General features: G+C 66.5%; 54 protein-coding genes and 1 riboswitch (2 of these 55 cut by a window edge). Of the genes, 20 read left to right on the top strand and 34 right to left on the bottom strand.

Translation table 11 applies throughout. The annotated features are described in order from the left end of the window. A protein-coding gene (locus tag LQK81_RS01585) for an acyl-CoA dehydrogenase (RefSeq protein ID WP_230802920.1) crosses the window boundary here: on the bottom strand, positions 1-929 show its 5' portion. 853 nt of this gene lie to the left of the window's left edge; the window shows 929 of its 1,782 coding nt (coding positions 1-929); its start codon is at positions 927-929; the stop codon falls past the left edge of the window. A gap of 331 nt (positions 930-1,260) precedes the next feature. After that, entirely contained in the window at positions 1,261-1,776 is a 516-nt protein-coding gene (locus LQK81_RS01580; RefSeq protein ID WP_230802919.1) for a BA14K family protein, read from the bottom strand. 179 nt (positions 1,777-1,955) lie between these two features. On the opposite strand from LQK81_RS01580, the gene LQK81_RS01575 reads away from it, so the two are divergent. Then, positions 1,956-3,050, top strand: a complete 1,095-nt coding sequence (locus LQK81_RS01575) for a glycoside hydrolase family 25 protein (RefSeq protein ID WP_230802918.1) — start codon at positions 1,956-1,958, stop codon at positions 3,048-3,050. 195 nt (positions 3,051-3,245) lie between these two features. Next, positions 3,246-4,919, top strand: a complete 1,674-nt coding sequence (locus tag LQK81_RS01570) for a calcium-binding protein (protein WP_230802917.1) — start codon at positions 3,246-3,248, stop codon at positions 4,917-4,919. Positions 4,920-4,997: 78 nt separating this feature from the next. On the opposite strand, the gene LQK81_RS01565 is transcribed toward LQK81_RS01570, so the two are convergent. Together LQK81_RS01565 and LQK81_RS01560 are read right to left on the bottom strand one after the other, a co-directional pair. Beyond that, positions 4,998-6,095, bottom strand: a complete 1,098-nt coding sequence (locus LQK81_RS01565; RefSeq protein ID WP_230802916.1) for a hybrid-cluster NAD(P)-dependent oxidoreductase — start codon at positions 6,093-6,095, stop codon at positions 4,998-5,000. Between the two features lies 1 nt (position 6,096). Continuing rightward, entirely contained in the window at positions 6,097-7,341 is a 1,245-nt protein-coding gene (locus tag LQK81_RS01560; RefSeq protein ID WP_230802915.1) for an aromatic ring-hydroxylating oxygenase subunit alpha, read from the bottom strand. 106 nt (positions 7,342-7,447) lie between these two features. Beyond that, a riboswitch (cobalamin riboswitch) is annotated at positions 7,448-7,644 on the bottom strand. 358 nt (positions 7,645-8,002) lie between these two features. On the opposite strand from LQK81_RS01560, the gene LQK81_RS01555 reads away from it, so the two are divergent. Continuing rightward, on the top strand, positions 8,003-9,688 hold the full coding sequence (locus tag LQK81_RS01555) for an arylsulfatase (protein ID WP_230802914.1): 1,686 nt from the start codon (positions 8,003-8,005) through the stop codon (positions 9,686-9,688). 145 nt (positions 9,689-9,833) lie between these two features. Then, positions 9,834-10,445: a DUF6656 family protein gene (locus LQK81_RS01550; RefSeq protein WP_230802913.1), complete on the top strand. Its 612-nt coding sequence runs from the start codon at positions 9,834-9,836 to the stop codon at positions 10,443-10,445. A 30-nt stretch (positions 10,446-10,475) separates the two neighbouring features. Here LQK81_RS01550 and LQK81_RS01545 read toward each other — a convergent pair whose 3' ends face one another. The 3 genes from LQK81_RS01545 to LQK81_RS01535 form a co-directional block, all read right to left on the bottom strand. Then, positions 10,476-11,525: an MBL fold metallo-hydrolase gene (locus LQK81_RS01545; protein ID WP_230802912.1), complete on the bottom strand. Its 1,050-nt coding sequence runs from the start codon at positions 11,523-11,525 to the stop codon at positions 10,476-10,478. Positions 11,526-11,571: 46 nt separating this feature from the next. Then, complete coding sequence (locus LQK81_RS01540; RefSeq protein WP_269064569.1) at positions 11,572-12,288, bottom strand: peroxiredoxin; 717 nt, start codon at positions 12,286-12,288, stop codon at positions 11,572-11,574. A 123-nt stretch (positions 12,289-12,411) separates the two neighbouring features. Further along, positions 12,412-13,476, bottom strand: a complete 1,065-nt coding sequence (locus LQK81_RS01535; RefSeq protein WP_230802910.1) for a GGDEF domain-containing protein — start codon at positions 13,474-13,476, stop codon at positions 12,412-12,414. A 188-nt stretch (positions 13,477-13,664) separates the two neighbouring features. On the opposite strand from LQK81_RS01535, the gene LQK81_RS01530 reads away from it, so the two are divergent. Together LQK81_RS01530 and LQK81_RS01525 are read left to right on the top strand one after the other, a co-directional pair. Continuing rightward, the gene (locus LQK81_RS01530; RefSeq protein ID WP_230802909.1) at positions 13,665-14,639 is read left to right on the top strand and encodes an L-threonylcarbamoyladenylate synthase; all 975 of its coding nucleotides are present in this window, start codon (positions 13,665-13,667) and stop codon (positions 14,637-14,639) included. 15 nt (positions 14,640-14,654) lie between these two features. Continuing rightward, complete coding sequence (locus LQK81_RS01525; protein WP_230802908.1) at positions 14,655-16,100, top strand: FAD-binding oxidoreductase; 1,446 nt, start codon at positions 14,655-14,657, stop codon at positions 16,098-16,100. A gap of 18 nt (positions 16,101-16,118) precedes the next feature. Here LQK81_RS01525 and LQK81_RS01520 read toward each other — a convergent pair whose 3' ends face one another. Then, on the bottom strand, positions 16,119-18,425 hold the full coding sequence (locus LQK81_RS01520; protein ID WP_230802907.1) for a DUF1217 domain-containing protein: 2,307 nt from the start codon (positions 18,423-18,425) through the stop codon (positions 16,119-16,121). A gap of 299 nt (positions 18,426-18,724) precedes the next feature. On the opposite strand from LQK81_RS01520, the gene LQK81_RS01515 reads away from it, so the two are divergent. Further along, positions 18,725-19,291 carry a DUF6101 family protein gene (locus LQK81_RS01515; protein WP_230802906.1) on the top strand — a complete coding sequence of 189 codons (567 nt, stop codon included), beginning with the start codon at positions 18,725-18,727 and terminating at the stop codon, positions 19,289-19,291. An 82-nt stretch (positions 19,292-19,373) separates the two neighbouring features. On the opposite strand, the gene ubiA is transcribed toward LQK81_RS01515, so the two are convergent. Further along, entirely contained in the window at positions 19,374-20,342 is a 969-nt protein-coding gene (gene ubiA / locus LQK81_RS01510) for a 4-hydroxybenzoate octaprenyltransferase (protein WP_230802905.1), read from the bottom strand. A 145-nt stretch (positions 20,343-20,487) separates the two neighbouring features. Here ubiA and LQK81_RS01505 point away from each other — a divergent pair, with 145 nt between their 5' ends. The 3 genes from LQK81_RS01505 to LQK81_RS01495 all read left to right on the top strand — a co-directional run bounded on the left by LQK81_RS01505 (position 20,488) and on the right by LQK81_RS01495 (position 22,900). Next, positions 20,488-20,730 (top strand): hypothetical protein, encoded by a 243-nt coding sequence (locus LQK81_RS01505; protein ID WP_230802904.1) that lies wholly within the window; start codon positions 20,488-20,490, stop codon positions 20,728-20,730. 171 nt (positions 20,731-20,901) lie between these two features. Then, positions 20,902-22,173 carry a phosphoribosylamine--glycine ligase gene (purD, locus tag LQK81_RS01500; protein WP_230802903.1) on the top strand — a complete coding sequence of 424 codons (1,272 nt, stop codon included), beginning with the start codon at positions 20,902-20,904 and terminating at the stop codon, positions 22,171-22,173. Between the two features lie 217 nt (positions 22,174-22,390). Then, positions 22,391-22,900: a plant virulence effector HPE1-like domain-containing protein gene (locus tag LQK81_RS01495; protein ID WP_230802902.1), complete on the top strand. Its 510-nt coding sequence runs from the start codon at positions 22,391-22,393 to the stop codon at positions 22,898-22,900. Between the two features lie 116 nt (positions 22,901-23,016). On the opposite strand, the gene LQK81_RS01490 is transcribed toward LQK81_RS01495, so the two are convergent. From LQK81_RS01490 to LQK81_RS01470, 5 genes are all read right to left on the bottom strand, one after another. Next, positions 23,017-23,523, bottom strand: coding sequence for a DUF523 domain-containing protein (locus tag LQK81_RS01490; protein WP_230802901.1), 507 nt, complete (start codon positions 23,521-23,523; stop codon positions 23,017-23,019). A gap of 334 nt (positions 23,524-23,857) precedes the next feature. After that, positions 23,858-25,972: a glycine--tRNA ligase subunit beta gene (gene glyS, locus LQK81_RS01485; RefSeq protein ID WP_230802900.1), complete on the bottom strand. Its 2,115-nt coding sequence runs from the start codon at positions 25,970-25,972 to the stop codon at positions 23,858-23,860. A 90-nt stretch (positions 25,973-26,062) separates the two neighbouring features. Further along, on the bottom strand, positions 26,063-26,362 hold the full coding sequence (locus tag LQK81_RS01480; RefSeq protein WP_230802899.1) for a HigA family addiction module antitoxin: 300 nt from the start codon (positions 26,360-26,362) through the stop codon (positions 26,063-26,065). 67 nt (positions 26,363-26,429) lie between these two features. Then, the gene (locus tag LQK81_RS01475) at positions 26,430-28,370 is read right to left on the bottom strand and encodes a DUF2207 domain-containing protein (protein WP_230802898.1); all 1,941 of its coding nucleotides are present in this window, start codon (positions 28,368-28,370) and stop codon (positions 26,430-26,432) included. Positions 28,371-28,381: 11 nt separating this feature from the next. Then, positions 28,382-28,930, bottom strand: coding sequence for a LemA family protein (locus LQK81_RS01470; protein ID WP_230802897.1), 549 nt, complete (start codon positions 28,928-28,930; stop codon positions 28,382-28,384). A gap of 311 nt (positions 28,931-29,241) precedes the next feature. On the opposite strand from LQK81_RS01470, the gene LQK81_RS01465 reads away from it, so the two are divergent. Next, the gene (locus tag LQK81_RS01465) at positions 29,242-29,445 is read left to right on the top strand and encodes a hypothetical protein (RefSeq protein ID WP_230802896.1); all 204 of its coding nucleotides are present in this window, start codon (positions 29,242-29,244) and stop codon (positions 29,443-29,445) included. 52 nt (positions 29,446-29,497) lie between these two features. Here LQK81_RS01465 and LQK81_RS01460 read toward each other — a convergent pair whose 3' ends face one another. From LQK81_RS01460 to LQK81_RS01435, 6 genes are all read right to left on the bottom strand, one after another. After that, a complete protein-coding gene (locus LQK81_RS01460) occupies positions 29,498-30,433 on the bottom strand; it encodes a glycine--tRNA ligase subunit alpha (protein ID WP_442967074.1) in 936 nt (311 codons plus the stop codon). A 138-nt stretch (positions 30,434-30,571) separates the two neighbouring features. Next, positions 30,572-31,639: a dTDP-glucose 4,6-dehydratase gene (locus tag LQK81_RS01455; protein ID WP_230802894.1), complete on the bottom strand. Its 1,068-nt coding sequence runs from the start codon at positions 31,637-31,639 to the stop codon at positions 30,572-30,574. A 192-nt stretch (positions 31,640-31,831) separates the two neighbouring features. Further along, positions 31,832-32,023, bottom strand: coding sequence for a hypothetical protein (locus LQK81_RS01450; RefSeq protein WP_230802893.1), 192 nt, complete (start codon positions 32,021-32,023; stop codon positions 31,832-31,834). 19 nt (positions 32,024-32,042) lie between these two features. Further along, a complete protein-coding gene (locus LQK81_RS01445; RefSeq protein WP_230802892.1) occupies positions 32,043-32,915 on the bottom strand; it encodes a S49 family peptidase in 873 nt (290 codons plus the stop codon). 95 nt (positions 32,916-33,010) lie between these two features. Further along, positions 33,011-33,823, bottom strand: coding sequence for a tRNA1(Val) (adenine(37)-N6)-methyltransferase (locus tag LQK81_RS01440; RefSeq protein WP_230804370.1), 813 nt, complete (start codon positions 33,821-33,823; stop codon positions 33,011-33,013). Between the two features lie 162 nt (positions 33,824-33,985). Further along, positions 33,986-34,207 (bottom strand): putative signal transducing protein, encoded by a 222-nt coding sequence (locus LQK81_RS01435; protein ID WP_230802891.1) that lies wholly within the window; start codon positions 34,205-34,207, stop codon positions 33,986-33,988. A 103-nt stretch (positions 34,208-34,310) separates the two neighbouring features. Between LQK81_RS01435 and LQK81_RS01430 the strand changes: the two genes are divergently transcribed. The 4 genes from LQK81_RS01430 (at position 34,311) to moaB (ending at position 38,774) form a co-directional block, all read left to right on the top strand. After that, on the top strand, positions 34,311-35,327 hold the full coding sequence (locus LQK81_RS01430; protein WP_230802890.1) for a polyprenyl synthetase family protein: 1,017 nt from the start codon (positions 34,311-34,313) through the stop codon (positions 35,325-35,327). A 154-nt stretch (positions 35,328-35,481) separates the two neighbouring features. After that, positions 35,482-37,314 carry a tetratricopeptide repeat protein gene (locus tag LQK81_RS01425; RefSeq protein WP_230802889.1) on the top strand — a complete coding sequence of 611 codons (1,833 nt, stop codon included), beginning with the start codon at positions 35,482-35,484 and terminating at the stop codon, positions 37,312-37,314. Between the two features lie 7 nt (positions 37,315-37,321). Further along, complete coding sequence (locus LQK81_RS01420; RefSeq protein ID WP_230802888.1) at positions 37,322-38,245, top strand: 4-(cytidine 5'-diphospho)-2-C-methyl-D-erythritol kinase; 924 nt, start codon at positions 37,322-37,324, stop codon at positions 38,243-38,245. Further along, complete coding sequence (gene moaB, locus LQK81_RS01415) at positions 38,232-38,774, top strand: molybdenum cofactor biosynthesis protein B (RefSeq protein WP_230802887.1); 543 nt, start codon at positions 38,232-38,234, stop codon at positions 38,772-38,774. The genes LQK81_RS01420 and moaB overlap by 14 nt, the downstream gene beginning before the upstream one ends. A gap of 33 nt (positions 38,775-38,807) precedes the next feature. Here the strand turns inward: moaB and LQK81_RS01410 are convergent, their stop codons facing one another. Beyond that, entirely contained in the window at positions 38,808-39,221 is a 414-nt protein-coding gene (locus tag LQK81_RS01410; RefSeq protein WP_230802886.1) for a GFA family protein, read from the bottom strand. 93 nt (positions 39,222-39,314) lie between these two features. Continuing rightward, a complete protein-coding gene (locus LQK81_RS01405) occupies positions 39,315-39,836 on the bottom strand; it encodes a glycosyl transferase (protein WP_230802885.1) in 522 nt (173 codons plus the stop codon). Between the two features lie 190 nt (positions 39,837-40,026). On the opposite strand from LQK81_RS01405, the gene LQK81_RS01400 reads away from it, so the two are divergent. Further along, positions 40,027-41,184 (top strand): PA0069 family radical SAM protein, encoded by a 1,158-nt coding sequence (locus LQK81_RS01400; RefSeq protein ID WP_230802884.1) that lies wholly within the window; start codon positions 40,027-40,029, stop codon positions 41,182-41,184. 156 nt (positions 41,185-41,340) lie between these two features. Beyond that, the gene (locus LQK81_RS01395; protein ID WP_230802883.1) at positions 41,341-42,000 is read left to right on the top strand and encodes a ribonuclease HII; all 660 of its coding nucleotides are present in this window, start codon (positions 41,341-41,343) and stop codon (positions 41,998-42,000) included. A 332-nt stretch (positions 42,001-42,332) separates the two neighbouring features. Here the strand turns inward: LQK81_RS01395 and LQK81_RS01390 are convergent, their stop codons facing one another. The 12 genes from LQK81_RS01390 to LQK81_RS01335 all read right to left on the bottom strand — a co-directional run bounded on the left by LQK81_RS01390 (position 42,333) and on the right by LQK81_RS01335 (position 53,747). Next, positions 42,333-42,818, bottom strand: coding sequence for a F0F1 ATP synthase subunit B (locus LQK81_RS01390; protein WP_230802882.1), 486 nt, complete (start codon positions 42,816-42,818; stop codon positions 42,333-42,335). Between the two features lie 13 nt (positions 42,819-42,831). Continuing rightward, on the bottom strand, positions 42,832-43,488 hold the full coding sequence (locus LQK81_RS01385) for a F0F1 ATP synthase subunit B (RefSeq protein ID WP_230802881.1): 657 nt from the start codon (positions 43,486-43,488) through the stop codon (positions 42,832-42,834). Between the two features lie 78 nt (positions 43,489-43,566). After that, entirely contained in the window at positions 43,567-43,794 is a 228-nt protein-coding gene (locus tag LQK81_RS01380) for a F0F1 ATP synthase subunit C (RefSeq protein ID WP_097135489.1), read from the bottom strand. A gap of 65 nt (positions 43,795-43,859) precedes the next feature. After that, entirely contained in the window at positions 43,860-44,612 is a 753-nt protein-coding gene (locus tag LQK81_RS01375; RefSeq protein ID WP_230802880.1) for a F0F1 ATP synthase subunit A, read from the bottom strand. Between the two features lie 60 nt (positions 44,613-44,672). Beyond that, positions 44,673-45,053, bottom strand: a complete 381-nt coding sequence (locus tag LQK81_RS01370; protein WP_230802879.1) for an AtpZ/AtpI family protein — start codon at positions 45,051-45,053, stop codon at positions 44,673-44,675. A gap of 274 nt (positions 45,054-45,327) precedes the next feature. After that, positions 45,328-46,536, bottom strand: coding sequence for a cell wall hydrolase (locus tag LQK81_RS01365; protein WP_230802878.1), 1,209 nt, complete (start codon positions 46,534-46,536; stop codon positions 45,328-45,330). 279 nt (positions 46,537-46,815) lie between these two features. Continuing rightward, positions 46,816-48,717, bottom strand: a complete 1,902-nt coding sequence (locus LQK81_RS01360; protein WP_230802877.1) for a potassium transporter Kup — start codon at positions 48,715-48,717, stop codon at positions 46,816-46,818. A gap of 15 nt (positions 48,718-48,732) precedes the next feature. Further along, positions 48,733-49,716, bottom strand: coding sequence for a magnesium transporter CorA family protein (locus LQK81_RS01355; RefSeq protein WP_230802876.1), 984 nt, complete (start codon positions 49,714-49,716; stop codon positions 48,733-48,735). 158 nt (positions 49,717-49,874) lie between these two features. Continuing rightward, positions 49,875-51,065: an iron-sulfur cluster carrier protein ApbC gene (gene apbC, locus LQK81_RS01350; protein WP_230802875.1), complete on the bottom strand. Its 1,191-nt coding sequence runs from the start codon at positions 51,063-51,065 to the stop codon at positions 49,875-49,877. 75 nt (positions 51,066-51,140) lie between these two features. Beyond that, positions 51,141-51,893 carry a helix-turn-helix transcriptional regulator gene (locus LQK81_RS01345; RefSeq protein ID WP_230802874.1) on the bottom strand — a complete coding sequence of 251 codons (753 nt, stop codon included), beginning with the start codon at positions 51,891-51,893 and terminating at the stop codon, positions 51,141-51,143. 70 nt (positions 51,894-51,963) lie between these two features. Next, the gene (locus tag LQK81_RS01340) at positions 51,964-52,701 is read right to left on the bottom strand and encodes a helix-turn-helix transcriptional regulator (RefSeq protein ID WP_230802873.1); all 738 of its coding nucleotides are present in this window, start codon (positions 52,699-52,701) and stop codon (positions 51,964-51,966) included. Positions 52,702-52,949: 248 nt separating this feature from the next. Continuing rightward, positions 52,950-53,747 (bottom strand): IclR family transcriptional regulator, encoded by a 798-nt coding sequence (locus LQK81_RS01335; protein WP_230802872.1) that lies wholly within the window; start codon positions 53,745-53,747, stop codon positions 52,950-52,952. A 120-nt stretch (positions 53,748-53,867) separates the two neighbouring features. Between LQK81_RS01335 and LQK81_RS01330 the strand changes: the two genes are divergently transcribed. The 3 genes in view from LQK81_RS01330 to LQK81_RS01320 are tightly spaced (at most 31 nt apart) and all read left to right on the top strand, a layout consistent with a single transcriptional unit that may run on beyond the window. Next, on the top strand, positions 53,868-54,638 hold the full coding sequence (locus LQK81_RS01330; RefSeq protein ID WP_230802871.1) for an SDR family NAD(P)-dependent oxidoreductase: 771 nt from the start codon (positions 53,868-53,870) through the stop codon (positions 54,636-54,638). Next, complete coding sequence (locus LQK81_RS01325) at positions 54,638-55,555, top strand: 2-dehydro-3-deoxygalactonokinase (RefSeq protein ID WP_230802870.1); 918 nt, start codon at positions 54,638-54,640, stop codon at positions 55,553-55,555. The genes LQK81_RS01330 and LQK81_RS01325 overlap by 1 nt, the downstream gene beginning before the upstream one ends. A 31-nt stretch (positions 55,556-55,586) precedes the next feature. After that, positions 55,587-55,838, top strand: the start of a protein-coding gene (locus LQK81_RS01320; RefSeq protein ID WP_230802869.1) for a 2-dehydro-3-deoxy-6-phosphogalactonate aldolase. It continues 387 nt past the right edge of the window; only the first 252 of its 639 coding nucleotides appear in the window; its start codon is at positions 55,587-55,589; its stop codon lies beyond the right edge, outside the window.

The raw sequence follows: 55,838 nt of genomic DNA, 5'->3' as shown, positions 1-55,838 counted from the left end.
GCCACGCCCTGCATGCCGACGGCGAGCCTAGCATTGTTCATCATGGTGAACATGCAGGCGAGCCCCCTGTTCTCCTCTCCGACCAGCCAGCCGATCGCGCCGGCCTCCCCGCCGAAGCGGCCGTCGCCGTAGATCATGGTGCAGGTGGGCGAACCGCGGATGCCGAGCTTGTGCTCGACGGAGTGGCAGAACACGTCGTTTCTGGCCTCGAGCGAACCGTCCGCCTCGACCAGGAACTTCGGCACCAGAAATAGCGAGATGCCGCGCGTGCCGGCCGGCGCGTCCGGCAGGCGGGCCAGCACCAGATGGACGATGTTGTCGGTGAAATCGTGCTCGCCGTAGGTGATGAAGATTTTCTGGCCGAACAGGCGATAGCTGCCGTCGCCGCGGCGCTCCGCCCTGGTCTTCATCACGCCGAGGTCAGAGCCGGCATGCGGCTCGGTGAGGTTCATGGAGCCCATCCACTCGCCGGAGACCATCTTCGGCAGGTAGGTGCTTTTCAGCGCCTCCGATCCATGCGCCGTCAGGGCCTCGACGGCACCGATCGTCAGCGTCGGGCCGATCGCAAACGCCATGGAGCCGCCGTTCCACATCTCCATCGCCGCGACATGCAGCATGTGGGGGAGCCCCTGCCCGCCGAAGTCGGGCGATGCCGTCAGCGAATTCCAGCCGCCTTCGGCCCATGCCCGGTAGAGCGCGGCCCAGCCGTCAGGGGTCTTCACCTGCGCATCCTCAAGGACGACGCCCTGGCGGTCGCCGGTTTCGGCCAAAGGTGCGATCTCCTCGGTCGCAAAACGCCCCGCCTCGGCAAGGATCGCCTCGACGAGATCGTCCGAGAGTTCGCCGAGACGCCCGTCTGCGATTGCGGCCGAAAGCCCCGCGACGTGACGAAGGGTGAAGACGATCTCCTCCACCGGAGCCTTGTACATACGCATCCTCCCGTTGGCCGCCGGGGCCTGGCCATCGACAATGACGGCTGGCGGCATCCGGCGCAATGCGCGGCAGATTATTTATTTTTACGTAAACGTCAATTGCAATTGGCCGACGGTGCCCCTCTGCGGGAGACAGTGGAAAAGGTGACCGCCGATGGGGCCGAAAGGCCTTCCAATCATCCGTCACGCGCGTAAATTAGCAGAAACTGAAAAGCGAGGGGAATCGCCGAACCAGCGAATCATGCACATGAAAATGCTCCGGAACCGAAGTCCCGGAGCATGAAGGTCATGGTCTTGTCCTGCGACCCTTCGGGCCGCTCGCTAACGGTCAGCCGTAGGGCGAGTAGCACTGCTGGCGCGGGCCGTTATAGGGCTGGAACGTGTTGTCGTAAGCCCTGTAGGAGCGATAACGGTTGTAGCACCACTGGGTGTGGGCGCTGCCGCCACCGGAATAGACCGGAGCACGGGGGGCGGTGATCGCTCCGCCGATGATGGCGCCGGTTGCGAAGGCTGCAAGCGGGAACCAGTAGCCGTCGTGGTAGCGATAGCCCGGACGGGCGTAGCGATAGCCGCGGTGGCCGTTGTAGTAGCCGTTGCGGTAGCCGCGGTTATAGTTGCGGCGCGCCTGGCGGCGGTCTCGTTGCCAGTCACGGCGGGCGTCGCGGTGGTCGCGCCTCCAGTCGCGGCGGTCGCGGCAGTGACGGCCTTCGCAGCGCACGAGATCGACGCCTGATTCGCCGGCCTGAACCGTCATTTTCGGCATGGCCTGGCTGGTGGCGGGAACGACGGGGCTGACAGCGAAAAGCACGGACAGCGCGACGGCGATGGATCTGGTACCGAACATTCTGGACATACTCCTGTTGATGCGGATTACGTTGCTACATCCTGCAAAAGAACGCCGGAGACCAGAAAAAGTTTCGTGATCAGGGGCAAAATGCCATCCCGATTAGAAAGGCATTAACGTTACGGTAACCCTGTCGAAACAAAATTCCTGATCCGGAGGTCGACGGCGGAGCGCGAAACATGAGGGCAAGGAACCGATTTCTCGCATGTCTGGCCGGCGCGCTGCTCCTCGTCGCGCCCGTCCCCGGCATCGCCGCGGACGTCGAGCCATGGCGGAACAAGGACAACGCCATCGTCATCGATGCCTACGAGATGAACGAGATCGACTGGCCGCTGCTTCTGACCGACAAGCGCATCGCCGGCTTCATCTCCAAGGCCTCCGACGGCCTGCCGGAAAGCTTCGACTGCAAGGGCGACCACGACGGCGACACCGTCGCGCACTGCAGGACCATGTGGCGCAAATACGCCGTCAGCCGCGAACTCTACGAGACACGAAGGCTGCTGGCGCGGGCGCAGGGCCTGCTCTGGGGCGCCTACCACCTCGCCCGGCCCGGCAACCCGGTCGACCAGGCGAACCATTTCCTCGACTATGCGCGACCGCAGGCGGACGAGATGATGGTGCTCGACATCGAGGCGATCGATCCGAAGAAGTTCATGTCGCTGGAGGATGCGCAGATCTTCGCCGGCCACATCCGGACGCGCACGGGACGCTATCCGGTGCTCTACACCAACCATTCCACCGCGCAATACATCGCCGCCAACCGCCACAAATACCGCATCCTGTCGCGCCTGCCGCTCTGGTATGCCCGCTACAAGCCCGGCATCCGCAAGGTCTTCCCGCTCGGCAACTGGGACAACTACGCGCTCTGGCAGTTCTCCGCCGCCGCCAATTGCAACAAGCGCCGCTGTCCCTACCGCGTGAAGGGAACCTTCAATGACATCGACGTCAACGTGGTGCCGATGAACCGGGCGGACCTGACCAAGATCTGGGCCTTCGGCGACCTCTTGCCCGAGAGGCCTTTCGAGACCGGCGAGCCGCCGGTGGACGAGATCGTCACCGCATCCGTTGCCAGGGGTGCAGCCGCCGACGAGCCGAAGTCGCTGCCGGTGAATGCCGACGCCGTCTCGCTCGCCGGCCTTCCGGCATCGGCGAACGCCGCCGTGACCTTCGTGGTGCGCAACGAGGCGCCGGACACGGCACCCGCGCTGGAACAGATCGCCGACGGCAGCCAGAAGACCACGCCGGCCATCGACCCTCCGCACGCGACGCCCTGATCGGGCCCTGACCGAGCCCTGGTCGAGCAAGCCCTGCCCGCCTGTCCCCAGGCCTGGCGATTGCCCTGCGCGCACGCCCGGGGCATATAGCCGTCGCGCCGGTTGCGAGAGGTCCGGGCGAGCCCCCGGATATCCATCCTTCCTTCAGCAAATCGGTATAAGCAGGCGACATCGCCCCCTGCACATGATGAGCAGATGCCAGACAAGATCGTGATCACCAGCAACCGCACGACCGCCGTCTCCGTGACCGGAAACGACACCGAGCTCGTCGTCAACGCCGGCGTCCGCGTTACGACTGCGTCGACCGGCCTGATCGCGACGGGAACGGCCACCGGTCGCAGCTTCTATATCAACGGCGAGATTGCCTCCGGTTCCGGCTACGCCGTGCGGTTCGGCGCAAGCGAAGCTGCCGACAGCGACAGCCTCTTCGTCGTCGGCAAGACCGGCAGGATCCAGGGCGCCTCGGGCGGCATGGAGATCCGCAGCGGCGGGCTCGAACTCGTCAACCACGGCACGATCGAGGCGGGGCGGACGACGCTCGACATCACGGGTGCTGCGACCAGGGTCACCAACAACGGCCTGCTCGCCTCCACCGCCGGCACGGCCATCAAGGCGGCCGGAAAGGGCGAGATCCTGATCAACAACGGGACGCTCTCGGCTGTGGCCGACGCGCTCGTGCTGTCGGGAGCATCGGCAAGCCTGACCAACAATGGCGAGGCCGTTTCGACAAAGGCCCATGCCGTCGTCTCGTCCGGCAGTGCTGCGGTCCTGACCAATCACGGCACGCTCAAGAGCCAGTCGGACACGATCGTCTCGTCCGGAAAATCGGCGACCGTCACCACGGACGGGCTGGTGTCGTCGGCGAAGGGATCGGCGATCCTCGCAACCGGCATGCGGGCGGTCGTGACCAACAACGACGGCACGGTGAAAGCTACCGCCGATGCCATCGTGCTCGCCGGCGATAGCGGCAAGGTGACCAACAACGGCCTCATCCGTTCTTCCGCCTACGGCATTTCCGTCGATGCGGACAAGGCGATCATCACCAACAACAAGACGATCAGGGCCGCAGGCGGCGTCGAGGTCGACGGCAGCGGCTCCACGCTCGGCAACTACGGCACGATCACGGCGACGAAGGCCAAGATCGCGGCGATCGACTTCTCCGGCGCATCGGCCGCGAGCTTCCACAATTACGGTCTGCTCCAGAGCACAGGCACGGCCTTCCTCGGCGGCAGCGGCGTCCAGTCCGTGTTCAACAGCGGCACGATCAAGGGTTCGGTCCATCTCGGCGCCGGCAACGACTACTTCGACGGCACCGGCGGCAATGTCACCGGCAGCGTCCACGGCGGCCGGGGCAACGACGTCTATATCGTCAGCGACGCCTCGACGAAGATCGTCGAGCGGGCCAAGGAAGGCACGGACCTCGTCAAGTCGAGCGTCAGCCTTGCGCTCGGCGCCAATATCGAAAACCTGACGCTGACCGGACCTGCCAACGTCAACGCGACCGGAAACGGGCTTGCCAACCAGCTTCACGGAAACGCCGGCAGGAACGTCATCAAGGGCGGCGCCGGCGACGACACGCTCTGGGGTCACCGCGGCAACGACACCCTGACGGGCGGCAAGGGCGCGGATCACTTCGTCTTCGCCAAGGGCGACGGCCGCGACACGATCACCGATTTCACGGCAGGCGGAGCCAGCCACGACGTCCTCGACCTCACCGCGCTCGGCAGCATCACGAGCTATTCCGACCTGACCAGGAACCACATGAAGCAGGTCGGCGACGACGTGCATATCGACGGCAGGAACGGCGATACGATCCTGCTGCAGGACGTCAGGATCGCCCATCTGGACAAGGGCGACTTCCTGTTCTGATCCACGGGCGTGGGGCCTGTCGCAGACAGCGGCTCGAGCAAGCCCCTCCCCTTGCCGGTGGGTTGCCGGTGCGTGCCGCTACGCCTCGATCTGCACGTCGCCCAGCGGGCGCGAGCAGCAGGCGAGAATGTAGCCTTCGGCGATCTCGTCGTCGAGGATGCCGCCATTGTGGTTCATCTCGACTTCGCCCGACACCTTCATGACGCGACAGGTGCCACAGAGCCCGCCTTCGCAGGCGGCCCCGATGCGCACGCCGGCTGCGCGTGCCGTCTGCAGGATGGTCTGGCCGGGCGGGCAGGCAGCCTCCTTGCCGGCCATGGTGAAGGTGACGGTGAAGACGGCAGACGCATCGACCTCGCCGGGACCGGCGCGAACGGCAAGCTCCTCTGCGGCGGGGGCCGCGGCCGGCTGGAAGCTCTCCTCGTGATAGCGCGTCATGTCGAAGCCGCAGACCTTGAGCATGTCGCGTACGCCGCGCATGAACGGCTCCGGGCCGCAGCAGAAGACGGTGCGATCGCGGAAGTCCGGGGCCATCAGCGACAGCCTGGAGCCATCGATGCGGCCGCGCAGCCCATGCCAGCCGTCGCGCGGATTGCGGCCCTCGACGACGAAGCCGAGCGACAGGTTCGGCATCTGCGCCGACAGGCATTCGAGCTCGGGGCGGAACAGCAGGTCCTGAGGAGTGCGCGCGCAGGAGACGAAGGCGACGTCCGTCTGCGGCGCGCAATCGGCCATCCACCGCGTCATCGACATCATCGGCGTGACGCCGGAGCCGGCGGAGATGAACAGGTACTTCTCGCCCGGATGGCGGACAAAGGAGAAATCGCCGAGCGGGCCGAAGGCCTTCAACTGCATGCCGGGCCTGAGATGATCGAACATCCAGCGGGTGCCGATACTGTCCTTCTGCGCCTTGACGGTGACGGCGACGGAGAAGGGCCGCGACGGGGTCGAGGACAGCGTGTAGGTGCGCATCACCGGATCGTCCGGCGTCACCGGCAGTTCCAGCGTGACGAACTGGCCCGGCAGGTAGCGGAACCAGTTCTCGCGGTCGGAGCGGAAGGTGAACGTCATCACGTCGACGGTCTCCGCCGTCACCGCGATGCATTCCAGCATGTGCTGGCGGTCGTTCCAGGGCTGGAGCTCGTCGAAATGGCGGAAGTGGCTCGCGATCGTCATGTCAGGCCACCCGCACCAGCGGCTGCTTCTCGCCCTGAAGGCGCTGCTCCATGAAGGTGCAGTACCATTCGACGAACTGCATCACGCCGCCCTCGTCCTCGGGCGAATAGGGGCCGGGCTCGTAGGCGGGCGAGCGGATGCCGAAGGCGTTCTCCTCGACGATCTGCCGGTCCTGGTCGTTGGTCTCGGTCCAGACGTGGGTCAGTTCGTCGAGATTGTAGTCGATGCCTTCCACTGCATCCTTGCTGACAAGCCACTTGGTCGTCACCTGCGTCAGCTCGGGGCCGAGCGGCAGGACGCGGAAGGTGATGGCGTGGTCGGCCAGAACGTGGTTCCAGGTGGTCGGGTAGTGGAACATCAACAGCGTGCCGATATGGCTCTCCTGCACGTCGGACGACAGCGGACGGCGGACGGCGCGCGCGCCCGACATGGTGTAGCTCTCGGCATCTGCGATCAGCGGCATGCGGGCGAGGCGGAACTGGCCGGTCGGCGACATGCGGAACTCGCTCGGCAGGCCGGCCGCCTCGCATTTTTCCCAGTGGCCGGCGATGACCGGATCGTCCTTGGCGCCCTGGACGCCGGTGGCGCTCGGGGCCTCCGGATAGGTGCGGCAGAGCTCGGGATGGTTGGCGGCGCAATGGTAGCACTCGCGGTTGTTCTCCCAGACGAGCTTCCAGTTGCCCTTCTCCACGATCGTGCTCTCGAAGGCGACCTTGGTCTCGCCGAGGCGATGGCGGACGAGATAGGGCTCGGCCAATTCGCGATAGGGGGCGAAATCCGGCGCCTCGTCGGCCAGACAGATGAAGATGTAGCCGCCGACGGTCTCGCAATGGATCTTCTTCAGGCTGTGCTGGCTCTTGTCGAAATCCTCGGCCATGTGGCGGGCGAAGAGCAACGTGCCGTCGAGCTCGTAGGTCCACTGGTGATAGGGGCAGACGAGCTTGGCGGAGGCGCCCTTGTGCTGGGTGCAGACGCGCGAGCCGCGATGGCGGCAGGAATTGTGCAGCGCGCGGATCGTGCCCTGGCGGTCGCGGGTGACGACGACCGGATAGTCGCCCACCTGCAGGGTGAAGAAATTGCCGGCCCGCGGGATCTCGCAGTCGTGGCCGACGAACAGCCAGTCGCGATACCAGATCGTCTCCAGGTCGAGCTTGTAATAGTCCTGATCGATATAGAAGGCCTGGTCGAGGCTGTAGCCCTCGCGCCGGTTCCTGATCTTGCGAAGTACGTCGCTGCTGATATCCATTGCCGCTTCCTCAAAAGCATTGCTCGTCTGAAGCGGGCATGGATCGAGGCCGACCAGCATGAAGACATGGCTTCGCTGCGCCCCCGGCCGCCCACCGCAGCCAGTCACGTCATGTTTCTCCAAGGCTGGTTTCCGGGCTCGGGAGATGTCCTCTGCGGACCGCGCGGCGCCTTCCCGAATTGCTTCAGTGGCGTTTTGCCGCGATTTCTTCCCTTACCGTTGCGGGGGCAGCTCCGGATTTTCACCGGCTTCCCAATTATCCGCCCTCCCTAGAGAGGCAGCACCTTGAGCCTCTTCATCTAAGCGGAAAGGCCGGCGCTCCAGTCGCCCAAATGCGACGTCGCCTTCCGCTTTGGCGACAGCCGAAGACGAAGGCGTAAACTCAAAATAATTCATATGTTTCATAGACTTGCAAAACCGCCCAAGGTGTTTCGACCAACAAATAGGCGGCAAGATCGCAAAAGAGGCAGATAGTCTCTTTGCGTCACCATGGTCACAGTGCAGCCCGCATTGTTTCATGATAGCCTTGCATGGTGCGAGCGTTCACGCGATCCGCCTTGACGCAGAGGAGAAGGCGACAGACGCGCTCGGACCGACAATCAGAACCGACAACCAGCATGTCATTCAGCAGAAACGTCGAGCTATCACGGGAGGGTGAGCGATGGCGACCGAAAACGGATGTGACGACGCGAACAGCACACTTGAAGACGGCGAGCCGGCCCTGAGCCGCCGGCACGTGCTCATGGCAGGAACAACGCTTGCCGCCGCCGCGGCGCTCGGCGGCACCGGATCGCCGGCACAGGCCCAGGAACAGGCGCAACCGGCGCAGACGGCGACGCCTTCCACCAGCCGGCCGCCCAACATCCTTGTCATCTGGGGAGACGACATCGGCATCTGGAACATCTCGGCCAACAGCCGGGGAATGATGGGCTACCGGACGCCCAACATCGACCGGATCGCGGAGGAAGGCCTGTCGTTCACCGACTACTACGGCCAGCAGAGCTGCACCGCCGGCCGCGCCGCCTTTCTCGGCGGCAACGTGCCGGTGCGCACCGGCATGACCAAGGTCGGACTGCCCGGCGCGCCGCAGGGCTGGCAGAAGACCGACGTGACGGTGGCGACGGTGCTGAAGGCGCAGGGTTACGCGACCGGGCAGTTCGGCAAGAACCACCAGGGCGACCGCGACGAACACCTGCCGACCATGCACGGCTTCGACGAGTTCCTCGGCAATCTCTACCACCTCAACGCCGAGGAGGAGCCTGAGAACCGCGACTATCCGCGCGACCGGGTCATGCCGAGCGGCAAGACCTTCCTCGAGCAGTTCGGCCCGCGCGGCGTGCTGCATAGCTGGGCCAATCCGGATGGCACGCAGAAGATCGAGAACACCGGGCCGCTGACGAAGAAGCGGATGGAGACGATCGACGAGGAGACGCTCTCCGCGGCCAAGGACTTCATCACCCGGCAGAACCAGGCGGGCAAGCCGTTCTTCTGCTGGTGGAACGGCACGCGCATGCACTTCCGTACCCACGTGAAAGAGCAGAACAAGGGGATCTCCGGCCCGAGCGGCGACGAATACCATGACGGCATGGTGGAACACGACATGCATGTCGGCGAGCTCCTGAAGCTTCTCGACGACCTCGGCATCGCGCAGGATACGGTGGTGCTCTATTCGACCGACAACGGTCCGCACTACAACACCTGGCCCGACGCCGGCACGACACCCTTCCGCAGCGAGAAGAACTCCAACTGGGAGGGCGCCTACCGCGTGCCGGCCTTCGCCCGCTGGCCAGGCCGCTTCCCGGCAGGCGAGACTCTGAACGGCATCGTTGCGCACGAGGACTGGCTGCCGACCTTCGCGGCGATCGCCGGCGAACCGGACATCAAGACGAAACTCGCCAATACCGTCGAACTCAACGGCCGCAGCTACCGCAACTATATCGACGGCTACAACCAGCTGGATTATCTCGGCGGCAAGGTCGACCAGTCGCCGCGGCACGAGTTCTGGTACGTCAACGACGACGGGCAGGTCGTGGCGGCGCGCTACGACGACTGGAAGGCGGTGTTCCTGGAAAACCGCGGCGAAGCCTTCGGCGTCTGGCGCGAACCGTTCACCGAGCTGCGGGTGCCGCTGCTCTTCAATCTCCGGCGTGACCCGTTCGAGAAGGCGCAGCACAACTCCAACACCTACAACGACTGGTTCCTCGACCGGGTCTTCATCATCGTCCCGATCCAGGGCCTGGCAGCGCAGTTCCTGCAGACGATGAAGGACTATCCGCCGAGCCAGTCGCCCGGCTCGTTTAATCTCAGCAAGATCGAGGCGCAGCTGCGCGGCGTCGGCGGCGACTGACGGCCATGCAACCGGATCCGGCCGCTTCCCCGGCGGCCGGGTCTTGAGGCGGGATAATCCGAGGCCGGCACTTCGGCATAAGGGCGGCGTTAACCATAAGCGGGCATGATCCGGGCAAGACCGCCATGCTTCCGGAGCCCTTCCCGTGCTAGCCACGCCCGCAGCGAAATTCAGATACTACGACGCCGTTGCCTACAAGCGGACCCAGCGCGGCCGTTCGGTCGCCTATACGGACTTCCTGCGGACCGGGAAGCTGGAGCGGCGGGAGTGGAACGAGACCGAGAAGCGCTATCTCTCCCATCGCGAGGTCGCCGAGGCGACCGGGCGCAAGCTCGAGCAGGCCGGCACGGTCACCCATGACCGCATCAACGGCTTCCACCGCTCGATCCGCTTTCCGAAGCTGATCTTCCACCGCACGCTGGCCTCGATGCCGCATCTCGGCTACTGCCACGTAACGGTGTCGCGCACCCGCCTGCCGCAGCACGAGGACGTGCAATGGTCGTTCTACATGGCCAATTTCTATTCCGAGATCGGTGACGGCGAGCGTTTCTTTGCGGGGATCAACCCGAAATTCAAGCGCATGTACTTTGGCGTCGCGATCAGCCCCTCGGAAGAAGAGGGACGGCTGGAGATCAACCGCAAGGTCGGCGACGACGGCATTCTCTTCCACACGCCCGACCCGAAGGAGGCGATGAAGAACGTGCTCCTGCTCGGCGCCCGCGACGAGGAACTGCGCAAGATCATCCGGGCGATCTGAGCCCGGCACGGCCGGAATCGGCGCCGCGCGTCAGCGGATAACGGGACCGTCCGCCCTCTTCCAGGCGGCCATTCCGCCCTCGATGTGGCAGGCGCCGGCAAGGCCCGCGGCCTGTGCCGCCTCCACCGCCATCGCCGAACGCTCGCCGAAAGCGCAATAGAAGACGATCCGCCTGCCCGTCGCCGCCGCCAGTTCGTGCAGGACACCGCCCTCGCCGATGTTCTCCACAAGGTCGGCATAGGGCGCATGCAGCGCGCCGGGGATGCTGCCGTGCTTGTCGCGTTCGCCCTTCTCGCGCAGGTCGACCAGCGCTATCCCGGGGCTGCCGTGCAGCGCCAGCGCCTCCCCCGCCGTCAACGCCCAGCCGCGCCTTGCGATCTCGTCCTGGTGCAGGCCGACGCGGATGTTGGCGGGCACGGCCACGTCCATCATCTTCGGGTTCGGCAGGTTGAGGTTGTTCATCAGGTCGACATATTCGTCGACCGAGCCGACGCGCAGGCGCGGGTTGAAGTGCTTCTCCTCGCCGATGGTCGAGACGGTATCGCCCTTGTAGTCGTGGGCGGGATAGACCAGCGTCTCCTCGGGAAGCCGCAGCAGCTTGTTGAAGATGGAATCATATTGCTGCCGGGGATCGCCGTTCTGGAAATCGGTGCGCCCGGTGCCGCGGATCAGGAGCGTGTCGCCGGTGAAGACCCGGCCGCCCATCAGGCCGTTCATCAGGAAGGAATAGCTGTCGTCGGTGTGGCCCGGCGTATAGAGCACGTCGAGGCTCAGGCCCTCGATCGCGACGCGGTCGCCTTCGGCAACGCGCATCGAGACCACGTCGGCTGCGGTCTGTTCGCCCATGACGGTGACGCAGTGGGTGCGGTCGCGCAGGGCGCCGAGGCCGGTGACGTGATCGGCATGCAGGTGGGTGTCGACCGCCTTGACGAGCTTCAGGTCGAGTTCCTCGACCAGCTTCAGGTAGCGGTCCACCTTCTCCAGCACGGGGTCGATGATGAGGGCCTCACCGCCGGCCCGGCTGGCGATGAGGTAGGTATAGGTGCCGGAAACGCTGTCGAAGAGTTGTCGGAAGATCATCTGTCCCTCCACTCGACAAGCATGCCTTGCGGGAAAGACGACGGCGTCAGCTTCCCGGCTGCGGCACGATCCGGATATAGGGTTTGGGCGCGCGCCAGCCGTCCGGATACTGCTTGCGGGCGTCGTCGTCGGAGACGGAACCGGCGATGATGACGTCTTCGCCGCTCTGCCAGTTGACCGGCGTCGCGACCTTGTGCCTAGCGGTCAGCTGGAGACTGTCGATGACGCGCAGCACCTCGTCGAAGTTGCGTCCCGTCGTCATCGGGTAGACCAGGATCAGCTTGATCTTCTTGTCGGGCCCGACGACGAAGACGTTACGCACGGTCTGGTTGTCGGCCGGCGTACGCACGGTCGGATCGCCGGACACCGAGGCCGGCAGCATGCCGTAGGCCTTGGAGACGGCGAAATCGACATCGGCGATCATCGGGAAATTGGGCGCGTGGCCCTGCGTCTCCTCGATATCGTCGGCCCAGCCGGCGTGGCGGTCGAGCGGATCGACGGACAGGCCGATGATCTTGACGCCGCGGCGGTCGAATTCCGGTTTGATGCGGGCCATGTAGCCCAGTTCGGTGGTGCAGACGGGCGTGAAGTCCTTCGGATGGGAGAAGAGCACGGCCCAGCTGTCACCGATCCAGTCGTGGAACTGGATCGGACCGTCGGTCGTCTCGGCCCTGAAATCCGGTGCCACGTCGTTGAGCGCAAGTGTCACGGCAACCTCCTGTCGCAAGATGGCAGCCTCTCGTCGCGCATCGCGGGCGCACATGGCTGCGGGACGTGCGTGTCGCCCCGGGGCAGGAAAGTGGCACCAAAACGAGGGATAGGCAACGGTAAATTCACGCCCGACCGACAACCTTGGCGGGTTTTCGGCCGGCCGTGACGGGGTGGTTCAACCGGCCCTGTAGAGCATCCAGTCCTTGCCCTCGCCGCCGGCCTCGCTGTCGCGGTGGAGGACGATCCGGTTGCCGCCGGCGGCCAGCGCCTGCTGCAGCGACTTCTCGGCCAGGTTGACGAAATCGAAGGCATTGCCGGCGGAGCCGACCATGCAGATGCCGGCCGAGAAGGTCAGGCTGCCGAGGCTGCGCATCGTCTCGGGATGCTTCAGCGTCGCGGCCGCGAAGGCGGTGCGCAGGAGCGTCATCAGCCTGCCGACCTCGGTCTCGTCGGTGGTGTAGAACAGGAAGCCGAAGCGGAAGCCGTCGAAGCGGCAGACGACGTCGTTGGACGGCGTCGTGCGCTTGATCAGGCTGCCGTAGTGGCGGACCAGATAGTCGTTGAGCGCGTCGACCTGGATCGGCGAGAAACGCTTGCCGACATCGACCTCGACCACCGCCAGCGCGCAGGGGAGCGGCAGCTCCGGATTGGCGTAGACCTTGGCGACGGCCTTGTTGAAGGCACGGCGGTTGCCGAGACCGGTTGCGGCATCGGTAAACTTGGTGGCCTCGAAGGCGGCGAGGTCGCGCTGGATGGTGTCCATGGTCTTGGACTGGTTAGCGACCCTTGCTTCCATCGCGGCATTGCGGGTGGCCTGTCGCTCGGTCGCCTGCCGCAGCCGCTCGATCGAGTTGCCGAGCGCCTGGGCGGAGCCCTGGTCGCCGGAGAAGATCGCCTGCGAGGCCTCGCCGATCAGGCGGCCGTAGTCGCTGAGCGAGGTCTTCTCCTCCTGCAGCAGGGCCATGAAATTGGTCATCTCGTCGCGAACGGCGCCCGCCGAACGCTGCAGCACGGATTCCTCGTGATGATGCGGGAGATACTTGCGGCCGAGCTCGTCCAGTGCGGCTTGCGTCTTGAACTTCCCAAGCGCGATGAAATCGCGAACCAGCTCCGGATTGACGCCGGCATAGGCCTCGTAGACGAGCTCGTAGTTTCGCGGCAGTCCGTCGATGCCCATCTGCTGCATGGCCGTCGCGACTCGCAAGGCGACGTCGTTGGTGGAGGATTTCCTCTGGTTCATGTGCACAAGCCTCACCCATGTATTCCGCCCCGTTTTATCAGCGATCGGTTACGAAGCATCTAACGCGGGGGCAGATCGGGTGCAGCGGGCACGATCCCCGCACGCAGGACGCGTGCGACGCTCATTCGCCCTTGGCAGGCACCGGCCAAAGACGCTAAAGCGGGCCGGAAACGGCGAAGATGGACGAGATGGCAGAGATAATCGACACGGCCGGGGAGACGGATCGCGCCCTGCAACGGGCGAGCGAAGTGCTCGGCCGCGGTCTTCCGGTGGCGATCCCCACCGAGACGGTCTACGGGCTTGCCGCCGATGCGACGAACCCGCAGGCGATCGCGCGCATCTACGAGACGAAGGGGCGGCCCCAGTTCAATCCGCTCATCTGCCATGTCGCCGATCTCGAAATGGCCGAGCGGCACGCCGTCTTCGATCCGCTTTCACGAAAACTCGCCCAGGCCTTCTGGCCGGGGCCGCTGACGCTGATCCTGCCCGTGCGGCCGGATACGCCGATCCATCCGCTGGCGCGCGCCGGGCTCGATACGGTCGGCCTGCGGGTGCCGGCAGGTTTTTCCGGCCGGCTTCTCGCGGCGTTCGGCCGGCCACTGGCCGCGCCCAGCGCCAACACGTCCGGACGGATCAGCCCGACGCGTGCCGCCCATGTCGAGGCGGACCTCGGTGCTGCGATCGAACTGATCCTCGATGCCGGCCCGACGCCCGTCGGCGTCGAATCCACCATCGTCAAGGTCGAGGACGGCACGATCCGCCTGCTGCGGCCCGGCGGGCTCGACGCAGACGACATCGAGAGGCTGACCGGGCTTGCGGTGATCCGGCCCTCGGCGCCGGGGGCTGCGATCGAGGCGCCCGGTATGCTCGCCTCGCACTATGCCCCCGATGCCGGAGTGCGCCTGAACGCGCGCAACGTCGCCCCCGGCGAGGCGCTGATCCGCTTCGGCGGAGTGAAGCTTCCCGGCGAGGATCAGGCCGCGATCGTGCTCGACCTCAGCCCAAGCGGCGACCTGCGCGAGGCGGCCGCCAACCTCTTCGGCTACATGCAGACGGCCGACGCCACCGGCGCGCGCATGATCGCCTTCGCGCCGATCCCGGCCACGGGGCTTGGCGAAGCCATCAACGACAGGCTCGAACGGGCGGCCGCGCCGCGGAGCTGAAGCAGGAGATCACGCATGCCGACGCCTCCCGACACGATCATGGACGCCGATCTCCTCGCCCGCTTCTCGGCGATCACGGGCGCTGCCCATGCGCTGACCGACGGCGCCGCCGTCGCGCCCTATCTGGTGGAATCGCGCGGGCTCTACCACGGCACCACGCCGGTCGTGCTCAGGCCCGGCAGCGTCGCCGAAGTCTCGGCGATCCTGAAGCTCGCCAGCGAGACCGGCACGGCGATCGTGCCGCAGGGCGGCAATACCGGCCACGTCGCCGGGCAGATCCCGCGCGAGGGGCGGGCCGACGTGGTGCTGTCGCTGTCACGCCTCAACCGGATCCGCGACGTCGACCCGATTGGCAACGTGATCGTCGCCGACGCCGGCTGCGTGCTCGCCGACATCCAGAAGGCGGCCGAGGACGTCGACCGGCTGTTCCCGCTGTCGCTCGGCTCGGAGGGCAGCTGCCAGATCGGCGGCAACCTCTCCAGCAATGCCGGCGGCACTGCTGTGCTCGCTTATGGCAACACGCGCCAGCTCTGCCTCGGGCTGGAGGTGGTGCTACCGACCGGCGAGATCTGGGACGGCCTGCGGCGGCTGAAGAAGGACAATACCGGCTACGACCTGCGCGATCTCTTCATCGGCGCGGAAGGCACGCTCGGGGTGATCACGGCTGCGGTGCTGAAGCTCGTTCCGCGGCCGGCCGGCCACGAGGTCGCCTTTGCCGGCCTTCGCTCCGTGACGGCGGCGCTGGCGCTGTTCGACAAGGCCCAGCAGCGCTGCGGCGGCGCCCTCACCGGCTTCGAGCTGATGCCCCGGATCGGCATCGACTTCACCACCCGGCATATCCCCGGCGTCCGCGACCCGCTGTCGAGCCGGCACGACTGGTATGCGCTGATCGACGTCTCCACCTCCGATTCCGCCGAGACGGCGCGGATGATGGTCGAGACGCTCCTGACCGAGGCGATGGAGGCGGATCTCGTGCAGGACGCGGTGATCGCCGCGAGCGAGGACCAGCGCCGCGCCATCTGGCACATGCGCGAGAGCATGTCGCCGGCGCAGAAGCCGGAGGGCGGTTCGATCAAGCACGACGTGTCCGTTCCCGTCTCCAGCATTCCCGCCTTCATGGCCGAGGCGGACGAAGCGGTGATGGCGATGATCCCCGGCGCGCGGATCTGCTCCTTCGGCCACATGGGCGACGGCAACGTCCACTACAACATCTCCCAGCCGATCGGCGTCGACAAGCAGGCCTTCCTCGACTGCTGGCGGGAGGTGAACACGGTGGTGCACGGGATCGTGCTGAAATACGGCGGCTCGATCTCGGCCGAGCACGGCATCGGCCAGTTGAAGCGCGACGAGCTGGCCGCGGTGCGCGCGCCGATCGAGATCGAGCTGATGGCCCGCATCAAGCACGCCTTCGACCCCGCCGGCATCATGAACCCGGACAAGGTGCTGCGGGCGGAGCGGTAGCAGCCCGCAGCCTGCGCGTCAGGCCCCGCCCACCCGCAATTGCGCCATGCTCAGCAGCGTGTCGGCGCTGATGCTCTGCGTTCCGCCGGCCAGGATGGTGGCGGCCGACGAGGTCTGGGTGTTGTTTTCCAGATCGTAGAGGACGGCGAAGCGGACGATCATCTTCTTCACGTATTCGGGATCCTGCAGATCCTCCAGGTTGATCTGGCGCTTGATCATCTCGGCCTGGGCATCGATATCGGCATTGCCGACCTCGTCGGAGATACCGAAGCTCGTCTTGAAGACCTCGTAGAGGGCGTCGTCGGCGAGGATGTCGTAGGCGCTCGAGAGCGTCGGCGCCTTGCGCTCGAAGTAGAGCGCCAGCCGGACGCCGGGGTTCTGCGCGCCCTGGTCGGTTTCGACCGCCTGGCGGATATAGTTGTCGATCGTCTGGTAGATGCCGCGGCGGGACTGGATCGCCGTTTCCTCCGGCCGCTCGACGAGGCCGTCGGCGTTGAAGTTGAACGAGGCGACGATCGCCCGGTACCGGCGTTCGGCCTGCTGGTTGGCAAAGCTCTGCGGATCGTCGAGATTGGAGGCGAAGATCTGCTCCATGAAGCCTTCGGGCACCGTCTCCGGGTCGATGCCGTTGGCCTTCAGGATGACGTCGACGAGCCGCTCGTCGGCCAGAAGTTCCTTGACGGACGAGATCGACTGCATCTGGGCCGCATAGTAACTTGCTTCCTCTTCCGCCTTCTCCTTGTCCTCGGCCGTTCCGAAGCGGGACACGGCGGTGACATAGGCGCGGGTGACCACCTGGATCTCTGCCTCGCTCTGGGCCAGGGTGGGCGGCTCGATGTTGCCGTCGGCGTCAAAATTGAACGCCTTGGCCAGCTCGATATAGCGCTCGTCGCCCAGACGGTTGGCGTAGCTCTTCGGGTCGTTGAGATCGCTCAGAAGCACCTGCTTGATGCGGTAGGTCGATTCGGTATCGGGATCGAGGCCGAAAGCCTGGAGTGCCAGATCGTAGACGTTCGTGGAGGAGAAGAAGTCGGCCACGGTCTCGATCGCGTCGGCCTCGATCTTGTAGCGGCTGATGAGCTTCTCGTCGGCTTCGTCGTCCTTGTCGTTGTAGCGGCTCATGTAGTTCGAACCCGTCGACGCGGTCTGCGCCGCCGTCTGCGCACTGTCTCCGGCCGCGAGCGTGCCGTCGGCCTGGAAGTTGAAGGCCCTGTTCAGCGCGATATAGCGCGCATCGTTGCCGCCGAACGTCTGGATGTATCCCGCCGGATCGTCCGGGTCGTCGGTCAGGATGTTCTCCAGCGTCGCATTGACCACGGTGACGTCGTTCAGGTCGAAGGCGGTGCGGATGTATTCCTTGAGGCGGCTATCGGCGAGCAACTCGTCCACGGTCGTGATCGAGGAAATCGCCTCCTCGAAATAGGCCTGGTTCAGCAGCGCCCCGGCCGAAGTCAGGCGCGGTCCCGAGATGATGTAGGCCTCGTTGGTCGCGGTTTTCTGCTCGGCGGTCTGGGCCAACGTGCCGGTCGGCAGCGTCCCGTCCTCGCTGAACTCGTAGGCGGCGGCAAGAGCCAGGTAGCTGCCGGCACTGACGATCTCGGAGTTCCAGCGGTTGATCTGCGTCTCGAGCGAAGCCTTTTCCGCCGCCGACAGGTTGCCGCTGTTGATCTGCGCGCGGGCGTCCTGGACGAAGCCGGACAGCTCGGTGATGCGCGCGCCGAAGGTGGTGTTGACGTAGCTGTTCGGGTCGTCGAGGTCGCTCGTCAGCGCGCCGCGGACCTTCTCGCGGGAATAGGTTTCGGGATCGATGTCGAAGGCGGAGAACATGTAGTCCCGCAGGCGGTCGTTGTTCAGGAGCTGGTCGACATTGGTGACGCTGTCGATGACGATGTTGTAGTAGCGCGTCTCCTCGCTCTGCACGGCGCCGGCATTGGCCATCGCCGCCGTGTAGAGGCCGATGATGTCGTCCATCTGCGCATCCGACTGGGCGACCGCCGTCTCTTCCGCAAACGAGAACGCCTGGGCGAACTCGCGGTAGCGCGTATCCGTCAGCCGGTTGACGAAGCTGTTCTCGTCGGAAAGATCGCTTTCCAGCACCTGGCGCATGAAGGCGGTGGCGTAGGCCATGTCGTCGAGGCCGTAGGCCTTCATCGCATAGTTGAACAGGCGGTAGTCGCCAAGGAACTCGTCGACCGTCGAGACCTTGCCGATATTGTCGCGATAGTACTGCGCCTCGCGCGCGTTGATGGTTTCCTCGGACTTCCGGTTGAGCGTCGTCAGCAGGTCTCGGGTGACGAGATTGTAGCTCGTATAGGTCGAAAGCATCCCCAAAATATCCCTTTGCATCGGCGCGACGACCGATCGAGCCGCACGCGCGCGCATGTAACCTCCGCGATCATGGCCGGGTTCGCTTGCCCGGGGCTTTCGGGGCCGCCTCCGGGGGCGTTCACCAAACGGAAACCCTGCGCTTCCGGCATTTGCTAACCATCCGCCCGGGCAAAGCTTTCTTAACCGCGATTTTTAAGCCGCCCGGAACGCGCCGCCCCTAAGCTTCCCGACACAGAGGACGGAAAGTCCCGTGGAGAAGGGAAACCTGCTCTCAAGGAAGACAAGGGTGAAAGACAATGCTGAACACCGTTACCAAGCCGGCATGGGCCGGAAGCACGCTCAGGCTCGATCCCAGGCGATTTCCCCAGCAGATCAGCTATGCGATGCGCAACACCACCGGTGACGTGACCATCACGCTGGACGAACGGGGCGCGGTGATGCGCAAGATCCTTCCCTCCAGCGGCCTGCCGCTGTCGATCGCACTGCCGGCGCGCGCCTTCAAGGGCGTTGCCGCCCGCGCCATCGACCATGGCAACGGCGAGGTCACCGTGACGCTCGAACTGCACCATGACGATCCGGAACTGTGCATTCCGCTGCTCGTCGCCCACGACCTTTGCGACATCGCCGCCGACTGGCGCAGCTGGTCGGATGCCTACAAGATCCCGATGCTGATGGTGGAAGCCGACGGCGTGGCCCGCCCGCTGGAGATGCATCTCGGCGCGATCCCCGCCCGTCCGCCCCGGCAGCGCCGCCGCCATTCCTACTTCGCCGACCGGCGCCCGCGCTTCCTCGTGCGGCGCTCCAAAGGCGACCTCGGCCTGATGATGCGCATCAACGGCGACGAGATCATCGCGCGCAACTGAGACAAGAGCATAAAGGGGCATCTGGGCACCCGGAATGCGACGAGGCCGCCTCTTCGAGGCGGCCTTTTCGTTTTTGCCGAGATCAGGCGAAAGCGAGCGCCGCGACGAGGCCGAGGAAGACGATCAGGCCGACGACGCCGTTGAACTTGAACAGCGCGAGGCATTGCTCGCCGTCGTCGATGTCGATCGTCACGATCTGCCACACGAGCAAGGCGGCTGCCACGGCAAGGCCCGCATAGGCGAGGATGCCGACGCCGGCGAGCGCGAAGGACAGGCCGACCAACAGGACAGTGAGGCCGTAGAGGGCGACCAGCCACAGGCGGGTGCGATCGCCGAACAGGCGCGCGGTCGAGCGCACCCCGATCAGCGCGTCGTCCTCCTTGTCCTGGTGGGCATAGATGGTGTCGTAGCCGATGGTCCAGACGACGGCGCCGGCATAGAGGGCGACGGCGGACAGCGACAGCGAACCGAACTGCGCCGCCCAGCCCATCAGCGCGCCCCAGGAGAAGGCCAGCCCGAGAAAGAGCTGCGGCCAGTCGGTGAAGCGCTTGGCGAAGGGATAGACCGCCACGACCGCCAGCGAGGCGAGCGCCAGCACCACCGAGAAAGTGTTAAACTGCAGGAGTACGATCAGGCCGACGAGCGCCTGCAGCAGGATGAAGAGCTTGGCCTGGCCGCGCGACACCCGGCCGGACGGCAGCGGGCGGGAACGGGTGCGGGCCACCGCCTTGTCGATCTCATGGTCGACGAGATCGTTATAGGTGCAGCCGGCGCCGCGCATGGCGATCGAGCCGATGACGAAGAGCAGCACATGCCAGGAGAACAGCGAGAAGGAATAGGCCACTTGCGCGCGCGCCACGTTCGCCGCCAGCGCCGCCGACCAGAGGCAGGGCCACATCAGGAGCTGCCAGCCGATTGGCCGGTCCCAGCGGGCGAGCTGGGCGTAGGGCCAGAGCGACCGCGGCAGGACGCGATAGACCCAGTTGTCGGACGGCGCATCGGCCACGCGACCGGAATCGGAGGGGCCGGAATCGGAAGGATTGGTGCTCATGTCTCTGGTTCGCAGCCTGCCGGCTTCGCGTCAAGCGCCGATCCGGGGCGGATACAACCGATAAACGCAGACGCGCCCGGAACGAAATCGCCGGTATCGCGTTCCTGCCCCGGCTCAACCAGATTATACGACAGGAGTGACGTTCATGAACGCGAGCATGATGGAACTGAAGCTGAACGCGATCCGCTACGACGTCGGCCTCAGCCGCGGCGAAAAGATCGCCAAGCTCGAGCATCTGCGCAACGCTGCATGTGCGCTTCGCAGGGCCGCCCGGAAAAACGCGCTGTCGCTCGAATACGGCTGGTACCAGGACCTGCACCTGATCGACGCCGAACTCGCCGGCCTGAACGGCGCCGGCCATGAGGGCGCGACCATCACCTTTCGCTGAGATCACCTTACGCTGAGACGGGGGACGCCTTCCCCCTTTCGGACAAGCCCGCTTTCCCACCGCCTTTGCCCCGTCGCCGGCATCGTCGCCCTTGACCTTTCGCCCCCGTCCGCTTAACCCGCGGGAACGCGGCCGGGGGTCGCCGGCACGATGGCGTTTGGGGATTTGGCAATGAAGGTTCTGTTGATCGGCTCGGGCGGACGCGAACATGCGCTGGCCTGGAAACTGGCCCAGTCGCCGCTGCTCGCCGAACTCTTTGCCGCCCCCGGCAATCCCGGCATGGCCGAATGCGCCACGCTCGTCCCGCTCGACGTCGAGGACCATGCGACTGTCTCCGCCTTCTGCCGCGACAACGGCGTGACCTTCGTCGTCGTCGGCCCCGAGGCCCCGCTGGTGGCGGGGCTCGCCGACCGGCTCCGCGCCGACGGCATCGACGTGTTCGGCCCGTCCGCGGCCGCAGCGCAGCTCGAAGGCTCCAAGGGCTTCACCAAGGATCTCTGCGCCAAGTACGACATCCCCACCGGCGCCTATCGCCGCTTCACCGATGCCGCCGCCGCCCGCGCCTATGTCGGCGAGCAGGGCGCGCCGATCGTCATCAAGGCCGACGGCCTGGCGGCCGGCAAGGGCGTGACCGTGGCGATGACGGTGGACGAGGCGCTTTCGGCGATCGACGACTGCTTCGACGGCGCCTTCGGCGCGGCCGGGGCGGAGGTCGTGGTCGAAGCCTTCCTCGACGGCGAGGAGGCGAGCTTCTTCTGCCTCTGCGACGGACAGAACGCGCTGGCGCTCGCCTCGGCCCAGGACCACAAGCGCGTCGGAGACGGCGACACCGGCCCGAATACCGGTGGCATGGGCGCCTATTCCCCTGCCCCGGTGATGACGCCTGAGCTGGTCCAGCGGACGATGAAGGAGATCATCGAACCGACGATCCGCGGCATGGCCGCTGACGGCCACCCCTTTTCCGGCGTCCTCTTCGCCGGGCTGATGATCACCGACAAGGGGCCGGAACTGATCGAATACAACGTCCGCTTCGGCGACCCGGAATGCCAGGTGCTGATGATGCGGCTGAAGAGCGACTTGCTGCCGCTCCTGCATGCGGCGGCGACCGGCAGGCTCGACACGGTCTCGGCCGAGTGGAAGGACGAGACGGCGCTGACCGTCGTTCTCGCCTCGAAAGGCTATCCCGGTTCCTACGACAAGAATACGCCGATCCTCTCCATCCCCGCCGACGGCAAGGCCACCAAGGTGTTTCATGCCGGCACAGGCATCAAGGACGGCAGGCTCGTTGCTACCGGCGGGCGGGTGCTGAACGCCACCGCCGTCGCCGCCACCGTCGCCGCAGCCCAGGCCGGCGCCTATGCGCTGGCGGACCGGGTCGACTGGGCAAACGGCTTCTGCCGCCGCGACATCGGCTGGCGGGCGGTCGCGCGCGAGACGGTGTGAACGGCGCCCAATCGAGCCTGCGCGACGGCGCCAGGAAATTCGCGCCTCATTCAATTTTTACCAATTCTCCTGACCGGAAGGTAACGGAAAACGCATAGTCTTTCCGTCGACCCTGGTGCATGGCGTCTATGCGGGACCGTTGCGGTCTCCCGCCGGTCCTGCGCCGGAACGAAGCGGTGCCGCTGCCGCCGACGCGGCGCAACACGGAGAACCACGCATGCGCAGCCTCATGCCGTCCATCGGGCCTTCCATCGCGCCGGCCCTTGCATTCGTCCTTCTTGCCGCACCCGCTTTTGCGTCCTCCATCGAGCCGGTCGCCTCCGGCGGCAAGGGCCGGGGCAGCGTCGCCACCATCTCCTGCGCGCACTGCCCGCCGCTGAAGGTGGCGGAAAAGGGCCGTTCCTACGTGGTCCCCGAACTCGAGCCCGGCACGCAGAAGGTCGAGATCCGCGAAATCGACGGCGAACGGCGGATGTTCCGCAGCGAGGCCTGGTTCGGCGGCTCGCCGGTGGTGTTCGTCACCAAGGCCCCCGAACAGGCCGAGGACGCGGTCGCCGAGGCCCCGGTCGAAACGCCCGACGAGCCGATGGCCGCCATCGATACCGCAGCGATGACGGGCGCGCTGGACAGCGGCGTGGCGGCGGTCGCGGTGACCGCGGCAGCAGCAGCCCAGCCGGCCGCCTCACGCGAGCTTGATCCGTCGACATTTGAACTTCGGCTGAACTGACCCTATATTTTTCAGGTTCCCTGCCCCATCGGTCCCTCCAGGACTGATCGGGCATCCGCCCTGCGCAATCGGGCGCGGATGTCTTGCGCCCCTGAAGAGAAGCAGGGGCGCAAGCCTTATTCGGAAAGGGCATCGTCCGCGGACAAGGCTTCTGCCAGGCGATCCACCTCGAGGTCCGAGAACACGGCGATGCCGTGGCGCCTGAGCAGGGCCGCCGTTACCCCTTCGCCCGCGTGGCGCCTTCCGGAAAAGCTGCCGTCATAGAGAAAGCCCGAACCGCAGGACGGGCTGCCGTCGATCAGGAGCGCGTGGCGGCAGCCATTCGCCTCCGCGATCTCCAGCGCCCGGCGCGCGCCCTCGACGAAGCCGTCCGAGACGTCCCGGCCGGACCGCTCCACCACGCGCGCCACGCCGTCCAGCACCGCGTTGCCATCGCGTGCGCCGGCGATCTCGGCCGCCGGCCGCGGCACGGAGAAGCCGCCGGCGAGTTCCGGACAGAAGACGACGAGCCGCCCTTCCGCCTTCCAGCGCGCCACCGCCTCATGCAGGAGCGGCCGCGTCGAACCATTGTAGCGGACCGGCTGGCCCATGAGGCAGGCGCTGATCAGGATCTTGCCGGTCATCTGCGGGCGGTCTCCCGGGTTGCGGTCTGTTTGCTGGCCGTGCGGTGCCACGCTGCGGTCGGTCCGTAAGCATTTCGCGCTGCGCAACCATTTCCCCCTTGAAGGGGGAGGTCGCCGCAAAGCGGCGGGCGGTGGTGACTGTGACGGCGCGTCGATGGCTGCCTGCGCCTTGGGGCGTCCTTAGGTGAAGGGCGCCTCGCGACCGATCAGCACCCGTATCCCCGGCGGATCACCCCACCCCGGAGCTTCGCTCCGACCCTCCCCCTCAAGGGGAGGGTAGATCCAACTTGCCGCCCGGCGTCTTGATATGCGTTGGGCGTCTGCGTTTCCGTCGTCAGCCGGCGATCTTCGAAAAATCGGCGACCGTGCCGGTGGCCGCGCGGATCGCGGCGAGCAGGGCCAGCCGGTTTGCCCGGATCGCCGCGTCCTCGTCGTTGACGAGCACGTCGTCGAAGAACCGGTCGACCGGCGCGCGCAGCTTCGACAGCGCCTCCATGGCCGAGCGGAAGTCTTCGCCGGCAACGGCCGCGGCCGCCTCGCGCGAGGCGATGACGATCGCCTCGCGCAGGTCCTTCTCGGCCGGCAGGCGGAAGAGATCGACGGAGACGCCGTCGGCGACGACCGTGCCCTTCTTCTCTTCGGCGGCGAGCAGCTGCGTCGCCCGCTTGGTGCCCGCGAGCAGGTTCTTTCCGTCCTCGGAGGTGATGAACGCCGTCAGCGCCTCGACGCGGCGGGCGACCATGAGCAGGTCGTCGGAATCGGACGTCAGCACGGCGTCGATCAGGTCATGACGGGCGCCGAGATCGCGGAGATAGACCTTGAGGCGGTCGTGGAAGAAGGAAACGAGGTCCGGGTCGCTGACCACAGACATGAGCGGCAACCGGATACCCTTCTCCAGCAAGATCCGCACAACCCCCAGCGCCGCCCGCCGCAGTGCATAGGGATCCTTCGAGCCCGTGGGCTTCTCGTCGATGGCCCAGAAGCCTACCAGCGTGTCCAGCTTGTCGGCCAGGGCCACGGTGATCGCGACCGGGTCGGTGGGCACGCGGTCGGAGGGGCCCTGTGGCTTGTAGTGATCCTCGATCGCTTCGGCCACCGCCGGGTCCTCGCCCTGCAGAAGAGCGTATTTGCGGCCCATGATGCCCTGGAGTTCGGGGAACTCGCCGACGGCCTCGGTGCGCAGGTCGGCCTTGGCGAGCACGACGGCGCGGTCGACGAGAGCCGGATCGGCGCCGGTGACCTTGGCGAGTTCGGCGGCGAGCGCGCGGATGCGCTGCACGCGCTTGCCCTGCGTGCCGAGTTTGGCGTGGAAGGTGACGTCCAGGGCGTCGAGCTTGGCCATGCGCTGGTCGAGCGGCTTCTTCAGGTCGAGGCCGAACTTCTCGGCCGACGCCGTCAGCGTCTCCAGATCCGGCAGGTCGTGCTGGTCGCGGGTCCAGAAGTGGCGGGCGTCCGACAGGCGGGCGCGCACCACCTTGCCGTTGCCGTGGACGATCTCCTTGCCGCCGTCCTTCGCCTCGATATTGGAGACGAGGATGAAATGGTTGGACAGGCCCTCGCCGCCGGCCGGCCGGGTGACGAAGCACTTCTGGTTGGTCTTGATCGTCAGGCGGATGATCTCGGCGGGGATCGCCAGGAACGCCTCCTCGAAGGTGCCCATGAGCACCTGCGGCCATTCGACGAGGCCGGAGACCTCTTCCAGGAGCCCCTCGTCCTCGACCAGTTCCAGGCCGTTGGCAAAGGCGATGTTCCTGGCGTCGGTGGCGATGATCTGCTTGCGGCGCTCGGCGTCGAGGATGACCTTCGCCTTTTCCAGCGCTGCGGCATAGTCTTCGAAACGGCGCACCGTGATCGGCTCCGGCGCGTGGAACCGATGGCCGTAGGTGACGTTGGAGGCGACGATGCCGTCGACCTCGAAGGGCACGACGCGCGTCTCTTCGGTCTCCGAGCCGAACAGGCAGACGATCGACTGCAGCGGGCGCACCCAGCGCAGCGCGCCGGACCTTGCCGAGGCCGCGCCCGAGCGCATCGGCTTCGGCCAGGGGAAGTTGCGGATGATGCCCGGCATCACCTCGGCGATGATCTCTTCGGCCGCCCGGCCCGGCTTGACGATGTGGGCGACATAGAAATCGCCCTTCTTCGGATCGCTGTGGACATGCGCCTCGCTGATGGAGGCCAGCCCCGCGCCGCGCAGGAAGCCCTCGATCGCCTTATCGTTCGCATCCGTGCGCGGACCCTTTCGCTCCTCGCGGACGTCGGCGGAGCGGGCGTTCAGGCCGCGGATGTCGAGCGTCAGCCGGCGCGGCGTCCAGTATTCGCGGACACCCTCATAGGTCAGCCCCGCCTCGACGAGGGCGTCGGTGACGAGCTTGCGCAGGTCGCCTGCCGCCTTGCGCTGCAGGCGGGCGGGAATTTCCTCGGAACGGAGCTCAAGCAGGAGATCGGGCATGGGATGCTTTTCTGGCAGATCGTTGGACTGCGGCGGACTTAGCAAGCCTCAAGCAAAAAGTCATCCGTGCCCCGGCGGAAAAGTCGCCGTTCAGGCGGCCCGGTGAACAGGAATGCGGTCGATCTCGTCATGCATGCGCTCCGCCTCGACCTTCAGGTCATAGCCGGTCTGCAGGTTCATCCAGAATTCCGGCGTCGTATCGAAATATCTTGCCAACCGGAGTGCGGTGTCGGAGGTGATGCCGATCTTCTCCGTGACGATGCGCTCGATGCGCGTGCGCGGCACATTCAACTGCTTCGCCAGCGCACCGGCACTCATGTCCAGCGGCTCCAGATAGAGGTCCCTGAGGATCTCGCCGGGATGGATCGCAGGCATGTTGGCTACACTCATCGTCTCTTCCCCGGTTCGGCTCAATGGTAGACGTCTTTCGCCTTCCCGCAAAGGCGACGCTGGAGACCTACCATCCCCCACCCCCTCCTCCGCCGCCTCCGCCGCCCGAAAAGCCGCCGCCGCCGGAGCTGCCGGAGAAGCCGGAGGACGAGCTCTTGGGCGGGGGCGGGAGAGAGGCGGTCAGGGTGCCGGCCATGGAGCCGGCGAAGTCGCCCATGCGGTCGGCGAAGGCGCCGGAGCCGATGCCGTGGCCACCGTACCAGGCGGGCTGGTAGCTCGCGGCGGCGACACCCGCGGCGGCGGTGGCGAGCCAGCGCTCGAAGGTCTGCGACCAGGGTTTTTCCACGCCGAGCGCCACCGCATAGGGCAGAAGCGTCTCATAGTGGCGCGGCGACATTTCCGGCGCGCCGGCCATGTTCATCCGCTCCTTCTCGGCGAGCGTCAGGTACTGCCGCAGCCCGTCGATGCCGTCCATCATCTTCCGCCCGATCGGCGTCGGCGCGCCCATCAGGAAGAAGAACAGCAGGTTGAGCAGCAGGATGCCGCCGACGCCCGAGAGGACCGGCAGCAGCCCGTCGCGGATGCCGCTTGCGACGACGCCGGCCAGCACCGCGCCGAACACGGTGAGGAAGACGAAGCCGAAGAAGGCGATCATCAGCACGGTCATGATGCGCTGGGACAGGCTGCGCGCACCGCGCAGCGACTTACCGAAGGTGGTCGCGAAGACCGAGAGGAAGAAGGCGGCCGCGGCGGGGACGATCACCAGCGCGATCCCCTCCTCGTCCAGTCGGCCGAAGACCAGCAACGCTGCGAGGCAGGCGGCCGACAGCGCGACGCCGCCGGCGACATAGCCCCAGTTGGCGCGGTAGTACTTGCCGCGGTGTTCGGCCTCCATGGCGCTGCGGAAGCGGCTGCCGAGCGACTGCACCGCCTTGCCGTTCGCCTTGTCGATGGCAAAGGGCTCCTCCGAGGCGCCGACGGCCTTCAACAGCGCGCTCTCGCCGGCCGGGAGCTTTCCGTCCAGCGGCTTGTCGGTGCGGGTGACGACGATCGCGTTCTTCAGGTCGTCGAGAGTGACGAAGCCCTTGACGGCGAGGCTCAGAAGAGCTGCGGACAGGGCCGTCCAGCCTGCGCCGCCGAAGCCGCGGTTGTCGATGTAGTTGAGCAGCGCCGGCGAGGCGCCGTCCGGCGCGTCCCAGCGGGGGACCATGACGCCGCGCGGCGGATCGCGTCCGACCCTGTTCCAGGCGCGCAGATAGTAGAGGCCGACCAGCACGAGACCGCCGATGCCGATGAGGGCGCCGGCATTGTCCTTGAGAAACCACAGCCGCTCCTGCGTGGCGCCGGGCGGATCGATGCTGCCGGCCGGCATCATGACGCCGATCGTGAGCCCCTGATGCGGGGCGAGCCTCCGCGTGGTGACGAACTCGGCCCGGTTGCCGGAGGCGCTGGCGCGGGCATTCTTGCCGGTGTCGCCATAGGCGCCGGTGAAATAGGTCAGCTCCTGCGGCTCGACGCCGGCGGGCAGCGTCACCGCCGCAGACACCGCGACGATCGGAAAAGCCCATTCGGTGCCGGTGACGTTCCAGAAGAGCTCGTCGTGCGTGTCGAAATAGCGGATCTGGCGGGAGGTGCGGTAGGTCAGCTCGTAGACATGCCGTCCCGGCCGCAGCGTCACGTCGGCGGAGCCGAGATAGATGCGGATGCCGGGACCTGCGCTCTCGGAGCGATAGGGTTCCTCGGCACCGTCGCGGCGCACGTCCAGGATCTCGAAATCCACCTTGCGCGTGCGCCCTCCCGCATCGATGAAAGTGAGCGGGAAATCGCGGTAGATGCCGCGACGGATGCGGTCGCCCTCCGCATTGACGGTGATCGTCTCGGTGACGGTGATCTCCCCGTCCCTGGCCACGTCGATATCGGCGTGGAAGGCGGAGATGACCTCCTCCGCCCGTCCCGCGCCGACCATGGCCAGGAGGAGGAGGAGCGTGGCTGCGATGCGGGCGACCATCGGCCGGTCCCTTAGAACTTCACCGTCGGCACGGCGCGGTCGGCGGGATTCTCGATCTCGAAATAGGGCGCCTTGGCAAAGGAGAAAGCGCTGGCGAGCAGGCTGGAGGGGAAGCTCTCGACCTTGACGTTGAGATCGCGGGCAGCACCGTTGTAGTAGCGGCGCGCCATCTGGAGTTCGTCCTCGACCTCCTGGAGCGAGGCCTGCAACTCGCTGAAATTCTGGCTCGCCTTCAGGTCGGGATAGGCTTCGGCGAGCGCGACGAGCTTGCCGAGCGCCTGGCCGAGCAGGCCCTCCGCGACGGCGCGGCCCTGGACATCGCCGGCGGGCACGGCCTGCGCCCTGTTGCGCAGTTCCACCACCTGCTCGAAGGTTTCGCGCTCGTGCGTGGCATAGCCCTTCACGGTCTCGACCAGGTTCGGGATCAGGTCGGCGCGGCGCTTCAACTGCACGTCGATGCCGGACCAGGCCTCCTCCTTGACCTGCCGCGCCTTCACCAGGCCGTTATAGAGGATGATCGCGTAGAGCGCGACCACCGCTGCGATTGCCAGACCGATCATCCTGTCCTCCATAGGGCGAGCCGATTGCCGCGACCTTAGCATCCGCGCGGGCGGAGGAAAGCCCCTTCGGCCCTTCGCGCGCCGGTTGCCCGTGGAAAACGCCTTAGGGTCGCAAGGCCGGCGACAACGCCGGCTCGTGGGACGTTTCACGCTGTCCTTTCAACAGGATCGTGCCGGCGCTGCCTGTTCCCCCGGGAACCGCGCGATCGCCCGGCGGTGGCGATACTGGGCTTTCGATCAACCCCGGGGCCACATCCGAACTCGGCCAGACCGGCGTGCAAAGTCAGCGCCCCAAGCCAGCGTCCGTCACCATGAAGAAGCTCGCCCTCACCCTCGACGTCCTCGGCCTTGCCGCCCTCTTCCTCGCCTATACGGCCGCAGCCGTGCCCGAGCGTCCGGTCGGCGTGCGGCGCGCGCTGCAGACCCATGCCTGCCAGGTTCCGACGGGCGGGCATCCGGCGCCGGACGGCCTCGAGCCTTCGTTCACCGGCTTCTATATGGAGATATCGGCATGATGATCGCGACGACGCACCGCAGCCCGGCGGGCGACGCACGGGCCACCATCTATCACGCCGCCTTCTCGACCCAGTTCACGCCGCCGGCTTCGGTGAGCAGGAAGGCTTCGCCGCAGGCTTTTGCGAGCGTGCGGACGCGCAGGATGTAGCTCTGGCGCTCGGTGACGGAGATCACGCCGCGGGCGTCGAGCAGGTTGAAGACGTGGGACGCCTTAATGCACTGGTCGTAGGCCGGGAAGACGCACTTGTGCAGGCGCCTGTTGTCGGCATCGCCCGGGGCTCCGGCTGCAAGAAGCGCCAGGCATTCCTTCTCCGCATCGATGAAATGGCGATGCAGCATCGCGGTGTCGGCGAATTCGAAGTTGTGGCGGGAATATTCCTGCTCGGCCTGCAGGAAGACGTCGCCATAGGTGATCTTGTCCTCGCCCTCGCGGCCGTTGAAGTTCAGGTCGTAGACGTTGTCGACGCCCTGCACGTACATGGCCAGCCGCTCCAGCCCGTAGGTCAGTTCGCCCGAAACCGGCGCGCACTCGATGCCGCAGACCTGCTGGAAATAGGTGAACTGGGAAACTTCCATGCCGTCGCACCAGCATTCCCAGCCGAGCCCCCAGGCGCCGAGCGTCGGACTTTCCCAGTCGTCCTCGACGAAACGGACGTCGTGCAGCAGCGGATCGAGCCCGATCGCTTCGAGCGAGCCGAGGTAGAGTTCCTGCAGGTTGGACGGGTTCGGCTTCAGGATCACCTGGTACTGGTAATAGTGCTGCAGGCGATTGGGGTTCTCGCCGTAGCGGCCGTCGGAGGGGCGGCGCGAGGGCTGGACATAGGCCGCCTTCCACGGCTTCGGCCCGAGCGCGCGGAGCGTCGTCGCCGGATGGAAGGTGCCGGCGCCGACCTCCATGTCGTAGGGCTGCAGCACCGCGCATCCCTTGTCCGCCCAGTAGTTGTGGAGCGTCAGGATCAGCCCCTGGAAGGAGCGGGTCGGGTGCATGTGGTCGGGCAGCGCAGCAGCAGGCGTTGGCAGGGTCATCGGTCCGGTCCGGATGGTCTTGAAGATCGGGCGGACAGGTGCCACGGCGGGGCCGCAGGGTCAAGGGTGCGGCCTGCCAATTGACCTTCCTTTGGCGCTTCAGTGCCGCTCGAGCGAGCGGAACAGGCCGGAGCCCGCGGGCTGGGTGGTGGCCGCCGCCCGGCCGGGCGCAAGCCCCGGAACGGTGCGGAAGACGGTGCGCGAGGCCGGCGACAGGCGGGCGCGGTACCAGCCGGCGAGATGCTTCATCTCACCGGCGAGCGTCGCCTCGGGGCGCCAGCCGAGCGCCTCCAGTGCCGCCGTCGACACCGCCGGGCGGGTGACGTTGGCCGGACGGCCGCCGGTGAAGACGACGCCCGCCACAGGGTCCGGCACGGCATCGAGGACCATGCGGGCGACGTCGAGGATGGAATGGCTGCCGGGGGCTGCGACATTGTAGACGCCGTTCTTCTCGCCGCGGGTAACGACGGCTCGAAGGGCGGAGCAGAAATCCGACACGGCGACGAAGGCGCGGCGCTGGTTGCCGTTGCCATGCACCGACAGCGGCTTGCCGACGGCTGCGAGTTCGAGGAAGCGCGGCACCAGCTTCTCGGCGTTCTGGCGCGTGCCGATGACGTTGACGGGGCGCAGCACGCGGATGTCGAGATCGTGCAGCGGCCGCAGCCCGGCAAGCAGCATCTCGGCTGCGGCCTTGGAGGCGGCGAGCGGATTGTCCGGCCGCATCGCCGCGGTCTCGGACGGCATGGCGGTTGCGGCGCCATAGACCTCGGCGGTGCCGACATGGATCATCAGCGGCACGCGGCGCAGCGCCATCGCCTCGACCAGCACCTGCGTGCCGATAGCGTTGGAGAGGCTCGCCCGCTCGGGCGCGACCAGCGCGCGCTCGACATGGCTTTCGCCGGCGGCATGGACGACGAGTTCGGCGCCGCGCAGGACGTCGGAGACGAGATCGAGATTGCCGACGTCGCCCTGGCGCAAAGTGACGCGGCCGATGCGCATGGCACCGTCGAGATTGGCCATGTCGGCGGCGTAGGTGAAGGCGTCGAGCACGCGGATCTCGGCAGCCGGGCAGGCGCGCAGCAGATCGTCCACCACATGCGAGCCGATGAAGCCGGCGCCGCCGGTGACGACGATGGTGCGCAGGCCGGCGAGGTCGAGCGAGGCCATTGGATCTTCCTTCCCGTGCATTCAATCAGGAATGGCAGATGTCGCGGTTCCGCCCCGCCGGCGCAATCTCTCAGCGGCGCCCACCCGGCATTTATACGCCGTTAACCTTACCGGCGCCGGCTTCTGCGCCGTATCGGCACACTCAGGCACAGGGAGAAGAAGACAAGTCCCGCGGGGGCGGACAGTCGGCGGCTATTCGTCGTCGCGGCGCAGGCGGTATTCGCCGGTCTTCGGGTCCTTGATGAGGGTGCCGATCGCGTCGTTCTGGCGCTCCCGTTCGGCGGCGCGGCGCTTGCGGGTCAGCCGCTCGGCATCGGTGACGAACTTGCGGTAGCCGTACCAGGCGACGGCGACGACCAGAAGCAGGAATATGATCTGTGCCATGCGGTCCCTTCCCCCGGTCCTACTGGCCGTAACGCGCCCAGAGCGCCTTTTCCTCGGCGATCTCCGCAAGCGCGCCGACGCCGGCGGCCCCGGCCCTCTCGCCGGCGAGCGATAGCAGCCCCGAGCCGACGCCCGGCACCTTGCGGCCGAACAGGCCGCGCGCCGGCGAGACCAGGCGCAGGGCGGCATTGGCGCCGTAGCGGCGGCGGATCTCGCCGCGCATGTCGGCCAGCCCGTCGATCAGGCCGAGCGCCAGCCCGCGCTGGCCGGTCCAGAACAGGCCGGAGAAGATGTCCGGATCGTCGGCGAGCCGGGTGCCCCGCCGCGCCTTGACCATATCGATGAAGACGGCATGGATCTCGACCTGCAGCGACTTCAGGTAGTCGATGTCGGATTCCCGCTCCGGCTTGAACGGATCGAGGATGACCTTGTTCTCGCCGGCGGTATAGACGCGCCGCTCGACGCCGATCTTCTTCAAGAGCTCCGGAAACCCGAAGCCGCCGGACACGACACCGATCGAGCCGACGATCGAGGTCGGGTCGGCGAAGATCTCGTCGCCGGCCAGCGCGATCATGTAGCCCCCGGAGGCGGCCACGTCCTCGACGAAGACGAGCACGCGTTTGTTCTTCTCCGCCGCGAGATCGCGGATACGCTGGAAGATCAGCCGCGACTGCACCGGCGAACCACCGGGCGAATTGATGGAAATGGCGACGGCGGGGGCGGCCTTGTCGGAAAAGGCCTTCTCCAGCACCGGCGCGACGGCGGCGAGGTTGAGCGCGGGGCGGAGCTGGCTGCCGCCGGCCATGATGGCGCCCTGCAACCGCACGACCGGAATTGTGACGCCCTCCTTGCGGAACCGCTTCGGCATCAACTTCCTCAAAAATCCGGCCATCGCGCTTGTCAGTCTCCCATTTTGCGTTATCGCCAGATGTATGCACGCGGCGGTAAAACGCAATGGCCGGGGCGCAAAATCGGTGCAGCTTGGTATCAGGAAGCCGCGGGCCCGGATGCGCCCTTCGCCCGCGTGCGCCCGAGCCGCGGATAGGCGGCGCGGCCGTTGTTGAGGTCGTCGACGAAGGCGGAGAAGCGGTGGCTGTCGTCCTCGTGCATGACCAGCGGCGCACGCAGCACGAGCCGCGCCCGCGAGCCCTTGACGGCGGTGACGAGGATACGCACCGCGCTCTCGCCGGGGCGGGGATGAAGGGCCGTGATCTCAATGCCGCCGAAGCGCTTGCCGCAGGCGTCAATGATATCAGCGATGGATTCCGGCCGGGCGATCAGCGAGAGCTGGCCACCGGGCTTCATGATCGCGCCGGCGGTGCGGATCCACCGGTCGAACAGGCCGTCTTCCATCGCATGCGCCTCGGCCTTCAGCGCGTCCGGCGTGCGCCGGTCGGAGGCGTCGTTGAAGGGCGGATTCATGACGACATGGTCGTGCACCTCGTCGGCGAGCCCGGCTGCGAGCCGCGCCCGGCCAGTCAGGGTGACGTCGGCCTCGAGGACTAAGACGCGGCCGGCGAGACGGGCGTTCTCGGGCAGCGCCAGGCTCTTTCGCGCATAGTCGGCCATGGCCGGGGAGCGCTCGACCAGCAGCACGCGGGCGCCCTCGATGCGGGACGCCACCGCCAGCCCCGCCGCGCCGGCGCCGGCGCCGAGGTCGGCGACGCTGATGTCCCCCTCGCCCGCGACCAGCGCGGCGAGCAGCATCGCGTCCATGCCGGAGCGATGGCCGCCTCCCTTCGGCTGGACCAGATGGAACCGGCCGCGGTGAAAGGCGTCGACGGTATCAGCGGCTGCGATCACCGGACTTTGCCCCTCATCCGCCTGCCGGCACCTTCTCCCCGCGAGCGGGGAGAAGGACACGCGTCGCATCGCCTGCGACATTCTCCAGCGTTGCGCAGGCCACGTCCCCTCGCTCCGCCTGCGGGGAGAGGGTTAGGGTGAGGGGCGATCTCGACACCTTCACGAGCGCAACTCCGCGCCGAGCCCGGCATCCTTGAGGATCTTGCGGGCGTCGTCTTCGCGGTCGGCCTCGACCAGCAGGCGGCGCGGCAGCATGCCGAGCGAGCCCTCGAGGATGCTCATGCCCTCGTCGGCGATGAAGCAGTGGATGCCGGCATCCTTCATCAGGCTCTCGGCAAAGGAGAGCAGCACCGCGTCGTTGGTCCGGATGAGTTCGATCATTCCCTTTTCCGTCTTATTTTCGCCGGCTTGTCAATTCGCCTCTTGCTCCCGCAGCCCCCCCTTTCTATTGTCCCGCGACAGAATTGAACAGGAGTCCCCGCACGTGGGCGTCGTGATACCGCTGGACGAAGGCAAAAACAAACTGGCATCGGTAAAGCCCCTGGTGGACCTGACGAAAGCCGACATGGAGCGCGTCAACCAGTTGATCCTCTCCAAGGCCGGCTCCGACGTCCAGATGATTCCGGAGGTGGCGAACCACCTGATCTCGTCCGGCGGCAAGCGCCTGCGGCCGATGCTGACGCTCGCCTCCGCCTCGATGTTCGGCTACGAGGGCGACCATCACGTCAAGCTCGCCACCAGCGTCGAGTTCATGCACACGGCCACGCTTCTGCACGACGACGTCGTCGACGAGAGCGACCTGCGCCGCGGCAAGTCCACCGCCCGGATGATCTGGGGCAACCAGGCGAGCGTGCTGGTCGGCGACTTCCTGCTCGGCCAGGCCTTCAAGATGATGGTCGAAGTCGGCTCGCTCGAGGCGCTCGACGTGCTCTCCTCGGCCGCGACCGTGATCGCCGAGGGCGAGGTGCTGCAGCTTTCGGTCGCCAAGAACATGGAGACGACCGAGGACGACTATCTCGAAGTCATCCGCGCCAAGACCGCCGCGCTGTTCGCCGCCGCCGCCGAAGTCGGCCCGATCGTCGCCAATACCGGCCGGGCGGAGCGCAATGCGCTGAAATCCTACGGCATGAACCTGGGGCTCGCCTTCCAGCTCGTCGACGACGCGCTGGATTATGGCGGCAAGGCCGCCGATCTCGGCAAGAACGTCGGCGACGATTTCCGCGAGGGCAAGATCACCCTCCCCGTCATCCTCGCCTGGCGCCGCGGCACCGCCGAGGACCGCGCCTTCTGGCGCAAGGCGATCGAGGGCGGCGAGAGCGACGAGCAGAACCTCGAGCATGCGCTCGGCCTGATCACCCGCTATGGCGGCCTGTCCGACACGATCGCGCGCGCGCAGCACTATGGCATGATCGCCCGCGACGCGCTCGCCCCCCTGCCGGCAAGCCCGTGGAAGTCCGCGCTCCTGGAAGTGATCGACTTCTGTATTTCCCGCGTCAGCTGATTACGAAAGATTGCGCGCCGCGGGCGATGGATTTTCTTGCCGCACCGCGCCAAAAAAGCCATTCTCTGTGGTCATGAGTCCACGCTGATTTGGACAGGATCGTGACGATCCGACGAGCGGCATGCCCGCCGTCCCCCAAGTGAAAGGCATCTGCATGCGGCATTCCCTTTTCATCCGGCTTCTTTCCAGCGCCGCGATCCTTGCCGGCGTCACGCTTGCCGGCCCGTTGGCCGCAAGGGCGGAAGAGCCGGCCGCTGCCGCAGAGACCGTGACCTTCGACCCGAAAGCCGTCGACACCTTCTCGGGCGCCTTCCTGGCCGCCCGGACGGCGGACGTCGACAAGGACTACAAGACGGCGATCGAGCTCTACCGGATCGCGCTGCAATTCGACCCGACCAACACCGAGGTCAAGGAGCGGCTGATGATCACGCTGCTGCTCGACGGCGAGTTCAAGGACGGCGTCAAGCTTGCCGAGGCGCTGAAGGACGATCCGGCCGTCGAGCGCATCACCACTGTCGTGCGCGGCATGGACGCCATCCGCAAGCGCGAATACCGCACGGCCGAGAAGATCCTCGTCTATAGCGGCCCGAACGACCTCGACCGCATGATGAACGGGCTGCTTCTGTCCTGGGCGAAATTCGGCGACGGCAAGGCCAAGCAGGCGCTTGCCGGCATCAGCGACCTCGACGGGCCCGACTGGTTCTCGATCTTCAAGAACTACAATGCCGGCGCCATCGCGGCCGCGGCCGGCGACAAGGACACCGCCCGCAAGCGGCTGAACGACGCCATCCTCGACCGCAACGGCGGCAGTGCCGCGCCCGACACCTTCATGCGCGCGGTGATGGCGCTGGCCCGGCTGGAGGCCCGCGATGGCAACAAGCAGAAGGCGCTCGACGCCATCTCGGTCGGCGAGAACCTCGTCTCCAGCTATGCGCCGCTGAAGGCGCTGCGCGCCAGCATCGAGAAGGACGAGAAGCAGGAACAGCAGGTGCGCACCGCAGCGCAAGGCGCCGCGGGCGTGCTGTTTTCCATCGGCGGCGCTTTGAACCGCGAGGGCGCGGAGGATATCGTCTCGCTCTACCTGCAGATCTCGCGCGCGCTCGATCCCGACAGCGCCGATACGCTGGTGCTGCTCGGCGGGCTTGCGGAGAGCCAGGAGAAGCCGGAACAGGCGATCGAGTTCTACCGCCAGGTGCCGGAGAATTCGCCGATGCGCCGCATCTCCGAGCTGCAGCTCGGCCTGCAGCTTGCCGATCTCGGCAAGGTCGACGAGGCCAAGACCCACCTCAAGGCGCTGATCGACGAAGATCCGAAGGACATGCGCAGCTACCTCGCCTATGGCAGCGTGCTGTCTGATGCGAAGGAATACAAGGAGATGGGCGAGGTCTACGACCGCGCCGTCGAGCAGATGGGCAACGTGCCCAACCGCTCGCAATGGACGATCTACTTCCAGCGCGGCATCGCCTACGAGCGGCAGAAGAAGTGGGAGCAGGCCGAGCCGAACTTCCGCAAGGCGCTGGAGCTCAACCCGGAACAGCCGCAGGTGCTGAACTATCTCGGCTATTCCTGGGTGGACATGAACACCAATCTCGAGGAAGGCCTCGACATGATCCGCCGCGCGGTCAGCGCCAAGCCGGACGACGGCTATATCGTCGACTCGCTCGGCTGGGCCTATTTCCGCCTCGGCCAGTATGACGACGCGGTGACCGAACTCGAGCGCGCCGCCGAACTGCGCGCCGGCGACCCGACGATCAACGACCACCTCGGCGACGCCTACTGGCGGGTGGGACGCAAGCTGGAGGCGACCTTCCAGTGGAACCGGGCGCTGGGCCTGAAGCCGGAAGAGGCCGAGATCCCGAAGATCAAGGCGAAGATCGAAAAGGGCCTGCCGGACGAGAGCAACACGCCGCCGGCCGCAGCGCAAGCGATCGAGCAGAAGGAACCGGTCAAGGAACCCGCGCCGGGCGAGCCCGACAAGAAGTCCTGACCGCTCCATGGTTTGCGACGATGGCGCATCCGGGTTCACGCTGACGGAGCCGGCGCCGGCGAAGATCAATCTCGCGCTGCATGTCGTCGGCCAGCGCGCCGACGGCTATCACCTGCTGGACATGCTCGTGACCTTTGCCGCCTTCGGCGACCGTGTCTCGATCGCGCCTGCAGGGGCCGACCGCCTCACCCTCTCCGGCCGCTTTGCGGCGCAACTGGACGACACGCCCGGGGCCGACAATCTCGTACTCAGGGCGCGCGACCGGCTTCGCGCAGCCCTCACCGAGCGCGGCATCGCCGCTCCGCCGGTCCACCTGCACCTGGAGAAGAACCTGCCGGTCGCCTCCGGCATCGGCGGCGGCTCGGCGGATGCGGCGGCGACCCTGCGCGGGCTGCTGCGCCACTGGAACGCCGGGATCGACCGGGACCTGCTCGACGCCATCGCCCTCGGCCTCGGGGCGGACGTGCCGATGTGCCTCGCCTCGCGGCCGCTCGTCGCCCGCGGGATCGGCGAGGACATCGAACTGCGCGCCGACCTGCCCACTTTTGCCATGGTGCTCGTCAATCCGCTTGTCGGCGTCCCGACGCCGGAGATCTTCCGGCGCCTGCCGGACAAGCACAATCCGCGGCTGAAGGTTCCCAAGGCCGGCACCGCCGGACCCTGCTGGCTTGCAGCGCTGCAGGCGATGCGCAATGATCTGGAGGCGCCAGCGACCGCCCTCTGCCCCGAGATCGAGACGGTCCGGCAGGCGCTTGCGGCAACCGCGCCGGTGCTCGTGCGCATGTCCGGCTCTGGGGCGACCTGCTTCGGGCTCTATCACAGCCTGGAGGCGGCCAATGAGGCGGCGCAGGCTCTGGGCGCGGCACATCCCGGCTGGTTCGTCATCGCCAGCGCGGCTTTCGAGGGAGAGGACGGCCATGGCGCGCCTTGACGAGACGAGACCGTTCATTCCGCTTTCGATCGCCGTGCTCACCGTCTCCGACACCCGCACGCCTTCGGACGACCGTTCCGGCGACACGCTGGTGGAGCGGCTGGAGAAGGCCGGGCACCGGCTCGCCGCCCGCGCCATCGTGCCCGACGACAGGCAGGCGATCCGCGCGCAGGTCGAGGCCTGGACCAAAGACGCGGCGATCGACGTCGTCATTACCACCGGCGGGACCGGCTTTACCGGCCGCGACGTCACCCCGGAAGCGCTGGAACCGCTGTTCGAGAAGCGGATGGACGGGTTTTCGGAGGTGTTTCACCGGATCTCCTACGACAAGATCGGCACCTCGACGATCCAGTCGCGCGCCACCGGCGGCGTGGCGAACGCCACCTTCATCTTCGTCCTGCCCGGCTCGCCCGGCGCCTGCCGCGACGCCTGGGACGGTATCCTCGAGGGCCAGCTCGACTACCGGCACATGCCGTGCAACTTCGTCGAGATCATGCCGCGGCTCGACGAGCACCTGAAGCGCAAATAGGCGAAAGCGCCCGCTGCCGGCGCGGTATCCGCCTCAGAACCACAGGTCGCGGACGCAGCGGCCGTCCCGCGGCAGATCGTCGAAGCTGTCCAGCCCGTCGAAGTGATCGATCGGCAGGTGCGCGACCGCCTCGGGGGCCGCGAGACGGACATTGACCGCCATGCGCCGGCGCCCGTCCGGATCGAGGCTCAGCCCCCGCCAGCACAGGACGCATGCGCAGGTCGGGCAGAAGCGGATCTCCAGCGAGGGCCTGCTCCCCATGCGGGTGAAGGCGCTGGTGGTGCCGTGGAGGCGGATGCGCCCGTCCCCGTCGTCGCCGCCCTCGAAATCATAGGCCCAGAGCGCGCCGTAGCGGCGACACAGGGTGCAATTGCACGCTGTGACCGGTCCCGGATCGCCCGTCATCGTCCAGTGTGCTGCCTCGCAGTGACACGTGCCAATCAGCATCCGCAGCTCCCGCAGTTCGCGCCACAGCCCGCCGACATTGTCCGCTCAATTTTCGCGTTATCAAGACCCGGCCTGCTCGGCCGGGGACGGACTCTAGTCCCGCATCGCCCGGACAGCCCAGGCGGGAACGATCTCGGCGACCAGCTTGCGGGCGGCGAGGCCGGTGGCGAGTTCGTCCAGTTTCATGCCCTTGCGCACGATCGCGCAGGCCTGCCGCTTGGACACGAGCAGGCCGCATTCGAGCGGCGGCCGGCGCTCGACGAGGCGACGCATGAACGGCCGGCGATGGTTGCGCGATCCGGCGAAGCGCGCCGGTCCCTTGTTCAGCGAGACGTGCTCGGAAACCGCATCGACCCAGCCGAAGAGTGGCCGCGCGCCGGGCTCCAGCAAAAGCAGCCAGTCGCCGCGGGCGGAGCGTACGATCTCCTCCACGCTCCACTCGGTCATGAAGCGGCAGCCGGCCGCATCCGCGACCTGGGACGAACCGTCGTCCGAGCCGTGGTCGAGCACGATCACGTCGCGCACGATGCCCTCCACGGCGCCCGCCACCAGCGCGGACAGGGTCTGCGCCAGCTCGGGTTCGTTGTCTCGGCTTTCCATGATGACCGTCAGCATGGCTGACCCTTACCGCATCGCAACACCCAGCGCCACTGGCAACAAACGCATGGATTGCACTTAGTGGTAGTAGATTGGTCGCTTTCGCACCCGGATTACACCGTCCTTCATTTTGTTCTTGTATTGTTCTCCTTTCGTCGTTAGGAATAAAGTCATTGAGGGGGAGACGATTCCCCTGCGGAGAACCCCGATGGCAGACCTGTCCAGTCTCAGGCAGGGCGCGCTTGCGCCCGCCAATACGGCCGACATTGCCGATGCGCTGGTGGCGCAGAGCGGCCTGCGGATCGACATCGACCGCCGTCGCGGGCGCGGCGCCGGGATGAATTTCTCCGGCCGTTTCGAGCAGCAGGTGCGCGAGCGCTTCGACGACGGCTGGCAGACGCTCGAGGAGCTGCCGCCCTTCAAAACCGAGGTGCAGGTCGAAAAGCCGCGCAGCATCATCACCCGCAACGAATCCCCCGACATTCCCTTCGACCGCTCGGTCAATCCCTATCGCGGCTGCGAGCACGGCTGCATCTACTGCTTCGCCCGACCGACGCATGCCTTCATGGGGCTTTCGGCGGGGCTCGACTTCGAGGCGAGGCTCTTTGCCAAGCCGGACGCGCCGAAACTTCTGGAACGCGAGCTCTCGAAGCCCGGTTACAAGCCGCGGGTGATCGCCATCGGCACCAATACCGATCCCTACCAGCCGATCGAGAAGGAATGGCGGATCATGCGCCAGATCCTGGAGATACTGGAGACGGCCAACCACCCCGTCTCGATCGTCACCAAGTCGGCGCTGATCATGCGCGACATCGACATCCTCGCGCGCATGGCCAGGAAGGGGCTCGCCTGGGTCGGGCTGTCGGTGACGACGCTCGACCGCAAGCTGGCCCGCAGCATGGAGCCGAGAGCCGCGACCCCGCCGCGGCGGCTGGAGGCGATGCGCGCGCTTTCGGAAGCCGGCGTCCCCGTCAGCATCATGGTGGCGCCGATCATTCCGGGGCTGAACGACCACGAGATCGAGAAGATCCTCGATTCCGGCAAGGCCGCCGGCGCGCAGGAGGCGAGCTATGTGCTCCTGCGCCTGCCGCTGGAGGTCAGCCCGCTGTTCCGCGACTGGCTGCTGCGCGAGTATCCGGACCGCTACCGCCACGTCATGTCGCTGGTGCGCTCGATGCGCGGCGGCAAGGACTACGACGCCGAATTCGGCAAGCGGATGAAGGGGGCCGGTCCCTATGCCTGGCAGATCGCACGCCGCTTCGAGCTGGCGTCGAAGCGGCTGGGGCTGGTGCGGACGCGGCGGAACCTTTCGGCCGACCTGTTCGTGCCGCCGTCCGGCAGCGGGGTGCAACTGTCGCTGCTGTAGCACCGTGCCACGACGGGCGCGGCGTCTCCTGACGAGGTTCGGCACCTTGCCCTTTCCATTCGACATTGCCCTGTCCCCCTCGCAATGTCGACGTTCCCGGGTGCCGCCTCGCCCGGGGACTTGCGGGGAATCGGTCGGCCGTGCGAAGTTCGCCGCATGAAACGCCGCGCGACGACCGATTCCCCCCTTCTCTTCGACCTTCCCGCCGGACCCGATTTCTCGATGGAGCTTTCGGCACGCCGGGCCGGGCAATGGCCGGTGGCCGGTGCCGACGAGGCCGGGCGCGGACCGCTGGCCGGCCCCGTGGTCGCCGCCGCCGTCGTGCTCGATCCGGACAGGATCCCGGACGGGCTGCACGATTCCAAGCAACTGTCGGCCGTGAAGCGCGAGGCGCTGTTCGTACAGATCCTTGCGACCTCGGTCGTCTCCGTCGCATCCAGCAGCGCGCGCCGGATCGACAAGACCGACATCCGCAAGGCCAGCCTCGATGCCATGCGCCGGGCCGTCTGCGGCCTGACGGTCCGCCCGGGGCTGGTGCTGACCGACGGGCTTGATGTGCCGCCGGGGCTCGCCTGCGCCGGGCGTGCGGTGGTGAAGGGCGATGCGCGGGTCCTGTCGATCGCCGCCGCCTCCATCGTCGCCAAGGTCGTGCGCGACCGGATGATGGCCTGCGCCGACAACAGCTATCCCGGCTACGGCTTCGGCACCCATGCCGGCTACGGCACCGAGCGCCACCGCGACGCGATCGGCACCCTCGGCCCCTGCAACCTGCATCGCATGAGCTTCCGCCCGTTCCGCCCGGATGCCTCTGAGTAAGCAGGTGCGCAGCCTGGCCTGAGGCAGATCCCAATCCGCCACATTCGTCCTTCGACGTTTCTGAACACAGTCTTCGAGCCGTTGAGCGCCAGCCCATGCCGCAGCACCGCCGGAGGCCCACGCGAAACGTCCGCCGCATCAACTCACCGGCGAAATCCGCCATGCCCATCGACCGCCGACCGCCTGCACGGAGAAGCCGCAGAACCGGCGCGCGAATGCCAGATGCCACGCGCCCGACGAAGGCTCCCGAGACATAACCCCTTACCAGCGTCCGCAACGAAAAAAGGCCGGATCGCTCCGGCCTCATTTCATTTGCAGGCTTCGGTCGAACCTCAGTTCAGCCGTGCCTTGACCTCCGAGACGGCCTTGTCGAACAGCGACTTGCCGATCTCCGCGTCCTTCTTGGCCGCCAGCACGGTCTCTGCCGCGCCGATGGCGAGATCGACGGCAGCGGAGCGGACGGCGTTGATGGCGTCGGCCTCGGCCTGCTTGATCTTCTGTTCCGACAGCGCCGTGCGGCGTGCCACATATTCTTCCGTCTTCTGCTTGGCCTCGGCGGCCAGCGCCTCGGCCTCGCGCTGGGCGACGGCGACGATCGAGGCGGCCTCGGCCTCGGCTTCCTTGCGCTTGCGCTGGTATTCGGCCAGCAGGCTCTGGGCCTCCTCGCGCAGGCGCTTGGCCTCGGCGAGATCGTTGGAGATCTTCTCGGCCCGCTGGTCCAGCGCGCTGCCCATCATGGCCGGAACCTTGAGATAGGCGATCAGGGCCAGGAACAGGACGAGGCCGACGAAGGCGTAGAAAGTTGCATCAAATGCCATGGTCGTCCGCTCCTTACTTCGCCGCGGCCTTCACCGCAGCCGAGATCTCGGCCTTGGTGGTCTTGCCGCCGATCAGCTGCTCGACAACGGCGGCTGCGGTTTCCTCGGCGATCGCGCCGACGTCGGCAAGCGCCTTTTCCTTGATCCCGGCGATGCGGGTCTCGGCGGCGGCGATCTTGCCGTTGAGGCTTTCCTCGTTCTTCAGGCGCTCGGCGTCGGCCTTGGCCTTGGCGGCTTCGCGCGCCTCGGTGGCGATGACGTTGCCCTTGGCGCGGGCGTCCGCCAGCTCCTTTTCATAGGTCGAGATCGCGTTGTCGGCCTCGGCCTTCAGGCGCGAGGCCTCGTCGAGATCCTGGGCGATGCGGTCGTGGCGCGTCTCGAGGATCGAGCCGATGCGCGGCACGATGACCTTGGACATGACCAGGTAGAAGATACCGAAGGTGATCGCCAGCCACAGGAGCTGGGAGGGGAAGGTCGAGGCGTCGAAGGGCGGGAAGACGCCGCTTCCGTGCTCTTCGCCATGCGCGACCCCCGTTTCGGTGTGCAGTTCGCCAGCCGGGGCGGCGCCATGCGCATCACCTGCCGGAGCGGCGTCGTGCGTCTCCGTCGTGGTCTCGGCCTGAGCGATCTTGAATGGGATGGACTCGGCCTTGGCCGCGGTCGCAGACATGCTCACCTCCAGGTGCACTCAAATATCAAGCGGACCACGGCTCCTGAGAGAGAGCCGTGGTCCGGTCTTCGAGCCGTATCAGACGGCGAAGAGCAGCAGCAGAGCGATGAGCAGCGAGAAGATGCCCAGAGCTTCCGTAACGGCGAAGCCGAATACGAGGCGGCCGAACTGACCGTCAGCAGCAGACGGGTTGCGCAGGGCGCCGGCGAGGTAGTTGCCGAAGATGTTGCCGAGGCCGAGGGCCGTGCCGGCCATGCCAAAGCATGCGAGACCTGCGCCGATGTACTTTGCTGCTTCCGCTTCCATGATGAACTCCTTCGAATGGGTTGTTGCGGCTTGGACTGGTGCGGAACGCACCAACGACTTTATCCTTAGTGGCTGCCCGGGTGGATCGCGTCATTGAGGTACATGCACGTCAGTACCGCAAAGACGTAGGCCTGCAGGAATGCCACGAGGAACTCGAGACCGGTCAGGGCGACCGTCATGATGAGGGGCAGGATCGCGCCGCCGATACCCAGCGCGCCGAGGGTTCCGAGCGAGGCGACGAAGCCTGCGAACACCTTGAGCGTGATGTGTCCAGCCAGCATGTTGGCGAAGAGACGGACGGAGAGCGAGATCGGGCGCGACAGGAACGAGATGATCTCGATCGCGACGACGAGCGGAAGAAGCGCGCCGGGGACGCCGTGCGGCACGAACAGCTTCAAAAAGCCGAAGCCGTGCTTGTAGAAACCGTAGAGGACGACGGTGCCGATGACGAACAGCGCCAGCGCGAAGGTGACGATGATCTGGCTGGTGACCGTGAAGAAATACGGCATCATGCCGAGCAGGTTCGCCGTCAGGATGAACATGAACAGCGAGAACACCATCGGGAAGAACTTCATGCCGCCGCTGCCGGCACCTTCGCGCAGCATCGAGGCGATGAATTCGTAGGACATCTCGGAGACCGACTGCAGGCGGCTCGGAATGATGCCGCGCTGCGAGGTGGTCATGTAGAGGAAGCCCGAGGCGACCGCGGCGGAGGCGACCATGAACAGCGACGCATTGGTGAACGAGAAATCGATTCCGCCAATCTCGATCGGAACAATCTTGTTGACCAGAAACTGATGGGTCGGATCGTTTGCCACCGCTTGTTCTCTCTCGTTTGCCGCCCACGGGGCGGATATTCCTCTTGGGCCGGACGACGCTTACGCACCGTCCCCGTTCGCATTCGTCTTGCCGGAGGCATCCCTGCCGGCCATCCGGTCGACGGGATGGGGAGATGCCACCAAACCAGCCGACCGCATCACATTCAGCACGCCCGCGCAGAAGCCGAGCAGCAACAGCACGATCATCCCCCAGGGAGCCGTACCGGCAAATCGGTCCACAAGATAGCCCAGAAGCGCGCCGACGATGACCGCGGCCACGAACTCGCTGGAGAGCTTCATGGCGACCGCATAGCCCTTCCGGCTTTCGGCTGCCTTCTCCTCGGCGGCATCGTCCGCATGGTCCTCGGTGCGCCTCTTTGCGAGTTCGGCGTCGAGACGCTGCAGACGTTCTTCCAGACTTTCCTTGCGGCTGCCCTTCATGGCGCTTCCCTCCCGCTCCGCCCGGGCGCATGCGCCCTATTGCGGTCATATTCACGGCTAGGTTTTAAGCCAGCTTCAGGCCCGATTGAAGTCGGGCGCAACATAGTTTTAGGGGCTTGCATAGTCAAGGCGGGGGAAAGCTTTGACCAGCGCGAAATTAACCGAACAATATCAGATATTTGACATCTTCTCCACGATTCCCGGCAGATGACGGCCGGGGAATCATGCGCGACGCTGCGACATGTCGCAGCCCGGGCGGCAGGGCCGCCCCGCCTCAGATCCAGCCGCCGCCGTAGGTCCGGTAGAACACGTGCTTGCCGATCTTGGCGACGCGCTTCATCGTCGGGCCCCATTTCGGCCGCACGTAGGTGGCGTGGTAGTGGGTGGAGGAGCCGACTTCCGGCAGCCAGATCTTGCCCGCGGTCACGGCCATGGCGATCTCCCTGGCGGTCTTCCAGTGCCAGGGCGCCAGCACGAGATCGGGGATGCGGTCGCAGGTAAACGAGAACTGGCAGCCGGTGCGCAGCTTTTCGCCCTGGTAGACGACGCCGCAGATGGTGCCCGGATAGGCGGGGTTGCGCACGCGGTTCAGGATCACCTGGGCGACGGCGGCCTGGCCCTTGAGGCTTTCTCCCCTCGCCTCGAAATAGATGCCGGTCGTCAGGCACTTCTGCTCGGCTGCGGAAAAGACCGTCGCCGGCAGCACCGTCGCCGCCCAGGCATGATCCTCCGGAGCGATCTCGGGGACGAAACGGCCGTTGTCGACCCCCTTGCCGGCGAGAATCGAATCAAAGGGCGAGACGCGCGCATAGTCCGGCTCCGTCGGCGCGTAAGCCGTGGCGAGCACGTCGGCGCGATCGTTGGTGACGAGGCCGGCCAGGATCGACGGCACGCCCGGATCCGCGATCACGGCCTTCTTGCGGTAGAAGGCGGTGGCGATCTCGATCTCCTTGCCGCGGATCTTCGGCGAGACGAACCGCATGCGTTCCTTGGCGTCGAACTCGGGATCGATCATCAGCGACGCCTGCCGGTCGAGCACGGAACCGGCGGAAAAGGCCTTCGGCGGCGCGACCGGGGTGACGGCGACGATACGGCCCTTCTTCCTGCCGCGGGTGACGCGGTCCTCGTCGGGCGTGCCGCCCTGCCCCTTGCGGGCGTTGAGCAGCGAGGCCTCGCCGCCGCCCGGCAGCTCGATCCCGGCGCCGCCGGCGAGCGCGCCGGTGGTGATCGGGTCGTTGAAGGCGATGTCGACCGCATGGATGGCGCCGGCCGGCGCGCGGGTCATGACCAGTTGCTGGTTGCCACCCTTGCGGTTGACGCCCGAGACGAAGGTGGCGAGGTCGGCATGCCCGACATCGAAGGCGGAGGCGGAAAAGAGGGCGACGCCGAGGGCAAGCGGTGCGCGCCAGTTCTTCGGAGGCAAGGTGCGCGGCAAGACGCGCGACAGGACCGGCAACAGGGTCTGCGGCAGGGCCTCACTCATCATTCCAACGCAACTCTTACGCAACGTCACACTCCGACAACGCGGCCGAGCGGGATCGGCGCCCCGATCACCGGGACGGCGCTGTACCTGCTGGCAAATACTCTGCTGAAGCCCACCCCGGCGACGCGGGATGATTTCGGCCTGTTCGTTGACCGAGAATGAAGAATTAACCTTGATGGACGGTTAACGGTGCGCGTCCTGCCGGGCAGGAAAATCTATGCCGCCGCCCACCGCGATCACGTCTTCGCGAGCGGGCCTGCCCTCAGAGGATGACCACGCTCAGATGATGACCTGGGATCCGAGTTCCACGACGCGGTTGGTCGGCAGGCGGAAATAGTCGGAGGGATCGACGGCGGCATTGGCCATGGCGATGTAGAGGCGGTCCTGCCAGTGCGGCATGCCGGAGTGGCGGTCGGGAACGAGCTTGCGGCGGCCGAGGTAGAACGAGGTCGTCATGATATCGAACTTCACGCCCGACTTGCGGAACAGCCCCAGCGCCTGGGACACATTCTGCGTTTCCATGAAGCCGAAGCGGATCTGGATGCGGGCGAAGCGGTCGGAGAGCCGTTCCATGCTGCAGCGTTCGGCCGGGGCCACCTTGGGCGTGTTCATCGAGGTGATCGTCAGGATGAAGTTCTGCTCATGCAGGACGCGGTTGTGCTTGATGTTGTGCAAGAGCGCCGCCGGCGCCGATTCCGGATCGCTGGTCAGGAAGATCGCCGTGCCGGAGACCGAGACGGGGGCGTGGGCGCTCTTCTTCTCGATCGATTTCACGAAGGATTCCAGCGGCACCTCGATATGCCGCGTCTTCTCGCGCAGGAGCGCGGTGCCGCGCACCCAGGTCCACATCATGATCATGCAGGTCGCCGCGATCAAGATCGGAACATAGCCGCCGTCGTGGATCTTCAAGAGGTTGGCGCCCAGGAACGTCAGTTCGAGCAAAAGCAGCGGCAGCAGCACGAGTGCTGCCGTCGTCGCCTTCCAGCGCCAGCGCATGCGCAGGAACTCGAAGGCGAGCACAGTGGTCACCACCATGGCACCGGTGACCGAGATGCCATAGGCCGTGGCCAGCCCTTCCGACGAGGCGAAGACGAAGACGAGCAGCATGACGCCGAAGAGCAGGATGGCGTTGACCGCCGGCAGGTAGATCTGGCCGGTCTGCGTCTCGGAGGTGTGGAAGATCTCCATGCGCGGCAGGAAGCCGAGGTGGATCGCCTGCCGGGTGATCGAGAACGCGCCGGTGATGACCGCCTGGCTGGCAATGATCGTGGCCGCCGTCGCAAGGATCACGGCCGGCAGCAGCGCCCATTGCGGAAACAGCAGGAAGAACGGATTGGCGATCGCCTCGGGATGCTTCAGCACCAGCGCCCCCTGCCCCAGATAGTTCAGCGTCAGCGCCGGGAACACGAGGCAGAACCAGGCCCACTGGATCGGCCTGCGGCCGAAATGGCCGAGGTCAGCATAGAGCGCCTCGGCGCCCGTCACCGTCAGGAACACCGCACCCAGGACAACGAAGCCGAGATAGCCGTCCTGGTAGAGGAAGTTGATCGCATAGGCAGGGTTGAAGGCCAGAAGAATGCTGAGATCGTCGCCCAGGTGGTAAGCGCCCGCAACACCCATCACCAGGAACCACAGGATGGTGATCGGCCCGAAGAACTTCGAGACCGCCGCCGTTCCCCAGGACTGGACGGCGAACAGCGCGACGAGGATGACGACGGAGATCGGGACGACGTATTCCTCGAGCGCCGGTGTCACCAGCTTCAGGCCTTCCACGGCGGAAAGTACCGACAGCGCCGGCGTGATCATCGCGTCGCCGATGAAGAGGGCGGCACCCGCAAGCCCCATGAAGAACAGGATGGCCTTGTGGCCGTTGGCGGTCTTCATCAACAGCGCCAAGAGCGACAGCGTGCCGCCCTCGCCCTGGTTGTCGGCCCTCAGCAGGAACAGCACGTATTTCAGGGTGACGATGATCGTCAGCGTCCAGATCACCAGCGAGATGAGGCCCACGACCTCGTCCCAGGTGACGCCGTCATGCGAGATCGGGCGGAGCGCCTCGCGGAAAGCATAGAGGGGGCTCGTGCCGATATCGCCGTAGACGACGCCTACCGACCCGATCGCGAGGATCAGGAGCGTACGCGCACGGCTGTGCCCGGCTGCGGCATGGGTTTCGGTATGAGGCATTGCGGTCAACAGGCCCTAGAGCCAGCCTTTCCAGCGAAAGAAGAAGAACGGGATCACGGCCGAGGCGACCATCGCGGCGAGCGACAGCGGGTAGGCATAGGTGGCGTGAAGTTCGGGCATGAACTCGAAGTTCATGCCGTAGATCGAGGCGATCAGCGTCGGCGGCAGCAGCGCCACGGATGCGATCGAGAAGATCTTGATGATCTGGTTCTGCTCCAGATTGATCAGCCCGAGCGAGGCATCCAGCAGGAACGAGATGTTGCTGGAAATGAAGCTTGCGTGCTCCGACAGGGACTGGATGTCGCGCGAGACGGTGCGGCACAGTTCGCGGCTCTCGCGATCCGGCTGGAGCACCGGGGCGGCGTAGAGGAACGTCATCAACCGCGAAAGCGACATCAGGCTGTCGCGCGTCTTGGCCACCAGCCGGTGCAGCGCGGAGACGGCGACCAGCCTGTCCTCCAGGTAGCGCGGCTGGCGTTTCGTCAGGTGTCGCCGGTCGCCGAACACCTCGAGCGACAGCGTGTCGGCCCTGGCGACGGATGATTCGAGGATTTCCGCGGTCCGGTCGACGACGGTTTCGAGCAGGCGCGCCAGCAGCATGGTGCCCGAGGGGCAGCCGCCGGTGATGCGCGGCATCGCCGCCTTGAACAGGTCGAAGGACCGGGGCTCGGCGTAGCGGATCGTCAGCAGGCACTTGTCCGTCAGGATGAAGGCGACGTCGGTCAGTTCCGGCTGGTCGCTGTCGGCCTTGTAGACGAGAGAGGCGGTCATGTAGACCGTGCCGTCCTGCATGTAGAGCCGGCTGGAAGGCTCGATGTCCTTCAACTCGTCCTTGGTCGGCACGTCGATGCCGAGGAACGTCTCGACGAAGGCGTCTTCCGCATGCGTCGGGCGCAGCAGGTCGATCCATACGACGCCGGCGGGGACGGAGGCCGAATCTGCCAACATTTCGGGGACAAGAAGCAACGCTTCCCCGTTGGATCGATAGACGGTCAACACTTGCGAGTGGCTCCGGGGAAGACCAACGCACACCTTTGTCTTGTCAGGTTCGAGCACCTGCGCCCGCCCAGGACAGCCGGGCGGAAGCGCATATTGCGCGGTGCGGCATCAAAATCAAGCCCGGTCACTTTTCCGTCATCACACGGCCGGGCTCAGCCTCACTCGAAGACGATCGAAGGTGCGGTGCGGCCGCCGGCCGCCTGCCTCGCCTTCAGCTCGGCCCAGGTGCGCGTGGCGATCTCGCGGTAGATCCTGGCCGCCGCCCCGTCCGGGTCGGAGACCACGACCGGCGTTCCGGCATCCGAGGTTTCGCGGATGTCCATCGTCAGCGGCACCTCGCCGAGGAACGGCACGCCGATCTTCTCCGCTTCCTTCCGCGCCCCGCCATGGCCGAAGATATCGTAGCGATTGCCGGTATCGGGGGCGATGAAATAGCTCATGTTCTCGACGATGCCGAGCACGGGAACCTCGACCTTGTTGAACATGTTCAACCCCTTGCGGGCATCGATCAGGGCCAGGTCCTGCGGCGTGGAGACGATGACGGCGCCGGCAAGCGGCACCTGCTGGGCCATCGTCAGCTGCGCGTCGCCCGTTCCCGGCGGCATGTCGACGACGAGCACGTCGAGCTCGCCCCAGGCGACCTCGCGCAGCATCTGCATCAGCGCCGACTGGATCATCGGGCCGCGCCAGATCATCGCCACCTCCTCGTCGACGAGGAAGCCCATGGACATGACCTTGATGCCATAGTTCTCCATCGGCTTGATGATGCGGTTCTCGATCTGCTGCGGGCGGCCGGCGATCTTCAGGAGCCGCGGCATGGAGGGGCCGTAAATGTCGGCATCGAGAATGCCGACCCGCAGGCCGTTCGCCTTCAGCGCCAGCGCCAGGTTGACCGAAGTGGTCGACTTGCCGACGCCGCCCTTGCCGGAGGCGACCGCGATGATCGCCTCGACGCCCGGAACGCCGATCTTGGCGCGCGGCGCCTGCTGGCCGGGGGCCGGATGGGCGTGGCCGGCGTGGGCTTGGCCCCGCCCGGGCGCCTGTGCCGATTGCTGCGGCGGCTGCGGCCGCGATACCGGCGCGCCGCCGGTGCCTGCCCGCTTGTCGGCCGTCAGCGCCACCATGGCCGCGGTGACGCCGGGGATATCCCTAACGACGCGCTCGGCCGCCGCGCGCATCGGATCAAGCTCCTTGGCGCGTTCGGCCGGGACGGTGATCGAGAAATAGACCTTGCTGTCGGAGATGAAGACGTCCGACACCAGCCCGAGGTCGACGATGTTGCCTTCCATGTCCGGGCCGCGAACCGTCCGCAGCTTGTCCAGTACCTGGTCCTTGGAAATGTCGCTCATGCCTGCCTCGCCAGAATGAATTGGCGCGTTGATAGCGCATTCGGCGTCGAAGCGGAACGGTTTTCAGGCCGGCAATCAGCTGATCAGGCCGCGACGAATCGCCTTGACCACGGCCTGCGTGCGATTGACGGCCTCGAGTTTGCGGGTGACCTGGTTGAGGTAGTGGTTGACGGTATGCTCCGACAGGCCGAGGATTTCGGCGATCTCCAGGCTCGTCTTGCCGGCGGCCGTCCAGCTCAGGCACTCGACCTCGCGGTCGGTCAGCATGATCTGCCCGGTCTTCCAGGCGGCGCCGATCTCGGCGAGCCGGTTGAACACCTGGATCGAGATCATCTGCAGCAGCAACCGGCTGTCGAAGCCGAGGTCGCCGCCCTCGCCGCTCCAGACCACCACGCCGCGATTGCCGAGCGCATCGTGCACCGGGAAGAAATGCCCCGTCCGCAGCCCGTGCCGTTGCAGCATGTCGGAAAACTCGGCGAGCGGCTTCTCGGTCGGGGTGGCCTCGGCGATCCAGTCCATCAGGTCGTAGGAGAAGGATACTGTCGTCGTCCGCAGCCGGCGGATGCTGGGGCTGCGGCGGATCATGTTCAGCGCGTCGTACTTGGCCATCAGTTCGGAGGGCCAGTTGCTGACGATCGAATGCGGCGACAGCTTCTCGGCCTCGAAGCCGGGCAGCGAAAACGCGATGAAATGCTTCAGCGAAAAGGCTTCGCCCGTTCGCCGCAAGAAACGGACGATGTCGAACTGCGTCTGCAGGCCGGCGATCTCGGCACTGCAATCCTGACCCTCGCCCTGCCCCGGGTCCTGCACCGTCATATCGTCCTGCATCCATGCACTCCGGTGTCCGCAGGTTCCCCCCCGATCCTGCGGTATTGTCTGCAGCCGTCCCCGGCCTGGTTCATGTGAGAAGTCCGGCCCGGATCGCCTTGGCGACCGCCTGGACGCGGTTGACGGCGTCGAGCTTGCGCGTCGCCCGGTTGAGGTAGTGATTGACGGTATATTCCGAAAGGCCGAGGATCCCGGAAATCTCGATGCTGGTCTTGCCGGCGGAGACCCAGGACAGGCATTCGATCTCGCGCCCGGAGAGCGGCACCTGCGCGTCCGCGTCGGCCCGGCATTCGAGGATCTTGGTGAAGACGAGATTGGCGACCGCGTTCAGTTCGGCCATTTCCATATGCGCCAGCGCCGGGCGGTCGCCGGCGAATGCGAGCGCGCCGCGCTGGCCGAGCGGATTGTGCGCGGGAAAATAGGCGCCGCGCGATAACCCGTATTGCGCGAAGAGGCCGACGGCGATCTCCGTCTTGCCATCGAGGCGCGAACTGTTGGTGCTGACGGCGTCGAAGGTGAAGGGATTGGTGCTGCCCCGCAAATGGCGGATGACCGGGCTGCCGAGGACGAGGCCGGCCTCGTCGTAGCTCAGCAGCATCTCGACCGGCCAGTTGGTCGAGAGCACGTGCGGCAGGAGCTCGATGGAGGTGGTCGCCGGCAGGACGGTCAGCAGATAGCCGCGAAGCCCGTATTCGCCGGTCATCTCCGCCAGAAGCCGCGTCACGTCCTGTTCCGACCCCGCCTCGGCGAACCGGCGCGCCCAGCGCAGCGATGTCCTCGGGGCGATCACGATGGGCTGTTCGGTCATCCGGCGTCTTTCCAGAGAGAAGTAGTTTGCGACCAGACGGGCCCTCGGCCAACCTGCGTTCACTCAGCACTCGAATTGCAACTCTATTCCGCGATCGCCGGGATACAACCCTGAATCGAAGCACCCAGAAATGTTCGTTGGAGCGGAGGCTAGTCGTGGCTTTTATGTCCGTCCAGCGTGTTCCGCTAATTTACCGTAAAATGACAGGGTACAACAGCCCTGACGGGTGTATCGTTTTGCCGCGACAATCATCCCTTGGGGCCGAGGCGGGCGGCGATCTCCTCCATGACGGCGCCTGCCGCCGCCCGGACCAGCGGCGCCCAGTCGCGCAACGCATCCTCGCCGACCCTGTAGGCCGGGCCGGTGACCGAAACGCCGCCGACGAAGGTGCGCTCCCGGTCGAAGATCGCGGCCGCCACGCAACGGATGCCGGCCTCGTGCTCCTCGCGGTCGAAGGCATGGCCGGCCTTGCGGATTTCGGCGATCTCCGCCTCGAGAACGGAGCGGTCGACGATCGTGTACGGGGTGAACGGCGTGAGCTCGGTCAGATCGAGCAGCGCTTCGAGCCGGGACCGGGGCAGCGCCGCCAGCGCCGCCTTGCCGACGCCGGTGCAATAGGCCGGCGAGGCGCGGCCGATCTGCGAGGCCATGCGCACGGCCTGGCGGCTTTCGACCTTGTCGAGATAGATGATCTCGGTATCCTTCAGCATGCCGAGATGGATCGTCTCGCCGGTGGCATCGTGCAGGGCCTGCAGGTGGGGGGCGGCGAGCCGCCTGAGATCGCTGCGCTCCCAGGCCCTGGAGGCGAGCTTGAGCAGGCGCAGGCCCGGCACGTAGCAATGCTCGGCATTGACCTCCAGCAGCCCCTCCTCCACCAGATGGCAGAGCTGCCGGTGCAGCGTGCCGCGGGGCTGGCCGGTCCGGCCGAGGATATCGGTGAAACGCAACGGCCGGTCGGCGAGCGCGACGAGCTCGACGAGCGCGATCGCCTTGCCGAGCGTGCCGGTGCCGGGCGATACTGTCTCCGATGTGGGTACTCCGGTCATTGCCCGGCCTTTGCTTGACAAGTTCCCTCTGCCGGTCATAATTCCACATATTCAAAATAAGTTCCAGATAGTGGAACAAATTTTCCCGATCGCCTCTCGAAACCAGGCAGGAGAAGTGTCATGTCCGTGAGCGTCGCGTCCTATCCCGACCTTCGCGACCGCGGCGTCTTCATCACCGGCGGCGGCTCCGGCATCGGCGCGGCGCTGGTCGAGGCCTTCGTCCACCAGGGATCGCGCGTCGCCTTCGTCGATATCGCCGAGGACGACAGCAATGCCCTCGTCGCCCGCCTTTCGGAGGGCGTGGCGCACCGGCCGGTGTTCCTGAAGGCGGATATCCGCGACATCGAGGACCTGCGTGCGGCGATCGCGCTCGCCACCGCGAGGATCGGCCCGGTGCGCGTGCTGGTGAACAATGCCGCCCGCGACGACCGGCACGCGCTCGAAGCACTTTCGCCGGAGGGCTGGGACGAGAGCCAGGCGGTCAACCTGCGCCATCAGTTCTTCGCCGCCCAGGCGGTGGCGCAGTCGATGCGGGAGGCTGGCGGCGGCTCGATCATCAATTTCTCCTCGATCGCCTTCATGCTCAACATGGGCGACGTGCCCGCCTATGCCACCGCCAAGGCCGGCGTCGTCGGCCTGACCAAGTCGCTCGCCGGCAGGCTGGGGCCTGACAATATCCGCGTCAACGCGATCCTGCCCGGCATGGTGGTGACCGAGCGCCAGCTGCGGTTGTGGCTCAACGAGGACGCCGTCGCCGCCATGCAGGACAAGCAATGCCTGAAGCGGTCGCTGACGCCGGCGGACATGGTGGGGCCCTGCCTCTTCCTTGCCTCGGACGCGTCCCGCGGCATGACCGCACAATCCATGATTATCGACGGGGGAGTTTTCTGATGACCAAGCCGGCCTATGTCGCTGTCGACTGGGGGACCTCCAGCTTCCGGCTCTGGCTGATCGGCAGCGACGGCAGCATCCTTGCCGAACGCCGCAGCGGCGAGGGCATGACCACGGCCGCGAAAACAGGCTTCGCCAACGTGCTCGAAGGCCACCGCCAGGCCGTCTCCGCCCCCGAGACCCTGCCCGTCATCGTCTGCGGCATGGCCGGCGCCCGGCAGGGCTGGGTCGAGGCGGGCTATCTCGACGTGCCCGCGGCCTTGTCGGCGATCCCGTCCGCGGCCGTGCGCGTTCCGGGCGTCGTGTCCGACATCCGCATCCTGCCGGGCCTCGCCCAGCGCGATCCCGCCCGCCCGGACGTCATCCGCGGCGAGGAGACGCAACTGCTCGGCGCGCTCGACGCACTTCCGGAGGGCAACGGCCTCGTCTGCATGCCCGGAACGCACAGCAAGTGGGTGCATATCCGCGGCGGCGCCGTCACCCGCTTTTCCACCTTCATGACCGGCGAGCTGTTCGATGCGATCGGCAAGCACACGATCCTCAGCCATTCGATCCAGGACGCCGGTCCGTTCGACGGCGGGAGCGCGGCGTTCAGACAGGCGGTGACAGAGTGCATCCGCAACCCCGGTGCGGCCACCAACCTCTTCTTCACCACCCGCTCCGGCGTCCTCCTGCATGGGCTCTCGGCGGTTGACGCCAAGGCGCGCCTCTCCGGCCTCCTGATCGGGCTCGAGATCGCAGGTGCGCTCGACGGCGCCGAGCCGGGTGCCGCCGTCACGCTCGTCGCCTCCGGTGCGCTCGGCGCGCTCTACGAAAGCGCGCTCGAAGCGGCCGGCGTCGCCCCCACGATCGTCGACGCGGACACAGCCGTACGTTCCGGTCTCGCGGTCGCGGCGCGCGCGCTGTGGGACCTCTGATATCCGCTTTGCCCGAATGGAAGGCCATCCGATGAACCGCATTCCCTTTCCCACGATGAAATATCCGCTGATCGCCATCCTGCGGGGCCTGAAGCCGGCGGAGACGGAGGGCGTCGTCGGCGCGCTGATCGAGCACGGCTTCACCGCGATCGAGATCCCGCTGAACTCGCCCGATCCGTTCCGCTCGATCGAGATCGCCGTCAAGATGGCCCCGGAAGGCTGCCTCATCGGCGCCGGCACCGTGCTGACCACCGACCAGGTGGAGCAGCTCGACGGCGTCGGC

This window comes from Rhizobium sp. GN54 (assembly GCF_021026345.1).
In the GTDB taxonomy this organism is placed as follows: domain Bacteria; phylum Pseudomonadota; class Alphaproteobacteria; order Rhizobiales; family Rhizobiaceae; genus Mycoplana.
The sequence above is the reverse complement of the archived record's forward strand: the minus strand, read 5'-3'. Positions and strand labels throughout refer to the sequence as shown.

What these genes read in the sequence shown, in the direction of transcription:
- LQK81_RS01580 (WP_230802919.1), bottom strand. Translation starts at nt 1,776, where the DNA reads ATGTTCGGTACCAGATCCATCGCCGTCGCGCTGTCCGTGCTTTTCGCT.
- LQK81_RS01575 (WP_230802918.1), top strand. Translation starts at nt 1,956, where the DNA reads ATGAGGGCAAGGAACCGATTTCTCGCATGTCTGGCCGGCGCGCTGCTC.
- LQK81_RS01570 (WP_230802917.1), top strand. Translation starts at nt 3,246, where the DNA reads ATGCCAGACAAGATCGTGATCACCAGCAACCGCACGACCGCCGTCTCC.
- LQK81_RS01565 (WP_230802916.1), bottom strand. Translation starts at nt 6,095, where the DNA reads ATGACGATCGCGAGCCACTTCCGCCATTTCGACGAGCTCCAGCCCTGG.
- LQK81_RS01560 (WP_230802915.1), bottom strand. Translation starts at nt 7,341, where the DNA reads ATGGATATCAGCAGCGACGTACTTCGCAAGATCAGGAACCGGCGCGAG.
- LQK81_RS01555 (WP_230802914.1), top strand. Translation starts at nt 8,003, where the DNA reads ATGGCGACCGAAAACGGATGTGACGACGCGAACAGCACACTTGAAGAC.
- LQK81_RS01545 (WP_230802912.1), bottom strand. Translation starts at nt 11,525, where the DNA reads ATGATCTTCCGACAACTCTTCGACAGCGTTTCCGGCACCTATACCTAC.
- LQK81_RS01540 (WP_269064569.1), bottom strand. Translation starts at nt 12,288, where the DNA reads ATGTGCGCCCGCGATGCGCGACGAGAGGCTGCCATCTTGCGACAGGAG.
- LQK81_RS01535 (WP_230802910.1), bottom strand. Translation starts at nt 13,476, where the DNA reads ATGAACCAGAGGAAATCCTCCACCAACGACGTCGCCTTGCGAGTCGCG.
- LQK81_RS01530 (WP_230802909.1), top strand. Translation starts at nt 13,665, where the DNA reads ATGGCAGAGATAATCGACACGGCCGGGGAGACGGATCGCGCCCTGCAA.
- LQK81_RS01525 (WP_230802908.1), top strand. Translation starts at nt 14,655, where the DNA reads ATGCCGACGCCTCCCGACACGATCATGGACGCCGATCTCCTCGCCCGC.
- LQK81_RS01520 (WP_230802907.1), bottom strand. Translation starts at nt 18,425, where the DNA reads ATGCTTTCGACCTATACGAGCTACAATCTCGTCACCCGAGACCTGCTG.
- LQK81_RS01515 (WP_230802906.1), top strand. Translation starts at nt 18,725, where the DNA reads ATGCTGAACACCGTTACCAAGCCGGCATGGGCCGGAAGCACGCTCAGG.
- ubiA (WP_230802905.1), bottom strand. Translation starts at nt 20,342, where the DNA reads ATGAGCACCAATCCTTCCGATTCCGGCCCCTCCGATTCCGGTCGCGTG.
- LQK81_RS01505 (WP_230802904.1), top strand. Translation starts at nt 20,488, where the DNA reads ATGAACGCGAGCATGATGGAACTGAAGCTGAACGCGATCCGCTACGAC.
- purD (WP_230802903.1), top strand. Translation starts at nt 20,902, where the DNA reads ATGAAGGTTCTGTTGATCGGCTCGGGCGGACGCGAACATGCGCTGGCC.
- LQK81_RS01495 (WP_230802902.1), top strand. Translation starts at nt 22,391, where the DNA reads ATGCGCAGCCTCATGCCGTCCATCGGGCCTTCCATCGCGCCGGCCCTT.
- LQK81_RS01490 (WP_230802901.1), bottom strand. Translation starts at nt 23,523, where the DNA reads ATGACCGGCAAGATCCTGATCAGCGCCTGCCTCATGGGCCAGCCGGTC.
- glyS (WP_230802900.1), bottom strand. Translation starts at nt 25,972, where the DNA reads ATGCCCGATCTCCTGCTTGAGCTCCGTTCCGAGGAAATTCCCGCCCGC.
- LQK81_RS01480 (WP_230802899.1), bottom strand. Translation starts at nt 26,362, where the DNA reads ATGAGTGTAGCCAACATGCCTGCGATCCATCCCGGCGAGATCCTCAGG.
- LQK81_RS01475 (WP_230802898.1), bottom strand. Translation starts at nt 28,370, where the DNA reads ATGGTCGCCCGCATCGCAGCCACGCTCCTCCTCCTCCTGGCCATGGTC.
- LQK81_RS01470 (WP_230802897.1), bottom strand. Translation starts at nt 28,930, where the DNA reads ATGATCGGTCTGGCAATCGCAGCGGTGGTCGCGCTCTACGCGATCATC.
- LQK81_RS01465 (WP_230802896.1), top strand. Translation starts at nt 29,242, where the DNA reads ATGAAGAAGCTCGCCCTCACCCTCGACGTCCTCGGCCTTGCCGCCCTC.
- LQK81_RS01460 (WP_442967074.1), bottom strand. Translation starts at nt 30,433, where the DNA reads ATGCACCCGACCCGCTCCTTCCAGGGGCTGATCCTGACGCTCCACAAC.
- LQK81_RS01455 (WP_230802894.1), bottom strand. Translation starts at nt 31,639, where the DNA reads ATGGCCTCGCTCGACCTCGCCGGCCTGCGCACCATCGTCGTCACCGGC.
- LQK81_RS01450 (WP_230802893.1), bottom strand. Translation starts at nt 32,023, where the DNA reads ATGGCACAGATCATATTCCTGCTTCTGGTCGTCGCCGTCGCCTGGTAC.
- LQK81_RS01445 (WP_230802892.1), bottom strand. Translation starts at nt 32,915, where the DNA reads ATGGCCGGATTTTTGAGGAAGTTGATGCCGAAGCGGTTCCGCAAGGAG.
- LQK81_RS01435 (WP_230802891.1), bottom strand. Translation starts at nt 34,207, where the DNA reads ATGATCGAACTCATCCGGACCAACGACGCGGTGCTGCTCTCCTTTGCC.
- LQK81_RS01425 (WP_230802889.1), top strand. Translation starts at nt 35,482, where the DNA reads ATGCGGCATTCCCTTTTCATCCGGCTTCTTTCCAGCGCCGCGATCCTT.
- LQK81_RS01420 (WP_230802888.1), top strand. Translation starts at nt 37,322, where the DNA reads ATGGTTTGCGACGATGGCGCATCCGGGTTCACGCTGACGGAGCCGGCG.
- moaB (WP_230802887.1), top strand. Translation starts at nt 38,232, where the DNA reads ATGGCGCGCCTTGACGAGACGAGACCGTTCATTCCGCTTTCGATCGCC.
- LQK81_RS01410 (WP_230802886.1), bottom strand. Translation starts at nt 39,221, where the DNA reads ATGCTGATTGGCACGTGTCACTGCGAGGCAGCACACTGGACGATGACG.
- LQK81_RS01405 (WP_230802885.1), bottom strand. Translation starts at nt 39,836, where the DNA reads ATGCTGACGGTCATCATGGAAAGCCGAGACAACGAACCCGAGCTGGCG.
- LQK81_RS01400 (WP_230802884.1), top strand. Translation starts at nt 40,027, where the DNA reads ATGGCAGACCTGTCCAGTCTCAGGCAGGGCGCGCTTGCGCCCGCCAAT.
- LQK81_RS01395 (WP_230802883.1), top strand. Translation starts at nt 41,341, where the DNA reads ATGAAACGCCGCGCGACGACCGATTCCCCCCTTCTCTTCGACCTTCCC.
- LQK81_RS01390 (WP_230802882.1), bottom strand. Translation starts at nt 42,818, where the DNA reads ATGGCATTTGATGCAACTTTCTACGCCTTCGTCGGCCTCGTCCTGTTC.
- LQK81_RS01385 (WP_230802881.1), bottom strand. Translation starts at nt 43,488, where the DNA reads ATGTCTGCGACCGCGGCCAAGGCCGAGTCCATCCCATTCAAGATCGCT.
- LQK81_RS01380 (WP_097135489.1), bottom strand. Translation starts at nt 43,794, where the DNA reads ATGGAAGCGGAAGCAGCAAAGTACATCGGCGCAGGTCTCGCATGCTTT.
- LQK81_RS01370 (WP_230802879.1), bottom strand. Translation starts at nt 45,053, where the DNA reads ATGAAGGGCAGCCGCAAGGAAAGTCTGGAAGAACGTCTGCAGCGTCTC.
- LQK81_RS01365 (WP_230802878.1), bottom strand. Translation starts at nt 46,536, where the DNA reads ATGAGTGAGGCCCTGCCGCAGACCCTGTTGCCGGTCCTGTCGCGCGTC.
- LQK81_RS01360 (WP_230802877.1), bottom strand. Translation starts at nt 48,717, where the DNA reads ATGCCTCATACCGAAACCCATGCCGCAGCCGGGCACAGCCGTGCGCGT.
- apbC (WP_230802875.1), bottom strand. Translation starts at nt 51,065, where the DNA reads ATGAGCGACATTTCCAAGGACCAGGTACTGGACAAGCTGCGGACGGTT.
- LQK81_RS01345 (WP_230802874.1), bottom strand. Translation starts at nt 51,893, where the DNA reads ATGCAGGACGATATGACGGTGCAGGACCCGGGGCAGGGCGAGGGTCAG.
- LQK81_RS01340 (WP_230802873.1), bottom strand. Translation starts at nt 52,701, where the DNA reads ATGACCGAACAGCCCATCGTGATCGCCCCGAGGACATCGCTGCGCTGG.
- LQK81_RS01335 (WP_230802872.1), bottom strand. Translation starts at nt 53,747, where the DNA reads ATGACCGGAGTACCCACATCGGAGACAGTATCGCCCGGCACCGGCACG.
- LQK81_RS01330 (WP_230802871.1), top strand. Translation starts at nt 53,868, where the DNA reads ATGTCCGTGAGCGTCGCGTCCTATCCCGACCTTCGCGACCGCGGCGTC.
- LQK81_RS01325 (WP_230802870.1), top strand. Translation starts at nt 54,638, where the DNA reads ATGACCAAGCCGGCCTATGTCGCTGTCGACTGGGGGACCTCCAGCTTC.